This window comes from Streptomyces sp. NPDC051963 (assembly GCF_044593495.1).
In the GTDB taxonomy this organism is placed as follows: domain Bacteria; phylum Actinomycetota; class Actinomycetes; order Streptomycetales; family Streptomycetaceae; genus Streptomyces.
Map to the genome: position 1 here is coordinate 770,696 of NZ_JBIUCC010000002.1, position 55,677 is coordinate 826,372.

The following is a 55,677-nucleotide window of genomic DNA, read 5'->3' on the forward strand; positions in this document are numbered from 1 at the left end:
ACCGGCAGCCGCAGCGCCCGCGACCGTGGCCGCCCGGAGACCGGTTCCTCCAGGGCGGGCATCGGCCACAGCGGCGAGGCCTGGATACGGCGGCGCAGGGCCCGCCGGGCGAGCAGCGCGGCGCCGGTGACGACGACGAGAGTCCGCAGCGCCGGCATCACACGGCGCCCTTCTCGGCGGCGACGGCCGCGGGGGAGGAGGCGAGATAGGCGACGGCCTGCTCGGTGGAGCCCTCCTGGGAGGGGTGGTAGTCGCGGCTCAGATACCGGGGTATGGACCTGACCATGTCGCCCGTGGCGGGAAGCAGACCCCGGCGCCCCCGTACGTAGAAGTCCTTGAAGCCCGCCTTGCCGTCGATGAGCAGCGGATCGTTCGCCATGAAGAAGCGGGCCCCGCGCTGCCACAGGAACACCAGCGCCGCGAACGCCGTCGCCCAGGTGCGCGCCCGGCGCCGGTATCCGCCGTCGACGTGTATGAACAGGTCGAAGGCGACGGACCGGTGCTCGACCTCCTCGGCGCCGTGCCAGCGCAGCAGGTCCAGCATCGTGGGGTCGGCCCCGCGCCGGTCCAACTCCTCTGCGTTCAGCACCCAGTTGCCGAGGAAGGCGGTGTAGTGCTCGATCGCCGCGATGATCGCGACCCGCTCCATCAGCCACCACTTGCGCGCCTTGCCCGGGGGCAGCGTCCGGTCTCCGAGCAGCTTCTCGAAGAGCCAGTCCACCTGCGCGGTGTACGGCGTCGGATCGAGCCCGAGCTCCTTGAGATGGGGGAGTACCTCGTCGTGGGCCTGCGCGTGCATGGCCTCCTGGCCGATGAACCCGATCACGTCCGCCCGGAGCCGCTCGTCCCGGATGTACGGCAGCACCTGCTTGTAGACGTGCACGAACCACCGCTCACCGGCGGGCAGCAGCAGATGCAGCACATTGATGGTGTGCGTGGTGAACGGATCCCCCGGCACCCAGTGCAGCGGGGTGCCCTCCCAGGAGAAGGACACGTTGCGCGCCTTGAGCCCGGCCTGCGTATTAGACATGGCGTCAATGTACTGACGGGTAGGGGTCGGGTGAACCCCCGTGCGACGACTTGTTGACGCGAGTGTCAGCTAGCGCAGGCCGTTGATCGCCGTCCCGTCCTTGAGCGTCCCCTTCAGCCCGGCCTGAGCCCCCTGCTTCGTCTTCACCGCCAGCAGATAGCCCTGCGCGGACCCGCTCACCCCGCCGGTCACATTGATCGAGGCGGTGTCCCTGCTACCCGCGGCCAGCAGATACCAGTCACCCGCGTCCGACCTCCACAACACCCCGGCCAGCACATGAGGGTCACGGGTCCCGCACGCCGGAACGTTCTCGGCCTTCGCCGCCACCGCTCCGTAGACCCCGCCCGGAGTGTGGAACTGCGCCAGCACCCGGGCCCCGCCGCCCCGCCAGGTCTCGGCCCGCGTGCACACCCACGCGGCCGCCCCGCTCGCGTCGGGCAGTGACTGCCGCGCGTACTCCCAGGCGTTCACCGACCGCACCCCCTGCGAGCGCACCGCCTGGAGCGAGCAGGCCATCGGCGACCAGGTGCGCAGCGCCTGCGCACCGGACGCCTCCTTGGTGTACCCGGGCTTGCCCGTGGTCAGATGGGCCGGGACCAGCTCGCCGAGGTCGGTCACCAGCCGGGTGCCCGAGGCGTCCGTCAGTTGCAGCACGTTCCACGAGGTGCACGCGCCGGTCTGCTGCTGCGGGCCGGCCATCGGTGAGGTCACACCGCCGGTCAGGGTGAGGCCCATCGCCCCCGAGCGCGGCTGCATCAGGTCCCGCTCGGCCGCCTTGGTCACCCAGGGAGCCGTCAGATAGCGGACATTGCCGTCGGACCGCGCCAGCACCACCGCGTTCGCCTCGGCCCGGGTCGCGCCGTCGGCCCGCCCGAAGTCGAGCGCGGCGCCGCTGGTGCCGTCCTTCGGTTCGGCGTACCGGACGATGCGCAGACCGTCGTAGAGGATCACCACGCGCGCGTCGTCGACGGTTCCGGCATAGAGGAGCTGGGGCGGTCCGGCGGGGCCGCCGGTCGGGGTGGAGGGGGTGGCCGACATCCGGACGCTCTCGCCGGGGCGGGCCCAGACGGCGAGGGCGCGGCGCAGCAGTGCGCTGTCGTCGGTGAGGTCGCCGCGCGCGGGCCAGACGGAGAAGTCGGTGCGCGAGGAGGACTGCCAGGCCGCCGGGGCGACCTTCGTCAGCTTGCCCGGGTCGAGCGCGGCCTCGGCGGACGGGTTCTGCGCGTACGACGGTGCGGCGGCGCCGTCGGGGCCCCAGCCGTCGCCGGGCAGGCCGAGCAGCGCCCCGCACACGGCGAGCGCCGCCGCGGCGACGAGCGCGGCCTTGGTGTGCTGCCTGCGGCGCATCAGGTCGGTGGGCCGGGCCTGGAGGGAGCAGGGGTCGAACTCGGGGGAGTCGAGCAGCGCGTTCTGCGCGGGCACCTCGTCGGCCTCGGTCAGCGCGGCCTCCACGTCGGCCACGCCCACGGCCGTCAGGACCTTGTGAACATCGCCGTCCGGGAGCCGCTCCAGACCGCGCAGCACGTACGCGGCGCGGGCCGGGGCGGACAGCGCGGACAACTGCTGGTCCAGGGCGAGCTCGTCGGCGCCGCCGGAGCGCGGGAACAGCCGCAGGCCCCACACCTGGGGGAGCAGCGGGGGCAGCTGGGAGCGCTTGGGCCACGCCTTGAAGGTGAGCGGCAGGCCCGCCTCCAGCGCCGTACGCAGCACCCGGAGGCGGACGAAGGCGTAGCCCGGGTCGCCGTCCCGCCCGGTCGACTGGGCCGGGATCGGGGACGTAGAGGTGCGGCCCCGGGGCAGCGCGCGCTGGGTCAGGGCGTGGGCGGTCAGGACCCGCCGGTTGCGGCCCAGGCTCGGAGGCAGCACCAGGTAGGCGAGGCGGACCAGGCGCGGATAGTGCTCGACGAGCGCGGCCTCGGCCTGCTCGACGTCGACGACGGACCCGTCGGACGAGGCGGCGGGGGTGGGGCGCGGGGCGACATCCTGTGACTGCACGTTCAGCAAAACGAGCGAATCGACGGCTGGTTACCGCCAGGCGCGCCGCGCTCCGCGCTCCGCTAGGGGTGCCGCGATATGCCGTCGTTTGTCTGCGGCGCCGTCGTGGCTGGTCGCGCAGTTCCCCGCGCCCCTTCGGGGCGCTGCCGAACACCAGGCGGTCCTGACGACGTCCGGTGGGCATCGCGCCCTTCAGGGGCGCGGGGAACTGCGCGACCAGCCCCCACCGGCCCGCAGGTGAATCACCGCACCCCTAGCGGAGCGCCGCCGCATAGTTCGCCATCGACCGCTGGTACCGCGGCAGATGCGGTGCCAGGGCGCCCAGGACGAGGGACAGGCCCTCGCGGTCGCGGCCGAGGCTGGACAGGCACAGCGCGAGAGTCGCCCGTACGGCGTCGTCCAACTCGTCGGACGGCGCGTCCAGTTCGGGCGTCAGCAGCTTGACGCCCTCCTCCGCCTGTCCGATGTTCCGCAGCGAACTGGACAGCTGGATCTTGGCGCGCCGGCCCTTGTAGCCGGTGAGCCCGAGTGCCAGCGCCTCCCGGTACAGCGGCACCGCCTTGTCCGAGTGGCCCGTGGAGTCCCAGGCACAGGCCCGCTCGAAGGGGCCCTGCGGGCTGCCGGCGGGCAGCTCGGCGACGAGGGTGTCGATCACGGACCGGAAGTCCGCGGCGGCGTCCTCGGCGTAGTCGTCGAACGTGGCCCAGGCGCCGGTGACGCGATCTTCCCAGTCCCGATCTTCCCAGCCCTGACCTTCGCGGTCCTGATCTTCGCGGTCTTGGTTCACCGATCCACTTTCGCACGGGTGTGTCCGGTGAGACAGCGGTATTTTTGAGTGCTTCGCGCGTGGGAGCCGTATCCGACTTCGGCAGGTGCCCTACCCATGCCCGTACCGGAGGAACAGATGAGGTTGACCCGACCGATGCTCGCGCTCGTCGGCGCGGCGGCGGCACTGGCGCTGGCGGGCTGCGGCTCCGGCGACGACCAGGCGGCCGTACCGGAGACGGCGACCGGGAGCCTGGAGCACATCGCCGCCGAGGCGAAATGCAAGCCGGACATGCAGACCGACGCCGACGAGATCCGCCAGGCCCTGTGCAAGAGCGGCAAGGAGAAGTACGTCCTCGCCACCTTCGCCACCGACCGCGGCCAGCGCGAGTGGATCAACGGCGCGAAGGACTACGGCGGCTACTACCTCGTGGGCCGCAAATGGGTCGCCGTGGGCGAGCAGAAGACGGTCACGGCGCTCCAGACCACGCTCGGCGGGACCATGGAAGAAGGGTCCGCTCACATGAACAACCACGGTGGGGGCAGCGAGGCCACGCACTCCGCCGGTCACTCCGGCTGATCACGCGAGTTCGGGCGGCAGGCAAGCGAAAGCCGGCGGTGGGAAATCCCACCGCCGGCTTCGTGTTGCCCTGCTACAGGGTCAGGACCGCTACTGGCAGTCCTCGCCGCTGTTGATGCAGTCGACCATCTGGTTCATCACGTCCTCGTCGAAGAAGTTGATGAAGTCGTTGTGGTCGGTGATCGGCTTGTGCAGCTGCTCCGGGAAGGAGTCCACCGCGAATGCGTTGGTCACCTGCCCGTTCTCGATCTGCGGGGCCTGGACGTTGTAGACCAGACGGACCTGCAGCTGGGGGATGGCCTGGAAGCCGTTGGCGCAGGTACCGTCCGCCTGCACGAAGGCCACATGCGTGCGGTGGTTGGCGCTGTCGATGTTCTGGCCGTCCCAGCAGCTCTGGAAGGCGGACGTCCGCACCACGGAGCTGCCCTCGGGGCAGATCGGGTACTTGTCCGTCACCTGCCGGTCCTCGAAGCCGGTGCAGCTCCAGGCCGTGTTGGCGTTCGCCAGACCGTTGGTGAAGGCCTTGGCGTCACCGGTGATGATGCGCAGCGCCTTCGGCATCGCCACGACGTCGCTCGTCCTGTTGCCGACGAACTTCAGCTGTGACTCGGCGACCTGCTGGATCGTGCCGACGTTGCTGTCCTGACCGCCACCGGGCGCGTCCGCGTCGATGTCGTTCTGGCCGTCCTGCACACGCAGTACCGGCCAGAAGTACGAGGACTTGTCACCCTGGTTCTGGCAGGTGGTGTCGCCGTTGGCCAGGTCGTCGTCGCTCGCGAAAGCGTTGTTGGCCTGGTTGCCGACGTAGTCGTGCTGGTGCTGCGCACCGTTGCTGACACCCGGAGCGACGATCACGTTGTCCGAGTTGCGGTTCTCGTTCTCGTTGGTGCCGCAGTTGGTGGTGAAGCTGCCCGTCGAACCCCCGTCGCCGTTCGCGGCGAGACCGTTCGGCAGGTTGCGGGAGTTGGGCTGGACGTCTTCGATGTTGATGAAGTCGTCGGCCACCGGGCCGTTGCCGGCCTGACCGCCGTTGCCCTGGTCCTGACCCTGGTCCCCGCCCTGGTCCTGACCGCCACCCTGGTCCTGACCGCCGTCCTGGCCCTGGTCCTGACCGTCGTTGTTCTGGTCCTCGCCGTTGCCGTCGTTGGTGTCCGGCTGCTCGGCCGGGACGCCCTGGCACTGGGCGAGATTGCCCATCCCCCGCGGAGCCTTGCCGCCCGCGCGGTTGATGTTGATGCCGATGCGGTCGATGGTGGCCGTCCGCTTGGACTTCAGCGGGCTGAGGATGGCGTTGTTGACGTAGCCGGCATCCCCCGCCTGGGCCTGACGCGTCGATGCGAGACGCGAGTAGGCGTCCGTGATCTGCCGGTCGAGCAGCGCCAGCTCCTTGGCGACGCCCTTGCGTGCGCTCCTCGGCACCTTCGTCAGCTTCTGACCGACGTCAGGGCAGTTGATCGTCGCGACTTGGGCGCCGGCTGACCTGGTCTGGTTTCCGGATGAGTTCTCCTCATGCGCAGATGCATAGAAGTTAGCCCAGATCAGCCCGCCCCCACCGAGCGCTAGGGCCGCCGATGCGGCTATGGCCTTGGTGGCCAGCGGCGTACGGCGTTTTCGTGTGTTGCGTCCCATGGAACTCCTCTGACTTCCTTGCGGGGCAGCGAGACGCCCGACAGGAGTGAAGCGGCTCCCATCCATACGCAGGAGGTCCCAGGAGTGTTCAGCAGTCTCAGAAATTGATGAGAGGTTCGAGGAACAATTCCCCCTCAACTCCCCCACAAAACGCGGAAGTTGTGATCGTTCCGGCTCAGCGGCCCTGGTCCAGATAGGCGAGAACCGCCAGTACACGGCGGTTGTCGTCGTCCGAAACCTCAAGTCCCAGCTTCGCGAAGATATTTGAGGTGTGTTTGGCGATGGCCCGCTCGGTCACGACGAGCTGTGCCGCGATCGCCGCGTTCGAGCGGCCCTGTGCCATAAGCTCCAGAACCTCCCGTTCGCGGGCGGTGATCCGCCCCAGCGGCCGGTCGTCGGCCTCCCGCCGGGACAGCAGCTGCTGGATCACCTGTGGGTCCATCGCCGTACCGCCCGCCGCGACCCGTCGTACGGCATCCACGAACTGCTCCGCGTCGAACACCCGGTCCTTCAGCAGATACCCCACCGCGCCGCTGCCGTCGGCGAGCAGCTCACGGGCGTACAGCTGCTCGACGTGCTGCGAGAGGACCAGCACCGGCAGACCGGGCCTGTCCCTGCGGGCCTTGAGCGCGCACTGAAGCCCCTCGTCGGTGTGCGTCGGGGGCAGGCGTACGTCGACCACGGCGACGTCCGGCTCCAGTTCGGCCAGCGCGCGGGACAGCTCGGGGCCCGTCTCGACGGCCGCGGCGATCTCGAAGTCGTGGGCCTGCAGAAGCCGGACCAGTCCGTCGCGCAGCAGGAACAGGTCTTCGGCTAGGACAACGCGCAAGGGATCTCCATGGTGACCATGGTGGGACCGCCCGCGGGACTGCTGACGGCCAGGACGCCGTCGAATGTACCCAGTCGGCGCTCGACTCCGGCCAGTCCGGAACCGGCGCCGATGCTCGCGCCGCCCTTGCCGTTGTCGGTGACCGAGATCCGCAGCATGCCGTCGCTGTGGTGGAAGTCGACGTAGATGCGGTCGGCCTCCGCATGCTTGACCGCGTTGGTGAGCACCTCGCTGATCGCGAAGTAGGCCGCCGACTCGACGGGTTCGTCCGCCCGCCCGGGGAGCTCCACCGTCACCTCGGTCGGTACGGGCATGCGCAGGGCCAGCGCCCGTACGGCGTCACCCAGGCCGCGCTCGGCCAGCACCGGCGGATGGATGCCGCGGACCAGGTCCCGCAGTTCGGTGAGGGCCTCGACGGAGGACTTGCGGGCCTGCGCCAGAAGCAGCCTGGCCTGCTCCGGGTCCTTGTCGAGGAGCATCTCGATCGTCCCCAGGTCCATGCCCATGGCGACCAGCCGGGCCTGTGCCCCGTCGTGCAGGTCGCGCTCGATGCGGCGCAGCTCCGCGGCGGAGGTGTCGACTGCGTCCCGCCGGGTCTCGGTGAGGACGCGGACGCGCTCGGTGAGGGCCTCCTGGTCGCCGGCGAGGACGGCCCGGGTGAGCTGGAAGTGGACCTTCAGCAGACGCGTGGTGAGGAAGTGGGCGAAGAAGAGCAGGACCAGACCCAGGGCGCCCGCGAGAAATGCGGAGGCCTGCCCGGAGACGGGCACGAAGCCGTACCAGTAGCCGTCGGGGAGGACCCGCCACAGCCCGGCCGCGATGGCGAGCCCCTCCAGCGGGTAGAAGAGCAGCGCCGCAGGCAGCAGCGCGGTGACGAAGCCCGCCGTCATGTCGACGGGCAGCCACATCAGATCCCGCCAGGTCGCCGGATCCCGGAGCATTCCGAAGGTGCGGGTCCACGGATTGGCCCCCTCGGGGAGCGGCCGGTACGCCGACGGAATCCGCACCCCGCACCAGTCGGCCGCGAGCACCCGCCGCCAGTCCGCGAAGATCCGCACACCGGTGAGCACCCACGGTGTGGTGACGATGCCGACCCCGACCGGGATCAGCACGATGGACACCACGGAGAGCACGAAACCGAGGATCGCTCCCGGCAGCACCATCAGGCAGAGCCCGAGCGCTCGCACCCCGGCCCGTCCCATGCCCCGCGCCCGGGTACGCAGGGCGCCGTCCCTTGGGTATTTCGTGTCGATGTCCATGGCGTCAGTCTGGCCGAGCGGACAGGGCAGGTCACGGGGGTAAGGACCCGGACCAGGGGGTGGTGTCAGATACACCCCTCGCGAGCGGGGGGAGGGCACGGTCACACGCCGCCGAGGATCTTTGCCTCCACCTCCGGATCCAGTCCGACCGGAGGCCGGTCCGGCCGCTGGGGCGCCCTGCCTCCGATGCCGGTCAGCCAGGCCCAGGTGTCGGCGACGGTCTCGGCGACAGGGCGGCAGTCCAGGCCCGTCGCGAGCGCACGGGACACGTCGGCGCCGTGCAGGGCCGCATGCAGCTCGCTGTCCGGCGGTACCCACACCGGCAGTTGGGTCCACGGCTCGATTCCCGCGCCGAGGACGACGTCCGGGTCGGTCCACCGCAGCTCCGCCGCCGCGCCGGTCGCCCGTACGCACGCCTCCAGCAGCCCGGCCGTCGTCGTGTGACCCGGCGGGCCGCTCAGGTTGTACGGTCCGCTCAGCTCCCGCTCCACCGCGCCGAGGATCCACTCGGCGAGATCGCGGACGTCGACGTATTGGAGGGGCAGGTCCTCGGGCCCGGGCGCTAGTACGGGGCCGCCGCGCGCGATCCGGGTCAGCCACCACGGCAGCCGCCCGATGTTCTCGTACGGCCCGAGGATCAGCCCCGAGCGGACCAGCAGCGAACGGTCCGCGCCGAACCCGGTCACGGCGGCCAGCTCGCCGCCCCGCTTGTCGCGCGCGTACTCGGTCGCCGCCGCGTCGGCCGAGGCGCCCTCGACCAGGGGCGCGTCCTCGGTGTACCCGGCGGCGGGCGGCCATGCGTACACCGAGGAGCTCGACACGTACACATACCGTCCGGCGCGGCCCCGCAGCAGCCGCGCCGAGTCCCGTACGGCATTCGGTGCCCACGACCAGGTGTCGACGACGGCGTCCCACTCGCCCTCCGCCAGGGCGGCGAGCCCGTCCGGCGCGGTGCGGTCGCCGTGCAGCGACCGCACACCGGGAGGCGGTGCGTGCCGGCCCCGGTGGAGGACGGTCACCTCCCAGCCCCGGCCGAGCGCCGCCTCCACGACGGCCCGCCCCGCGAACTCCGTACCACCCAGCACCAGAAGTCTCATGACCTCGACTCTGCCGGGCCCGACCGCGGGACGGAACGGGAATCTGCCGTGGGCAGACGGTCAGCGCACGGTCGGCGGCACGTACTTGTATCCGACCCGCCGCACCGTCTGGATGGTGTTGCGGTGCTCGGCGCCCAGCTTGCGGCGCAGCCGGGCGATGTGGACGTCGACCGTGCGGCCGTCGCCGACATGTCCGTACCCCCAGACCGTGGTGACCAGCTGGTCGCGGGTGTGCACCCGGCCCGGGCGGGTAACCAGATGTGCGAGCAGCTCGAACTCCAGGTAGGTGAGGTCGAGTTGGCGACCGTCCACCTCGGCGGTGCGCTGCGTGGTGTCGACGCGGACGACTGCGTCGGCGGTGTCCTCGGGAGTAGTGGACTCGGCGATGTGCGGGCGGTCGGCCGGGATGAGCACGAGGTATCCGACCATCGGCGGCTGCCCCGGCAGCGTGGGCAGCGTGTGCTGGGGGGCGGGCACCCAGGTGGCGCCCGGGGGCAGGAACTCCGATACGTCGATCACCTCGTCGGGATCGACGGCACGCAGACGCCGGGTGGGGGAGATGTCAGGGGTGGAGTGCAGTGGACGAGTGGTCGCCATGAGAGGTCAGCTCTTTCGCGCGAGAGGTTCGTCGGGAGGGACGTACGTCGTTGCGCGCCGGCCGAAGGCCGAGATGTGCGGCTTTAGAGGGCCGGCGCGTTCATCGCGCGGCAACACACCCGGTCGAAGTCGTGGTGCTGACGGGAAGGCCAGAAGGGCTCCAGGTCACGGCGACCCGTGGCGAGGTACTTCCGGAAGCTGGCCATGGGCCCATTGAAGCAGATGAGCCCGTCCGGCAGCAGCCCGCTCTCACTCCTCGGACGTCGGTGATCACACCGTCGGTGAAACGAACAAGGGAACACATGAGGGGCGCCCGCCAAGACGGCGGACGCCCCTCATGGAAGCTCACGGCACGCGGGCCATGACGTGGATCAGACCTGGCCGGCCTTCTCCAGGGCCGAGCAGCAGGTGTCGACCAGCAGACGGGTCACCACGTACGGGTCGACGTTGGCGTTCGGGCGGCGGTCCTCGATGTAGCCCTTGCCGTCCTTCTCGACCTGCCACGGGATACGGACCGAGGCACCGCGGTTGGAGACGCCGTAGGAGTACTTGTCCCACGGGGCGGTCTCGTGCAGACCGGTCAGACGGTCGTCGATGCCGGCGCCGTAGTGCTTGACGTGGTCGAGCGGCTTGGAGCCCTCACCGAGCGACTCGGCGGCGGTGATGATCGCCTCGTAGGTCTCGCGCATCGCCTTGGTGGAGAAGTTGGTGTGCGCGCCGGCGCCGTTCCAGTCGCCCTTGACCGGCTTCGGGTCGAGGGTGGCGGCGACGCCGAAGTCCTCGGCGGTGCGGTAGAGCAGCCAGCGGGCCACCCACAGGTGGTCGGAGACCTCCAGCGGGGAGACCGGGCCGACCTGGAACTCCCACTGGCCGGGCATGACCTCGGCGTTGATGCCGGAGATGGCGAGACCCGCCTTGAGGCAGTTGTCCAGGTGGGCCTCGACGATGTCACGGCCGAAGATCTCGTCGGCGCCGACACCGCAGTAGTAGCCGCCCTGCGGGGCCGGGAAGCCGCCCTTCGGGAAGCCGAGCGGGTAGCCGTCCTTGAAGAAGGTGTACTCCTGCTCGATGCCGAAGATCGGCTCCTGGGCGGCGAACTTCTCGGCGACCTCGACCAGCGCGGCGCGGGTGTTGGAGGCGTGCGGGGTGAAGTCGATGTTCTGGACCTCGCACAGGACCAGGATGTCGTCGCCGCCGCGGATCGGGTCCGGGCAGGAGAAGACCGGCTTGAGCACACAGTCCGAGGCGTGGCCCTCGGCCTGGTTCGTGGAGGACCCGTCGAAGCCCCAGATCGGCAGCTCGGCACCCTTGGCGTCATCGGCCATAATCTTCGTCTTGGAACGGAGCTTGGCCGTCGGCTCGGTGCCGTCGATCCAGATGTACTCAGCCTTGAAGCTCACGGGCCACATCCTTCGGGGGTGGGTCTAGGCGCACTTGCGGGTGCTGCGGCGCTGCGGCACTGGGGCGCCGCTCTTGTTCCCGCGAGCCTGTCAACAGGCGATTTCCCGATCATTGCTCGAATGTGAACCTGGTGTTACCTGGTGGTGCTGTGGTGCGACTCACGGTGTGAGGCCACCGCGCAGGGGAAGCGCGTGGCCCGAACCGTGTCGGTCCTGCCGCTCCTGGCCGGGAGCGACAGGACCAGTGACACGTACGAGGTGGCGGAGCGGGCCGCCGCCTCACTGCCTGCGGATACGACCGGGTATCACCCCACCTTCTCGATCAGGGCCCGGCGGATCAGGAACTTGCCGGGCTCACGGACCTGTTCGAAGGCCGCGTTGTTCAGCAGCGCACAGCTGCCGGAGACCGAAGTGACCTCCACCGTCGTGGACTTGTTGTTGTCCAGGTTGGTGACCTTCAGCTTCGTACCCGCCGGGAACTGGTTGCTGGACGCGGCAGGGGCGCCGGCCTCGCCGGAGAGGGTGACGGTGGAGCCGTTGCAGACCTGCTGGCCGGACGCGGCGGCGCCGTCACCGGCGTTGCCCGCCGGAGGGGTCGCGGCCTGGGAGGGCTGCTGGCCCCCTGCCTGCTGGCCGGTGTCCTGGCCGTTCTGCGCCGGTTGTGTCGCCTGGGAGCCCTGAGCCGATTCCCCAACGACGCAATCCGACGCCTTCTGCTGCACCTTGATCTGCGCGATGACCGCCTCACGGTTGGCGATCCGTGCCTCGGACTGCGCGTCCGGGTTGGTCCGTTGTCCCGCGATGAACTGTTCGTTGTTGCCGAGGGCGGTGGCGAGACCCTGACAGACGGTCGAGTCGGCGGCGGTCTGCGCGGCGTTCGAGGTGCTGGCCATGACGAAGGCCCCGCCTCCGGCCACTGCGGCCGCGGTCACCAGCAGGGCGACCTTCTTCTTCGTGCTGAGGGTTCTCCTACGCGACATGCGCGCCTCCTGACGGGGTGGGGGAGCGTACGTCGCTATGTACGAGATGCCGAACGGTGTTACTCAGTGGTTACAGGAGTCACCGAAGTAACCTGCGTCACAGTGGAGTTGAAAGAGTCGGGGCGCGAGTCGGGTTCGTAAGCCGGAAGAACCGGATCTAGCGGGACAGCGCGTCCCGTACCGCCTCGTCCGTGCGGGCCACGACCGCCGTGCCGTCGTCCGCGGTGATGATCGGACGCTGAATCAGCTTCGGATGCCCGGCCAGCGCCTTGATCCACCGATCCCGTGAACTGGCGTCCCGCGCCCACTCCTTGAGGCCCAGCTCCTTGGCCACGGCCTCCTGAGTGCGCGTGATGTCCCACGGCTCCAGACCGAGACGGTCGAGTACGTCCCTGATCTCGTCCTCGCTCGGCACGTCCTCCAGATAGCGGCGGACGGTGTACTCGGCCCCCTCGGCGTCGAGCAGACCGACGGCACTGCGGCACTTCGAACAGGCGGGGTTGATCCAGATCTCCATGCGATCACGGTAGCCCCTCCGGGTACCCGGAAAACCCGTCTTCCGCGTGTGTCACTGGAGCCCCGAAAGCCCTTGTGGCCAGGGGCTATTGTCAGTGGCGGGCGGGACCTTGTGGCCCTGCGCCGCGATCAGTGTGGGTGGCGTCGCCCTCGCCATGGTCATCGCCTGGTCTGCGGCTCGGCCTCGTCATCTGGGTCGCCAACAGCGCCGGTTACGCGCGCCTCGTCGTCGGCAACTCGCCTGGGGGGCGAGGATGCTTGGCTCCGGATCCACGCCGACGTTCGGCTGAGCGCCCGACGAAGCGACGCATGCCGAGACCGAACTGGCGGACGCCGTGCTGCCGCGGTGGGGGAGTGTCCAGCCCGGCCGGTCGATGAGAGGGGAGCCGAGAGCATCCCCGAGACGTTGCACCGGCTCGCGGCACCGCAGGTCTTCCTCGCCGACTTCGTCGAGGATCGCGGCATTTCGAAGGTGACGGCCCGCGCTGTCCTGGAGGCCCTCGACATGCCCGTCGGTTGTGCCGTAAGCAGGGGATGACGATCTGCCCCGGCGGCCGAACAGCTGACCCAGTCGCAGACTAGGAGGTCGCGCGGCGACGCCTCCGGGAGTACGTGAGTCGGGTCGACGCCGCGAAGGCGGAGGCCTTCGAAGAACGTCTCGCGGACACCCTCGGCGTTGTGCGCAGGGAGGCGATCGGATCATGATCCGAAGACTCCTCGTAGCCCGCGGCCCCGAGCGGTAGTCGCTGTACTACTGCGCCAACTGCGGCGGCTTCTACCCCGCCAGCCGCTTCTCCCGCGTGCGACCGAGCCCCCTGCGGCACCGTCGCTTCCCGGGAGATGAGACGACTGTCGCCACTTTCGAGTGAATTGTTTCGAACTTCTACAACCGCACGAGTTCTCCACGAGTCGTACACCTGCAATCCATGGCGAACCCTCGGGGGGACACGTGAACCAGCACTACCCGCATGAGCCCAACCAGCCCGGCTACGGCTACCCGCAGCAGCCTGGCTACGGCGCGCCGGCGCCCCAGCCGCCGAAGAAGCGCAGAGTCGGCAAGATCGCCGGACTCGGTTGCGTCGGCATCCTCGCCCTCTTCGTCATCATCGGCGTGGCGGCCAGCAGCGGGGACGGTGACTCCACTGACACCAGCAACAAAGACAGGGCCGTCAGTGCCAACGACAACCAGGAGACTGGCGAGGCGAGGGCTGGTGAGGCGAAGGAAGAGCAGGCGGAAGAGACCAAGACTCAGGCCGGGCAGTTCCAGGCCTGCGTCGCCAAGAGTGGAACGCCCACCGAGAAGGAAGCCGTCAAGCACGTCACGAAGGTCACCGGCGCTGACAAGCGGAACGACATCCTTGACGTGCCGGAGGTCTTCACCGACTTCACCGGCGGCTTGGTGGGCCCGCACGCGGGCGAGGGCAAGCTGATCGCGTCCGCGTTCACGTCGTGCTACGAGTCCGACAACGGTCTCGTGACGGTGTACGACAAGGATGGCGAGATCCTCGCCAACGCGAACTACTGATCTCCGCCGCCGTGGCCCTGTCCGCCCGTGCCGACGGGGCCACGGTCGGCGTCCCAGGGTGGGAATCCTGTCTGCGCGGAGCCTTCGACGAGTGGGAAGGTCAAGCACGCTGAGGCGGCGCTCGCCGGGGACGACGGCTGGCATCAGCGCAGGTCGTTCCGGTCAGACGGATTTCGCCGAATCGCAGCAACAGCACGGAATCCTCGCTAGTCACACGCCCGCACGACACAATGCACGTCCCAGGGGGGACCATGAGCAACTCGACACCTCCACCCATGCCCGACTTCCCGCCGCCCCCGCCGGCGCCGAAGAAGTCCCGCACCAACCTCGTCGTCATCGGCTCAGCTGTAGCCGTCATCGTTGCCATCGTGACGACGGGCGTCGTGGTCGTGCAGTCCAGAGACGACGACAACAAGCCGACTGCAGCCGCCATCACGAGCGCTCCGAACAGGGACGTCGCGACCGCTGCCGCGGAGGAGTCGGACCCCACACCGGCATACGACGAGATCGACGCCGACAGCTTTACGATCAAGCTGAAAACCACTCAGAGTCAGTGCTTCGGGTCGGCGGGCTGCAACGTGACGGTTGAGCCGGTCCTGACCTACCTGGGTGACAGTGAGGGCATCGACCCAGACGCCGTGTACGAGATCACCTACGAGATCCGCGGCGACGAGTCCGGGCCGGTCATCGAGACCGCCGAGCTGACGGACCAGACAAGCCTGAACTACTCGCCGTCTCTGATCAGCACTGCTTCGTCGAGCACGAAGGCATCCGTAGGGATTACCGACGTTACGACCCAGGTGGCATGAGGCCATGTGAACGCGTCGACGACTACTGACCCGTAGTTGCGTTCCGCTCGATCGTGCCCGAACTCAGAAGCCCCTGAAGGCCCGCCACCGCGCGGGCCTTCACCCATTCCCCGCTAAGCGCGCGCCTCGTGCCACCATGCCCCACGCATCAGTGCCAAAGAAGGCGCCGGGCCGAAGATCCAACACCGTCGCAAATGGGATGGCTTCTGATCGGCTTCCAGCGCTTTGGCCGCGCTGCCCGAGCTGGAGCGCTCAGTGCCGTCCATGCCTTGACGGCACGGCGGAGCCGCTCATTCCGTCGTGGTGCCGCAGTCCCTCACCCTTCCCGGCATCCGCCGCACGGCGACCGTCGGAGGATCCCGCCCGGGAGATCACATGCAGGTCCCTTTCAAGGACTTGCCGGCAAACCACGCAGCGGGGACCGTACCTGCCCTACGTTGCAACGGCTCGCCGATCTACGCCATCGCGAGTGGCCACGGCGAGGGCGCAGGCGGATCAGGGTGCCCGGGGCCCCGGTGCTGACACGGACAGCGGCAACGTCACCCAGTCCGCTGCCAATGGCGCCCCGGGCGTCTTCCTCGCGGCGGGTGACGAACTCGGCGGCCGGCACGTTGAGCACCCGTGCTCGCAGGTTCACTGAACTGAGCCTGCCGGGCACCCGCCGCAGGACAGAGAGGGCGGGGCGGCCCGCCCCTATTCTCCCCCGTCGTGGGCGGCCGCTCAGCGGGCAAGGTCAGCGAGTGGGACGTCGATGGCGGAGGCGATGCTCGAAAGGAACCACGACGGGGGAGTTGCCGCGCAGACTCCGTTCGAATCTTCCGCCGTCTCATCCATGTCTCACAGACCATGTGTGACACGGTGCCAGTCCTGTTGCTGACCAGCGCATTTGATGAACTCCTGGACCATCGGAATGTCAGTGCCGGGCAGTAAACTAGAAGCAGTGTTCGAGGGTGTCGCCGGGGCCGCCGAAGTCCCCGGTCGAGGCCCTTACCGCGACAGGAGGATGCCTGTGCCCGCTGCCGCACTGAAGCCGAAGCCGACCCAGTCCACCGCGATGCGCCCGGTCCTGCTCGACCTGCCGTACGACCCCGTGGAGAAGCGCCCGTTGCCGCCGGGCCGTCCCCGCGAGTGGTACGTCTCGCACAACCGCCGCCTCAAGGCCATGCGCCTCGCCATCGCCCTGCTCGACTCGGGCGTGTATATGCCGAACCAGGCCCGCAACGAGACGATACGAAGCACGGCGCAACTCATCGGCGTCCACCCGCCGTCGGACACGACGTGTCACATGGTGCGGGCGTTCATGCGTTACAACCGGTGAGGTCGGGGCCGGGTGCCGTGCGTGGGCACGGTACCCGGCGCCGGAAGGGGAGCCGTGGCTACGCCGACAACTCCCGCTCCAGCGGGGTCCGGAACCGCGGTGTGATCCTCGTCGTCCCCACCCATCCCCGCAGCCGCTCCGACTCCGTTTCGATCGCCGTCTCCGCCTCCCGGCCGATGCCCTCCCCGTCCAGCACGCGCCACACGATCTCCCCGTCGGCCCGCTGGGCCCACCCGCCGATCACCCGGCCGTTCCACCACACCGTCGGGCCCACGTTGCCGCTGCGGTCGAAGAGGGCGGGGCGGAGGTCGGGGGAGAGGAACCAGTCGCGGTGCTGCCAGCCCATCGCCGTCGGGTCGAGGGCGGGCAGCACCGCGGCCCAGGGCTCGGTGGGCTCGGCCACGGGGGCGGTGTCACCGGCCGCGACGAAGCCCGTGCCCTCGTCGAGCCGCACCTCCTCGGCGCCGATCGCCTCGAGGGCGCGACGCACCTCGGTCACCTTCCAGTCGGTCCACCACTTGAGGTCGGCCTCGGTGGCCGGGCCGCACGCCGTCAGCCAGTGGCCGAGGAGGGCGGCCTGGGCCCCGGCGATGTCCAGCTCCGGATGCGGGGGCGCCGGCGCCCAGCGGAACTGGGACGAGGTCCAGGAGCCGAGCGGCCGGCCGCGCACGACCTTGCCCTCCTGGCCCAGCAGGCGCAGCAGCCGTGTCGAGACCGTGTGCAGGCCCTCGTAGCTCTTCCCGGCTCCATACAGGAACTGCTCTCTCAACCGCGGCTCGTCCTGGGCGAGTTCGGCCGCCGTCGCCTGTCCGCGGCGCTCCAGCACGGCCAGCGTGGACTGCTCGACCTCCTTGAGCCAGGCTGCGTCCGGCGCTCCGGCCGCAGCCATCTGCTTGAGCAGGTGGGCGCGTTCGCGGGCGGCGACGGCGATGCCCGTGGAGGCGTGCACCACTGCGGTCAACGGGGACGGGAACACGAAGACGGTGCTCCGCATGCCGTGCATACGGACCAGGCTGCCGTCCCCGTACAGCGCCCGCTCGGTCTCGGTCACCGTCGGCGCCGGGTCCCCGAGCCGGGCGCCCACCGCCAGATACACCGTCGCCGGGTCGGTGCCGTGCAGCGCGACCAGCGAGCGGGCGATCTCTTCGGGCGACGCCGCCCGCGCCGTACCCGCCAGGCGGTGCCGCAGCGCGAGGCGGGCCCGTCGCTCCGTCACACCGACGTGCCGCTGCCCGTCACCCATACCGTCCTCCACCCGTCACTTCGCATCCGTGACCGCATCCTCTCGGACGCCACTGACAATCGGCCATCGGCCGGTCAGGTCGGTCGGGTCGGTCAGTACCTCGTTCACGAAGTCTCGCCGGTCGTCCGCGTGTTCGCGGAACCACTGGCCCAGCATGTGCTCCGCCTCGGGAAGGTCGAAGCGGGTGAACTGTGCGCGTGTGGCCAGCGCCTCCTGGACGGCTTCCGTCACGGTGGGCGGGATGACCACGTCCGTGCCGGGGACCGCGAGCACCGCCCGGCCCTCGTACGCGCGGAGTGCGTCCAGTGCGGGTGAGGCACGCCAGCTGTCCGGCGTGCGGATGATCTCGCTGAACCGGCCGTCGCCGTCCCCGAACGGCACCTCCCATGCCTCGGCCGCGTACACGGCGGGTGCGCACAGGCCGAGGGCCACGACCCGCTTCCCGTAGCGCCGGGCGAGGTCCGCCACGGTCTGGCCGCTCATGCTGAACCCGACCAGCACCAGCGGGCCGCACGCGCGTGCGTCGATCACGGCGACCGCCTGCTCGAAGCGCCGGCGCAGGCTCAACTCCCGTAGCTCACCGCTGCTTTCCCCGTGCCCCGAGAAGTCGAAGGCGAGGCCACGACAGCCGCGGGCGACGAACTCGTCGAGCAGCGGGAGCAGTCGCTCCTTGCTGCCGAGCACGCCCGCGCCGTGCAGCAGAACGACGGTGGGCCGGTCGTCCGGACCGTCGCCGTCGTCGCCGTACAACCCGCTGAGCAGTTCACCGTCGTACTCGTCGACGAAAGGCGCGAAGGAGGAAGGCTCAGTCATGCGCCCCATTCACTCATGAGGCCTGCACCCGTAACGCCGCAGACCCCCGGGAAAAGCAGATGCACGCCGAGTGACCGCTTCCCTACGCTGGACACGTGTAGCGGAGTTGTCCTCCATCGGTTCCCGCAGGGCAGGCACCACCTTGCGGACACGGGGCTACTCTCTACGCACCGACGGCAGGACGCCCACCCCCAGCGCCCCGTCGGGACACCTCGTCACCGCTCAGCCATCACCCACGCCCACGGAGGCCCATCATGGGCACCATCATCTTTGCCGGGACCGCGGTCCTGGTCGTCATGGGATTCGGAAACCACCTGTACTGGCTTGCCGCCGTCGCGGTGCTCTTCCTCTACCTCCAGTACGGACGCGGCTCCTCGCCGACCTCCCCTTCGGGCGGATCCGGCATGTCGCCGTCCGACTACCGCTCGTACCGCAATCGCCGGGACGAGCAGGCCAAGTGGGAGCGCCGGTACCGCCGCGAGCGTCCCTTCGAGTCGCGCCGTCAGGAGCGAGAGAAGGGCAAGGAGAAGAGCAAGTGATCCGCTGGTTCCCGGTGTGGTGAGCCGCCGGTCACAGACCGGGCGCGCCCCACACCGGGAACCAGCGGTTGAGGTCCTGCTCGATGCGCAGGTCGTCGCCGAGGGCCGCCTTGACGCGCAGTTCCAGCGCGTTGTCGCGCCGCTGTCCGTCGCCGGGCAGCGGCGCGAACGGGTAGAAGGTGCCCCGCTTGTAGAGGTAGACCAGCGCCAGTCGCCGGTCCTCCTCGGCCCCACTGCCCGCGAATCCGGCCAGTGAGCACAGCAACTGCGGGCCGAAGCCGTTGACCTCCATCGAGCTGTTCACCGCATGCAGGTCGTTGACCAGGAGCGGCAGCTCGTCGGGGCCGCGATGCGAGACCAGCCAGGAGTAGCCGTACTTGTCCCGCTGCAACTCCACCGGCGGGCCATCGCGATCCGCGTCCGCGTCCAGCAGCGCCTGGACCTCGCGGTGCGTCTGCTCGAAGGCCGCGCCCTCGACCGTGGCGAAGCACACCGCCCCGCGCCCGGTCGGCGTGAAGGAGGCCGCCGCCTGGAGCGTTACGGCGGCCGACGGCAGGGCGAAGAGCTGGTCGAGATCGGGCGCGACCGGCTTCGTACGACCGAGCAGGATGTCCAGCAATCCCATACTCACGCCTTTCCGGGAGTCGCCGCCTCACCCAACTCGGCGGAGATCTGTGCCAGTTGGTCGAGCCGCTGCTCCAGGCTCGGGTGGGTGGAGAAGAGCCGGGCGAGACCGGGCTCCTTGCCCAGGGCCGGGGTGAAGTAGAAGGCGTTGAAGGCCTGTGCCGTGCGCAGATCCTTGGTGGGGATCCGGGCGATGTCGCCCGACACCTTGGTCAGCGCGGACGCCAGTACGGAGGGACGGCCGGTCAGCAGCGCCGCCGCCCGGTCCGCCGCCAGCTCCCGGTACCGGGACAGGGCCTGGATCAGCATGAAGCTGATCGCGTAGACGGCCGCGGAGACCGCCATCACCGCCATGAAGATCACCGCGGTGTTCTGGTCCCGGCGCCCGCCGCCGAAGAGCTGCGAGTAGAACGCGAACCGCACGATCAGCCCGGCGATCACACCGAGGAACGACGCGATGGTGATCACGGCGACGTCCTTGTGCGCCACGTGCGACAGCTCGTGTGCCAGCACGCCCTCCAGCTCGGCCGGCTCCAGGCGCCGGAGCAGACCGGTGGTCACGCAGATCACCGACTTGTCTGGGTTGCGCCCGGTGGCGAACGCGTTCGGCATGTCCATATCGGATACGGCGACCACCGGCTTGGGCATGTCCGCCATCGTGCACAGCCGGTCGATCACGCCGTGCAGCTCGGGATACTCCTCGCGCTCCACGACCCGCCCGTGCATCGCGAACAGCGCGATCCGGTCGGAGAACCAGTACTGCGCGCCCAGGAACGCGGCCGCCACCACGACGACCAGCACCCAGGACTTCAGCAGCGCGATCAGCGCCGCGATGAACACCACGTACAACAATCCGAGCAGAAAAAGCGTGACCGTCATGCGCACGGTCAGGCGCCGGTCGCTCCGGAATCGGCTCTGCATATGCATCACCTCAGCAGTCAGGCACTCGCCCCACTGCCAGTGTGCACCCGGGCACACCATGACGCGGTCGCGATCAGCTCTAGGGCCTGCAAAGGGACGCTGTGAGGTCACCACTCAGGCTGTGAGCGCCGTCACTCAGTAGGACGGCCGGAAGTTCAGGTACCCGAGGAGCAGGATGATCGCCGCCATGGAGCCGAGCACGATGGCCGTCGATATCCAGGGCGAGCGACGACCGCCCCGCATCCCGGTCGAGCGGAGACCGATCCGCATCCGCGACGAACGGCGACCAGTCCGCATCCGGGACGAGCGGCGACGCCTGCGCACCGGATCCGGGTCGGCCCGGAACGGCACCGGTCCCGGCGGGTCCTTCTTCCAGCGCTCGGCGAGCATCCGGGCACGGGCCGAGGGCTCCTTGTGCTCGGCCCCGTCCGCCCACTTGAGGTCGAACTCGCGCTCGGCGTCGTCCTGCTCGGACATCTCAGCAACCCCCGTCACTCCGTCTCGAACAATCGTGCCAGAAAACAAACGACGGCGCCCCCGTCCTGAGATTCCAGGAACGGGGGCGCCGCAGGGCTGCCGAAGGGCGACGATCACACGTCGAAGTACAGCTCGAACTCGTGCGGGTGCGGACGCAGCTGGAGCGGCGCGATCTCGTTCGTGCGCTTGTAGTCGATCCACGTCTCGATCAGGTCGGACGTGAAGACGTCGCCCGCGAGCAGGAACTCGTGGTCGGCCTCGAGGCGGTCGAGGACGGCCGGGAGCGAGGTCGGGACCTGCGCGACACCCGCGTGCTCCTCGGGAGCCAGCTCGTACAGGTCCTTGTCGATCGGCTCGGCCGGCTCGATCTTGTTCTTGATGCCGTCCAGGCCGGCGAGCAGCAGCGCCGAGAAGGCCAGGTACGGGTTGCCGGAGGAGTCGGGCGCACGGAACTCGACGCGCTTGGCCTTCGGGTTGGAGCCCGTGATCGGGATACGCATGGCCGCGGAGCGGTTGCGCTGCGAGTACACCAGGTTCACCGGGGCCTCGAAGCCCGGGACCAGGCGGTGGTACGAGTTCACCGTCGGGTTGGTGAAGGCCAGCAGCGACGGGGCGTGCTTGAGGATGCCGCCGATGTAGTAACGGGCGGTGTCCGACAGGCCCGCGTAGCCGGCCTCGTCGTAGAAGAGCGGGGAGCCGCCCGTCCACAGCGACTGGTGGACGTGCATGCCCGAGCCGTTGTCACCGAAGATCGGCTTCGGCATGAAGGTCGCGGTCTTGCCGTTGCGCCAGGCGACGTTCTTCACGATGTACTTGAAGAGCTGGAGGTCGTCGGCGGCGGCGAGCAGCGTGTTGAACTTGTAGTTGATCTCGGCCTGGCCGGCGGTGCCCACCTCGTGGTGCTGGCGCTCGACCTTCAGACCGGCCGCCTCCAGCTCCAGGGAGATCTCGGCGCGCAGGTCGGCGAAGTGGTCGACCGGCGGGACCGGGAAGTAGCCGCCCTTGTAGCGGACCTTGTAGCCGCGGTTGTCCTCCAGCGCACCGGTGTTCCAGGCGCCGGCCTCGGAGTCGATGTGGTAGAAGGACTCGTTCGCGTTGGTCGCGAAGCGGACGCTGTCGAAGACGTAGAACTCGGCCTCGGGCCCGAAGTACGCGGTGTCGGCGATACCCGTGGACGCGAGGTACGCCTCGGCCTTCTTCGCCACGTTGCGCGGGTCACGGCTGTACTGCTCGCCGGTGATCGGGTCGTGGATGAAGAAGTTGATGTTCAGCGTCTTGTCACGGCGGAACGCGTCGACCCGGGCGGTCGACAGGTCGGCGCGCAGGGCCATGTCGGACTCGTGGATGGCCTGGAAGCCGCGGATCGAGGAGCCGTCGAAGGCCAGCTCGTCATCCGGGTCGAACGCATCGACAGGCACCGTGAAGTGCTGCATGACGCCCGGGAGGTCGCAGAAGCGGACGTCGATGAACTTGACGCCCTCGTCCGCGATGAACTTCTTGGCCTCGTCGGCGTTCTGGAACATCCAGCTCCTCCTACTCCCGACCGTCCCGCCGGGGTGGTAGTTCGTTTGTGCGGCCAGTGCGGTGGCATACGCTGACCTCGACCCTAGGGACGCGTGATTTCTCGGGCGTGACCCATTTGTTTCGCACAAGTTAACCGGCCCGGGTTCCACCGTAGCTCCGAAACACCCCGCCGTGCCCCGGTCAAACAAGGGCGCAGTACCGTGTACGGGTGGACAAGAGGCAAGCAATCGGGTCGTGGCTCTCCGGGCCGCGCGCGGCCATGGAAGACGCCGGTGCCGACTTCGGATACCGCGGGGAGCAGCTCGGTCTCCCGGAGGACGGGCCCGGCTCGATCGCCCGCCCCGGCCGCCGCCTCGGCGCCCTCGCCGTGGACTGGGCCCTGTGCCTCTTGATCGCATACGGCCTGATCACTGACGGCTACCGGCAGGCGACGGGGAACTGGGCACTGCTCATCTTCTTCGTGCTGAGCGTCCTGACCGTCGGCACCATCGGCTTCACCCCGGGCAAGCGCCTCTTCGGCCTGCGCGTCGTCCACCTCGACACCGGCACCGTTAACCCGCTGCGCACCCTGCTGCGTACGGCCCTGCTGTGCGTCGCGATCCCCGCCCTGATCTGGGACCGCGACGGACGGGGACTGCACGACCGGCTGGCCCACACGGTCGAGGTACGGAGCTGAGTCACCGCGGTCCGCGCGGATGACGCCGGTCGGGTGACGGCTGAGCCGGTCACGGCCCGGGGTCCCGTCCACGTCGAACCGCCTTCGAAACACTGCCGCCATACCGGCGGAGGTGGTTGGACAATATGTCGTACGACAACACGTCGACGATCGTGGTTCGGGCGTCGCAGGTCGCCGATATCGCGGCCCGGCACACGGAAGAGGCGGAAACCGCCCGGCGGCTTTCGCCGCAGGTGATCCACGCGGTGCGGGACGCCGGTTTCGCACGGCACTTCGTGCCGGTGGCCCACGGCGGTGCGGCCGGCGCCTTCAGCGAGCTGACCTCGGCGGTCTTCCTCGTCGGGGAGGGGTGTACGTCGGCGGCCTGGGCGGCGTCGCTGGCCGCCTACGCCGGCCGGTACGCGGCCTTCCTGCCCGCCGAAGGGCAGGCGGAGATCTGGGCGGACGGCCCGGACGCACTGCTGGTCGCCGCACTCATGCCGTCCGGCACGGCGGAGCGCGTGGCGGACGGCTGGCGGCTGAGCGGCGAGTGGAAGTACATCAGCGGCGTGCACTTCGCCGACTGGGCGCTCGCCTGTGCGGCCGTACCGGACGAGCCGTCCGAGGATCCCCAGGGGCGGCCCGCGGTGAGGTACTTCGCGGTGCCGCGGGCCGACTTCACCATCGCCGAAAGCTGGTTCTCCGTGGGAATGCGCGGCACCGGCAGCGACACCCTGGTCCTCTCCGACGTCTTCGTGCCCGAGCACCGGACCCTGGCCCGGTCCGCCGTCCACGCCGGCCGGGCACCCGCGTCGGACGCCCGGTGCCACATCGTGCCGATGTACGCCGTGAACTCACTGCCGTTCGCCGCTCCGCTGGTCGGCGCCGTGCGGGGCGCGATGCGCGCCTGGACCGAGCGGACCGGATCGCGCGTCGACCGGCGGGGCCGGGCCGTCCGCGAGATGCCCTCGATGCAGGTCTCCCTGGCCCGCTCGGCCGCCGAGGTGGACGCCGCCGAACTCCTCGTCCGGCGTACGGCGGCGGTCGCCGACGGCACGGAGGCCCCGTCGGAGGGCGAGGCCGCGGTCCGCGGGGCCAGGGACCTCGCACTCGCGGTGGAGCTGCTGGTCTCGGCGGTCGACCGGGTCTTCCGCACCAGCGGGACGTCCGGACAGTCCTCGACCGACCCCGTGCAACGCTTCTGGCGGGACGTGAACAGCGCCGCCTCGCACGTGGCGCTGTCCTTCGAGACCACCGGTGCGGCGTACGGCGCGTGGGCCCTGTCCGGTGGCGGGCGGCCCAAGCCCGGCTGACGGTCTCGTCCGGTTGCTGAGCGGGGGTGGCGGCCGCATAGTCGAGCTGAGCGCGGACGGTGATCTCGTACACATTCGAGCACGGTCAGTGAGTCGCCGGCGAGGTCCAACAGGTGGTGCGGCCGTGAAGACGGAGCAAGACACAGAGATACCGGATGCGGCGGTGGTGCCCGAGGACTTCCGGGCCGCGATGGCCCGCTTCCCCTCGGGCGTCGTGGTGGTGACCACCCGGTGCCAGGACGGCACGCCCCGCGGGTTCACCGCCAGTTCCTTCTGCTCGGTGTCGCTGGACCCGCCGATGATCCTGGTGTGCCTGGCGAACTCGGCCGACTCGGCGTTGTCCTTCGCGCGCTGCGACCGCTTCGCGGTGAGCATGCTGGCCCCGGTCCATCTCCCGCTCGCCCTGCGTTTCGCCAGCAAGGGCACCGACAAGTTCGGGTCCGGAGGGATGTGGCTCAGCCCCGGCGGACTGCCGACGGTCAAGCAGGCACTGTCCGAGCTGGACTGCGAGGCACACGCACGTCACCCGGCCGGGGACCATACGGTCCTGATCGGCCGGGTGACGGGTATACGGCTGGGGGAGGGGTCCCCGATGGTCTACTACGACCGGGATTTCAGGACGCTGGCCTGATCCCCTCGGATCTACCGGGCCTTCGGCCCGCCCTTCGGGAGCTTCATGCCCTTCGGCATCGGCCCCTTGGGCAGCGGCATGTTGCTCATCATGTCGCCCATGGCACGCAGCCGGTCGTTGGTGGCCGTCACCTGCGGGCCGGTCAGCACACGCGGCAGCTTCAGCATCGTCGTACGCAGCTTCTTCAGCGCGACCTGGCCCTCGCCGGTGCCGACGATCAGGTCGTGCACCGGGACGTCCGCGACGATGCGGTTCATCTTCCGCTTCTCGGCGGCCAGCAGGCCCTTCACCCGGTTCGGGTTGCCCTCGGCGACGAGGACGATGCCTGCCTTGCCGACGGCTCGGTGCACCACGTCCTGGCTGCGGTTCATCGCCACCGCGGGGGTCGTCGTCCACCCCCGGCCGACGTTGTCGAGCACTGCCGCGGCCGCGCCCGGCTGTCCCTCCATCTGCCCGAAGGCGGCCCGCTCGGCCCGGCGCCCGAACACGATCGCCGTCGCGAGGAAGGCGAGCAGCAGGCCCAGGATGCCGAGATAAATGGGGTGACCGATCAAGAAACCGATCGCGAGGAAGACACCGAAGGTGACGATTCCGACTGCCGCGAGTACAAGGCCGATCTTCTTGTCGGCCCTGCGGGTCATCTTGTAGGTCTGAGCGATCTGCTTGAGCCGCCCGGGGTTTGCAGCGTCCGCTGCCGTGTCCTTCCTCGCCATGCCACGAAGTCTACGTGGCCCCGGGAGCGCCGACGACGGCAGTGCCCGGAAGGAAGGGGAAGGGGAGCTTCAGGGGCGCCCGGCGAGGGTCTGCTCCAGCACCAGCTGGGTCTCGACCCGGTCCTTGGCCCGGCGGCGGTCCTCCAGGACGGAAGTCCAGGCGTTGCGACGGGCGGTGCGCTGGCCGCTGCTCATCAGCAGCGACTCGACGGCGCGCAGTGCGTCGGTGACGGACGGGATGGCGGTGGCGCGGACGGGCGCGGCCTGCATGGTGGAGGTCCCCCCTCGGTACGGCTTCGGATACGGGTGTACGCGGTGTAAGTCGAGTGTCACTGATTGGTGTTACCAGGGCGTGACCGACCGGTCAAACGCCAATGAAGCCTTGATACGGGGGCCGAAAACACTGACGCGGCCCTGATGTACGCCCTCATCTGCGAGGACGTTCAGGGCCGCGTCGGCAATTCCGCTACCGGTGAGTAGTTTCTTGTGCGCGAATTCACACGCCGTCTCGCGCCTTGCACGGCACGGCAGGTGACGGTATGTCAGACCGCCTGCGAGGCGACGTATGCGCCACGCTTCTCGATGGCCATCTGGTAGAGCCGTCCGGCGCGGTACGAGGAGCGGACCAGCGGGCCGGACATCACGCCCGAGAAGCCGATCTGCTCGGCCTCGTCCTTCAGCTCCACGAACTCGTTCGGCTTGACCCAGCGCTCCACGGGGTGGTGCCGGACGCTCGGCCGCAGGTACTGCGTGATGGTGATCAGCTCGCAGCCGGCGTCGTGCAGCTGCCGGAGCGCCTCGCTGACCTCCTCGCGGGTCTCGCCCATGCCGAGGATGAGGTTCGACTTGGTGACCAGGCCGTAGTCGCGGGCGGCGGTGATGACCGCGAGCGAGCGGTCGTAGCGGAAGCCGGGGCGGATGCGCTTGAAGATCCGGGGCACCGTCTCGACGTTGTGCGCGAAGACCTCGGGGCGGGAGGCGAAGACCTCCTCCAGCAGTTCCGGGACGGCGTTGAAGTCCGGGGCGAGGAGCTCGACCTTGGTGCGGCCGGCCTCGCGGGAAGCCGTCTGCTCATGGATCTGGCGGACCGTCTCGGCGTACAGCCAGGCGCCGCCGTCCTCCAGGTCGTCGCGGGCGACGCCGGTGATCGTGGCGTAGTTCAGGTCCATGGTGACCACGGACTCACCGACCCGGCGGGGCTCGTCGCGGTCGAGGGCCTCGGGCTTGCCGGTGTCGATCTGGCAGAAGTCGCAGCGCCGGGTGCACTGGTCGCCGCCGATGAGGAAGGTCGCCTCGCGGTCCTCCCAGCATTCGTAGATGTTGGGGCAGCCGGCTTCCTGGCAGACCGTGTGCAGGCCCTCGCTTTTCACGAGGCTCTGCATCTTCGTGTACTCGGGACCCATTTTCGCCCGGGTCTTGATCCACTCGGGCTTGCGCTCGATGGGGGTCTGGGCGTTCCGGACCTCCAGGCGCAGCATCTTGCGTCCGTCGGGTGCGACTGCGGACACGATGGGCTCCCTAGCGATTGATTCTTCGGCGCAATCTAGGTTACGCCCGTTGAATTGGTGGTCCGGCGTGGGTGCCGGCCCCCAGGGGCTGCCGCCCCCGGACCCCCGCTTCGGCCCTGAACGGGCCTCGTCCTCAAACGCCGGACGGGCTGACAGTTGCCGGTGCTTTCTCGATCTCCCTCGGCTTCAGGTCCGCGTTCTCCAGTACGTCCTTCAGGTGGCGCTCGGCCACCGGCAGGACCTCGTCGATCGTCACGTCGCGGCCCAGCTCGGCCGCCAGCGAGGCGACGCCCGCGTCCCGGATCCCGCACGGGATGATGCGGTCGAACCACACGTTGTCCGGGTTCACGTTCAGCGCGAAGCCGTGCATCGTCACGCCCTTGGCCACGCGGATGCCGATCGCGGCGATCTTGCGGTCCTCGCGGCGCTGGCCGGCGTTGGAGGGGGCGTACTCGGGGCCGTTGAGCCGGGGGTCGAACTCCTCGTCGTGCAGCCGCGGGTCGAAGTCGAGGGAGAGCCCGCCGAGCGACGGGCGCTGGTCCACCGGGTCGCCCAGGACCCACACCCCGCTGCGGCCCTCGACCCGGCTGGTCTCCAGGCCGAACTCCGCGCACGTGCGGATCAGGGCCTCCTCCAGGCGTCGTACATGCGCCACGACGTCCACCGGGCGCGGGAGCTTCTGGATGGGGTAGCCCACCAGCTGGCCGGGACCGTGCCAGGTGATCTTGCCGCCGCGGTCCACATCGATGACCGGAGTGCCGTCGAGGGGACGCTCGTCGTCGGCCGTGCGGCGGCCCGCCGTATACACCGGGGGGTGCTCCAGGAGCAGCACGGTGTCGGGGATCTGGTCCTCGAAGCGCGCCGCGTGCACCCGGCGCTGCTCGTCCCACGCCTCCTGGTACTCGACGGCGTCCGCGCCGAACCCCATGCGGACGAACCGCAACTCACTCACGGAAAGCGCCTCCCTCAGCGATACCTGTGTCAGGCACGTAACGCACCCACGCCACTGTACGTCCGGTCGATGCCCGTCAGTCCTGCGGGCAATCCTCACACGATCGGATGAATGCGCGGAGAAGTGTGCAGTCAGACGCTTACTCTCCGCTACATTCGCGCCGTTCACAGAGGCCAAAAAGGCTGCTCACCGGCAATCCGGGCACCACAGGGCCTCCGCGAGGCCCGAAAGGCAGGAGACCGCACCGCAGATGACGGAACGACCCGCGCAGCGCACGCCCAACCGACAGCTCGCCGCGCTCATCGCAGAAGCGGGGTTCTCCAACGCGGGTCTCGCCCGTCGAGTGGACCAGCTCGGACTCGAACACGGGCTGGATCTCAGATACGACAAGACATCCGTCACCCGGTGGCTGCGCGGGCAGCAGCCCCGGGGGACCACGCCCGCGCTCATCGCCGAGGTGTTCACCCGGCGGCTCGGGCGCCGGCTCACCGCCCAGGATCTCGGGCTCGACGCCTGTGCGCCGGTGTACGCCGGTCTGGAATTCGCCGGCGCCCCGGAGGAGGCCGTCGACATCGTCAGCGGGCTGTGGCGCAAGGACTCCGGCAGCCATGCCGAGCTGCGCAAGATCGCGTTCACCCCGGCCGGCCTCGTCGTGCCCAGCCGGGACTGGCTGATCGGCCGCGCCGACGACAAGGTGGCCCGCGGCGAGCTGCCCGCTCCCTCACCCACGCTCACCTTCGCCCGCGCGGGAGGGACCCCCACCGTCCCCGCACAGGGCCGCCCGACGGTGCCCCGCCAGCGCGGGCAGGGCGAACGCGGGTCCGGCCAGAAGGTCACCGGCGGCGACATCGCCGCCCTCCGCTCGGTCGGCGACCTGTTCCGCACCCTGGACAACATGTACGGCGGCGGCCACGCCCGGCAGGCCCTCGTGCGCTACCTGGAGCACGAGTGCGAGCCGATGCTGCGCGGCACGTACGGCGAGCAGACCGGCCGCCGTCTGTTCGCGGCCGCCGCCGAGCTGACCCGGCTCGCCGGCTGGACGTCGTACGACATCGCGGCACACGGGCTCGCCCAGCGGTACTTCGTGCAGGCGCTCAGGCTCTCGCAGGCGGCGGCGGACCGGGCGTTCGGCTCCTTCGTGCTGATCACCATGAGCCGGCAGGCCGTCTATCTCGGGCACGGGCGGGAGGCGGTCCAGCTCGCGCGCGTGGCGCAGCAGGGCGTCGGGACGACGGCTCCGCCGGTTGTGCAGGCGCTGCTGCACTCGGTCGAGGCGCGGGGGCACGGGGTGCTCGGGGAGGTACGGGCGTGCACGGCGTCGCTGGTGCGGGCCGAGCGGGCGTTGGAGGCCGCTCGGCCCGGCGACGAAGTGCCGCACTGGGCGCGGTTCTTCGACGAGGCGCAGCTCGCCGATGAATTCGGGCACTGTCATCGGGATCTTCAGCAGTTCCGTGCCGCCGCGCAACATGCGGAGCGGTCCTTGCAGTTGCGTGCGCCCGCGTTTGCGCGCAGTCGGCTGTTCTGCCGGGTGGTGCTGGCCTCTGCGAGGCTTGGGCTGGGGGAGCTTGATCAGGCGTGTGCGTTGGGTGCGGAGGCGGCGGGGGCGGCTTCTGAGATGCGGTCGGTGCGGGCGGTTGAGTATGTGCGGGACTTCGAGCGTCGGTTGGAGCCGTACAAGGATGCTGCGCCGGTTCGGGGGTATCGGGACAAGGTTGCTGCGCTGGGGTAGCCGTCGAGCCGTAACTCCGGGCGTTGAGTTGCTGGTGCGCCGCCGTTGTGGCTTGTCGCGCCCACGCGGCGGAGCCGCATATCGATACAGCCCCGCGCCCCTGAAGGGGCGCTTCACGCGGCCTGTGTTGTTGGGTGGGGGTCCGCCCTGTGCATCGAGGCCTTTGCACCCAGGTCCGTCAGGATCGCCTGCGATGCCCTGTGGCCCGAGTGCAGTGCCCCTTGGACTGTGCTGGTGTCGCGGTGGTCGCCGCATACGTACAGGCCTGCCAACAGGCGTACGGGGCGGCGTAGGTCGTGGGGCGGGACCATTGCGGGGACTGCCTCGGGGGTGTGGTGGACGGCGAGGGTTTCCCAGCGGGTGGTGGGGGTGCCGTAGAGGCGGGCGAGGTGCATGCGGACGGCGGTGTCGGCGTCCGGTGGGGGTGGGCCGAGGATCGTCGAGGAGATCAGGGCGCGGCCGGCCGGGGCGCGGCTCGGGTCGACCTCGCTGGCCACCGCCGTGTGTGCCACGGGGCCACCGCGGTCGGCGTCGAGGAGGAGGGAGGCGCCGGTCTCCGGCGGCTCGTCCGTGGTGTGGTGGATCACCGTCAGCGGGTGGAAGTCGGGGACGCGCAGGCCGGGCAGCAGGTCGGCGGCCGTGCGGGCGTCGGTGGCCACCAGGACGGCCCGGCAGCGGAACTCGCCGTGCTCGGCGGTGGTCACCGAGGTCGTGGCGACCGACGTGACCCGCACGCCGGTGTGCACGGTGTCCGGCGGCAGCGTCCGCGCCAGCAGCTCCGGCAGTACCTCGGCGCCGCCCTCCGGCACACACAGCCGCCCGCTCGCGAAGGCGCGCAGTGCGAGGTCCGCGCAGCGGCTGGACGTGGTGAGTTCGGGGTCGCACAGCAGGGCGGCGAGCAGCGGCCGCAGGAAGCCGGCGATCGTGCGCGCGGGGACACCCCGGGCCGCGAGGGCCTCGCCGGCCGGGAGTTCGGGGCGGGCCAGCAGCCGCTCGACGGGCGTGGCCGCCAGCCGGGCGAGCGCGGCGGCGAGCCTGGCCTGGTCGACGGCGGTGCCGAGCGGGGCGCCGGTCCGGGGCCGCGGGACGGCCGTCTGGTTCCGGGAGTGCACGGACGTCGGCAAGGGGGCGCTCGCCAGGGCGCGCACGGCGTGTAGTGCGCCCCTTGCGCCCCCTCCATTCGCCGGGGCGCCCGCGCGGTGGCGCCGTCCGCCGCTGTGCAGCAGAACACCCGGTGCGAACGGGCGCAGCACGAGTGCGTCGAGCCCGGGGGTGATGCCCAGTTCGGGATACGAGGTGGACAGCAGCTGTCCGATGCGGTCGAGCCGGAAACCGTCGACCTTCTCGGTCGACATACGGCCGCCGACGTAAGGGGCGGCCTCCAGGACCGCGGTCGTTACTCCTGCGCTGGTCAGCCGATGAGCCGCCGAGAGTCCGGCGACCCCGGCTCCCACGATGACGACGTCCGCCTGGTACGCGGGCTCAAGCACGTGCCCCTCCTCGAGGTTGCGCGGCCGGTGGAGACGTCATGCCCCCAACAGGCTCTGGGAATACCCGAGTTCGGGTCGAGGTTAGGGCGGTGATCGGTCAAAAAAAGTCGCGCATCGACAGAGCACGGTCGCACGACGGTCGCATGCAACCATTCGGTGACCGGAGGATTCACAGTGCGGCGCGGATCGCTCCCTCGATGTCCGGGAACGCGAACGTGAAGCCCGATTCCAGCAGACGGGTCGGCAGCACCCGTGCGCTGCCCAGCACATCCCCGGCCATCTCGCCGAGCACGGTCCGCAGCACGGGCGCGGGCACCGCGAAGAGGGTCGGCCGGTGCAGCACACGGCCCATCGCCGCGGTGATCTCACGGTTCGTCAGCGGCTGCGGGGCGGTCACGTTGAACGGCCCGGACAGCCCGTCGGTGTCGATGAGATGGCGGATCGCGGCCACCTCGTCGTGCAGCGAGACGAACGACCAGTACTGCCGTCCGTCGCCCATCCGCCCGCCGAGCCCCGCCTTGAAGAGCGGGAAGAGCTTTCCCCAGGCCCCGCCCTTGGGGGCCACGACAAGTCCCGTGCGCGTGAACACCGTTCGTACGCCGGCCTTCTGCGCGGCCGCCGCGGAGCCCTCCCACTCCACGCACAGCTCGGGCAGGAAACCGGCACCGTGCGGTGAGCGCTCGTCGACCGTACGGTCGCCCGTCTCGCCGTAGAAGCCGATCGCGCTGCCGTTCACGAAGACCCGTGGCGGGGTGTCCAGGGAGGCGATGGCCTCCGCCAGTGCCGAGGTGCCGAGGATCCGGCTGCTACGGATCCTCGACTTGTACGCGTCCGTCCAGCGCCGGCTGCCGACCCCGGCGCCCGCGAGGTTGACCACGGCATCACACCCGGCGAGCCCGGCCGTGTCCACCTGCCGTGCCTCGGGGTCCCAGCGGAGCTCGTCCGCCGCCCTGGGCGCGTGACGCACCAGGCGTAGCACCTCGTGCCCGTCCGCGGTCAGGGACCGCACCAGGGCACTGCCGATCAGACCGGACGCGCCGGCCACTGCGATTCGCGAGCGTTCCATGACCCCCAGCATGACCGTTGGCGGGCGATAAGTCCCCGACGGGTCCGTCGTCGAAGTCGGATCGGAGTGCCGTCTAGGGTGGCCGCCATGTCTGTCCCGTACATACGCCACGCCACCCTCGACGACGAAGAGCCGCTCGGCCGCCTCGACCGGGTCACCTGGTCGACGGTGCACTCGGTCCAGCCGCGCCCCCAGCCGCCGTACGAGCCCTTCTACAACGAGCGGTTCGGGCCGCGCGACCATCTCGTCGCCGAGCTCGACGGGGCCGTCGTCGGCTACATCCGGCTGGGATTCCCGACACCCCTCGCGTGCAACACCCACGTACGCCAGATCCAGGGTCTCGCCGTCGCCGAGGAGGCGCGCGGTGCGGGGGTCGCGCGGGCGCTGCTGCGGGCCGTGCAGGACGAGGCACGGCGGCAGGGGGCACGCCGGATCACCCTGCGCGTCCTGGGCCACAACACCGCGGCCCGCAAGCTCTACGAGTCGGAGGGCTTCGCGGTGGAGGGCGTGCTGCCGGAGGAGTTCTTCCTGGCCGGTGAGTACGTCGACGACGTGTTCATGGGGCGCAGCCTGTAGCTCCGCCGGACATGCGGTTCGTTTGTCCGCGGGCCGGTGGGGGCTGGTCGCGCAGTTCCCCGCGCCCCTTACGGGGCGCGGGGCTGTATCGAATTACGGCTCCGCCGCGGGCTCCAGCAGAGCGCTACGTCGTGACCAGCTCGCCCGTGTCCACCGGGGCCGTCGCGTCCGCAGCGCGCCGGGCGTCGCCGGCGACCTCGTCGGCCGTGAGGACGTAGCCGGTCCGGGCGTCGGAGGTGGAGCGGGCGAAGACCACGCCGTACACCCGGCCGTCGGTGGTCAGCAGCGGGCCGCCGGAGTTGCCGGGGCGGACCGTCGAGCGGACCGAGTAGATCTCGCGGGTGACCGCGTCGTCGCTGTAGATGTTCTGGCCGTTCGCCTGAACGCGGTTCGCGACCGTCGCCGCCTGGAGGTCGAGGTCGCCGCCCTCGGGATAGCCCGCGACCACCGCGGCGTCACCGCGCGAGGCCTCGTCGTCGAACCGCAGGACGGGCGCGCGCAGGTCGGGGACGTACAGCACCGCCACGTCCTTGTCCGGATCGAAGAGCACGACGCGCGAGTCGTACGACTTCCCGACCCCGCCGACCCGGACGCTCGGGTCGTCGATGCCGGCCACCACGTGCGCGTTGGTCATCACATGCTCGTCGGCGTAGACGAAACCGCTGCCCTCGCGGCCCTGGGTGCCGGAGACGCCCTCGATCTTCACGGTGCTGAGCTTGGCGGCGTTGGTGGCGCTCGCGGTGACGCTGTCTCCGGTGGGTTCGGCGACCTGGGCCGTCGACTCGTTCTCGAAGGGGTTGAAGACCTGGGGGAAGCCCGCCTCGGTGAGCGCGGACGTGGCACCCGAGAACCAGGAGGGGGTGGTGTCCGGCATGACGTCCTGCACCGTCCCGAGCAGCGCTGAGTCCCGGATCGCGGTGGTGACCAGCGGGGACGAGGAGGCGCCGAGGACGCTCGCGGCCACCCACGCCACGATCAGCACGGCCACCGAGTTCGCGACGGCTCCGCCCACTCCGTCGGCCACCCGCAGCGGACCCTGGTCGAGCTCCCGCTTCAGACGCAGGGCGAAGCGTCCCGCCAGTTCATGGCCCACCACCGCGGGGACGAGCACCGTGAGCACGGCGGTCACCGTCGCCGTCGTCGTGCCCGGCGTCGCCAGGTCCATCATCCAGGGCAGGATCCACACGCCGATCACCGCGCCGCCCACGAAGCCGGCCAGGGAGACACAGCCGGCCACCAGTCCGCGCCGGTAGCCGGACGCTGCGTAGGCCAGGATCAGCAGCAACAGCAGGATGTCGAGCAGGTCCACGAGGCCGCCTTTCTCTCGGACCCCTTAATACGCGGGGGAGGGGCCCAGTGATCAGCCACGCGCGCGTGGCCTCCGGAACCAGCCACGCGTGCGTGTACCCGCAAAAACGTCCCGGACCCGGACGTTGGTTCCACCAGGTGGCACAGCGCACATCGCGGGCGGATCGGATCCGGCCGACAGTGAGGTCATGCGTGTCTTCCGAAGAGCGCCGGGTGCACGAAGACCCGGCGCCGCACGAACACCGCGCACCGCCGTCCACATACCGGCTGCCGCCCGCCCACCGCGGACCGTCCGCGTGCGGGCCGCCGCCCGGGTGCTGCTCGGCTGTCTGCCCGGGCTCGCCGCCGTGACGGCGCTGGTGCTGTGTGCGAGCGGAGTCGAGCGGAACGGCACGACGTCCGATCGGGCGCTCGCTGCCCGGCCCGCCGCCGTCCGGCACTCCGCGGCGCAGCCGCACATCGTGCCGAGGTCGGCCTGGCTGGATGCCGGCACCCGCCGCGCCCAGCCGCCGCCGCGCTACGACGCCAGGGTCAACGCCGTCTTCGTCCACCACACCGACTCGCCCAACGGCTACGACTGCGCCGACGCGCCCCGCATCATCCGCTATCTGTACGCGGGCCAGACCGGCTCCCGGCAGTGGGACGACATCGGCTACAACTTCCTCGTCGACCGCTGCGGCACGATCTACGAGGGCCGCGCGGGCGGCGTCGACCGCCCGGTCACGGGCGCGCACACCCAGGGCTTCAACCACGGCACCACCGGCATCGCCGCCCTCGGCACGTTCACGGCGGGCGTGCCGGTGCCCCAGGCCATGACCGACGCGATCGCCCGTCTCGCCGCCTGGAAGCTGGGCATGTCCGGAATCGACCCCCGTGCGAACGTGCCCCTGGTCTCCAGCAACGGCCTCAGCCGGTACGCGGCCGGCACGACGGCCAGGCTGCCCGCCCTCGCGGGCCACAAGGACGGCTTCATGACGAGCTGTCCCGGCGCCGCGCTCAGCGCCCTCCTCCCGCAGATCAGACAGACGGCGGCCCGGCTTCAGGGCCGAGGGTGAGCCCGCTGCCTCACCGCCTCGCGAGGTAGGCCTTCAGCGCCCGCTGGAGCACCTTGCCCTGGGTGCCCACCGGCCGCTCCCACTCCCCGAGGTACTCCACGGCCATGCCGCCCGCCCCCGTCTTGAACAGGAGCCGGCCGAGCAGCACGCCCTCGGTGAGGGCGGGCGTGATCGAGCGCAGGTCGTACGTCGCGGCGTTCGACGCCCACGCGTCGTACAGCATCCGCCACAACAGCGCGCTGCTGGGCCGCAGTTGGCGACCCCGGCGGCCGGAGGCGGCGTACGAGTGCCAGGACCGGGAGCCGACGTTGATCATGAGTGCGGCGGAGAGGACCTCCCCCTCGTACTCGGCGAGATAGAGCCGCAGCCGGTCGCTGTCCTCGGCGGTCAGCGCCTTCCACATGCGCTGGAAGTAGTCCAGCGGGCGGGCCTTGAAGCCGTCGTGGGCGGCGGTCGCGGTGTACAGACGGTGGAACTCGGGCAGATCGCCGCCCGTGCCCGAGACGACCCGCACGCCCGCCGACTCGGCCGTGCTCAGGGCCTGCTCCCAGTGCGGGGCGAGGGCGCCGCGCAGGTCGTCCACCGAGCGCTCCTGGAGGGGTATCAGACAGCCGAACCGCGGCTGTCCGAGGCCGAAACCGCTGCCCTCGTTCTCCTTGCACCGCCGCCAGCCGAGCTGCCGCAGCCGCTCCCCGGCGTCCAGCGCGAACCCGTCGATGTCCGCCGCGGGCAGCTCGTGCAGATGCCGTACGCCGGGATCGGCGACGCCCGCCGCGACGACCGACGGATCCCAGCACCGTACGACCACGGGCGGCCCGATCCGGACCGCGAACGCCCCCTCCCGCTCCAGGTGGGCGACGAGCGGGTCCAGCCAGCGCTCCAGACGCGGGGTCCGCCAGTCGATGTCGGGCCCGTCGGGGAGGTAGGCGAGAAAACGCCGGGTCCCGGGCAGCGGCCGGTACAGCACGAGCGCCGTGGCCGTCATCGACTCGTCCTCGAACCAGCCGATGCTCTGCGCGAGCCAGCCGGGCTTCACATCGGCCCACTCGGGGATCTGGAGATGGCTGGTGTCGGGATGCAGCCGCAAGTGGGCGAGGTGTTCCTCGCGCGTGATCTCCCGCACGTACGGGCTGGTCATGGGCAGGGTGCTCCTGTTCGGGGCGGCCACCGTAAACCGGGGACGACGGGACGGGTCAAGGGCCCACGGTTCACAGGTTCCTCGTAGTCGACTCACCGATCTCCCCGAGATCGGATTTCTATCGTCATGCACACGCACTGACTGGAGGTGGGGAAGAAATGAACAGCAGTCGCACCGAAGCCCGGCAGAGCACCCGCGGTTGGACGAGGAACTCCCGCGGTCCCTGGGCCGTGGTCTGCGCGGTGGCCACGGTCGTCCTCGGCCCGGCCGCGGTCACGGCCTCGGCCCTCGACCAGGCCAACGCGGCCCCGATGCACCACGCGGTGAAGGTGGACCAGACGCAGGCGTACATCCCGTCCGACGCGGGGCGCCGACGCACCGCCGCGTGAGGCTCAGCCCTTGAACCGGTCCCACAGCTTGGGATACCGCTCGGCCAGCGCCCGCTCGTTCTCGAAGTCGATCGGTGTGCCCTCCGGCTCCGGGGGCGCGGGCGGAATGCCGAGGTCCGGGGCGACGGCACCGGTGAGCTGCTCATAGGCCTCGTCGGCCGAGTAGCCGAGCTCCTCGCCGTCGCCGTCGAGTTCGTCGTCGAAGTCGTCGAGCAGATCGGCGAGCGAGTCGGGATCGTGCACGCCACCCTCGTACACCTCCCGGCCCTGGCCGATGAGCCAGCACCGGAAGAAGTCGAACGCGTCGTCGCTCGCGCCGTCCAGCAGCACCCAGGCGGCGCCCCACAGGTCCCAGGTGTACGCGCGGTTGTAGCGCGCCTCGAAGTGACGGGCGAAGTCCAGGACCGAGTCCGGGTCGCGCTGGAGGAGCCGCTCCACGAGCACGTCGGCCTGCTCCTCGGGGTCGCCCTCGGCCGCTTCGCCGGCCCCGTCGATCAGCTCCCAGAACTCCGTCTCGTCCATCACGGGTCAAGCATCGTGCCTGGACGGGTGGGGCGCACGTGGAGTGGGACGGATTGTTATGGGCGGTACGGCGTGATCAGTGGTACGGCAACCTGATCGTTACCGCGTCACCGGTCGTACAGCGCCGCCAGCCGCGCCGCATCCCCCGCGAACCGCGCCCGCAGGCCCTCGGGGGCCAGTACCTCGGCCTCCGGACCGAGCGCCGTCAGCTGGGTGTGGGCGACCTCCTCGGACTCCACGGGGAGGGTCACGGTCACCCGACCGCCGGAGTCCGGGGCGTCCGCGTTGCGCAGCGCCTCCCTCGCGGCGAGCGGATCGACGGTGTGCGGCAGCCTGCGCACGCCGTCCGGAGACAGCCGTACGACGACCTCGGCGCGCAGAATGGACCGCGCGAACTGCTCGGCCCGCTCCTCCCAGAAGGCGGGCAGATCGAACTCCTCGTCGCGGGTGAAGCGCTCGGCACCGGCCTCGACGGCCTGGAACCGGTCGATCCGGTAGACCCTGGGGGAGCCGTGCGGGGCGGCCCGCGCGCACAGGTACCAGACCCCCGCCTTCAGCACGAGCCCGTACGGCTCCAGCTCCCGCTCCACCTCACCGGCGCCCTTGCGGTAGCGGGCGGTGATCCGCCGGTCGTCCCACACGGCGTCCGCGACGACCGGCAGCAGCTCGGGCGTCCTGGGCTCCTTGAACCAGTTCGGCGCATCCAGATGGAACCGCTGCGAGGCCGTGCGGGACGCGTCGCTCAGGGAGGGCAGCAGCGCCGCCGACACCTTCAGCCGGGCCGCGGAGGCCGCGTCCTGAAGCCCCATCTCCCTGAGCGCACCGGGCACGCCGGACAGGAACAGCGCCTCCGCCTCGCTGCGGTGCAGTCCCGTCAGCCGGGTGCGGTACCCGCCGATCAGCCGGTATCCGCCGGCCCGCCCGCGGTCCGCGTACACCGGAACCCCCGCCTCCGACAACGCCTGCGCATCGCGCGTGACGGTGCGCTCGGACACCTCCAGCTCCGTCGCCAGCTCGGCGGCGGTCATGGAGGGCCGGGACTGGAGCAGCAGCACCATTTTGATGAGACGGGCAGCGCGCATACGGCCCATGATGCAACGAGGCCCCCGCCATGGCGGGGGCCTCATCACACAACCACTACAGGCCGTAGCGCTCGCGCGCCTCCTTCACGGCCGTCGCCTTGACCTCACCGCGACGCGCCAGCTGGGCCAGCGCGGCCACGACGATCGACTCGGCGTCGACCCCGAAGTGACGGCGGGCGGCGTCCCGGGTGTCGGAGAGCCCGAAGCCGTCGGCGCCCAGCGAGGAGTAGTCCTGCTCGACCCACTGCGCGATCTGGTCCGGCACCTGGCGCATGTAGTCGGAGACCGCGAGGACAGGGCCCTCGGCGCCGTGCAGCGCCTGACGGACGTACGGCACCCGCTCCTCGCCCTGCAACAGCGCCGCGTCCGCCTCCAGCGCGTCCCGCCGCAGCTCGCTCCACGACGTCGCCGACCACACATCGGCGGCGACACCCCACTCCTCGGCGAGCAGTTGCTGCGCCCGAAGCGTCCAGTGGATCGCCGTGCCGGAACCCAGCAGCTGGATGCGCGGCGCATTCGCGGCCGGCGAAAGCCCCGCCGACTCCGCCGTGTTGAAGCGGTAGAGGCCCTTGACGATGCCCTCGTCGATGCCGAGGCCGGACGGCTTCGCGGGCTGCGGCATCGGCTCGTTGTAGACGGTGAGGTAGTAGAAGACGTTCTGGTCCTCACCCGGGGCGGCCTCGCCGTACATCCGGCGCAGACCGTCCTTGACGACGACCGCGATCTCGTACGCGAACGCCGGGTCGTACGTCATCGCCGCCGGGTTCGTCGCCGCGATCACCGGCGAGTGGCCGTCCGCGTGCTGGAGACCCTCGCCCGTCAGCGTCGTACGACCGGCCGTCGCACCGACCAGGAAGCCGCGGCCCAGCTGGTCGCCGAGCTGCCACATCTGGTCGGCCGTACGCTGCCAGCCGAACATCGAGTAGAAGATGTAGAACGGGATCATCGTCTCGCCGTGCGTCGCGTACGACGTGGACGCGGCGATGAAGTCGGCCATCGAACCGGCCTCGGTGATCCCCTCGTTGAGGATCTGGCCGTTCTCGGCCTCCTTGTAGTACATCAGCTGGTCGCGGTCGACCGGCTCGTACGTCTGGCCCTTGGGGGAGTAGATCCCGAGCGACGGGAACAGCGACTCCATGCCGAAGGTGCGCGCCTCGTCGGGGACGATCGGCACCCAGCGCTTGCCCGACTCCTTGTCGCGGACCAGGTCCTTGACCAGACGGACGAAGGCCATGGTCGTGGCGACGTTCTGCGAGCCGGAGCCCTTGTCGAAGGAGGCGAAGGCCTTCTCGGCGGGCGCGGGCAGCGGGGCGACGGCGTGCGTACGACGGGCCGGGGCCGGACCGCCGAGGGCGGCGCGGCGCTCCTGGAGGTAGCGGACCTCGGGGGAGTCGGCGCCCGGGTGGCCGTACGGCACGACACCGTCGACGAAGTCGCTGTCCTTGATGGGCAGTTCGAGCAGATCACGCATCTGCTTGAACTCGTCCACCGTCAGCTTCTTCATCTGGTGGTTGGCGTTCTTCGACGCGAAGCCCTGACCGAGGGTGTGGCCCTTGACCGTCTGGGCCAGGATCACGGTCGGCGCGCCCTTGTGCTCGACGGCGGCCTTGTACGCGGCGTACACCTTGCGTGCCTCGTGACCACCGCGGGAGAGGTGGAAGAGCTCCAGGATCCTGTCGTCGCTCAGCAGCTTCGCCATCTCGGCGAGCGCCGGGTCGGCGCCGAAGAAGTCCTGGCGGATATAGGCGGCGTCACGGGTCTGGTACGTCTGCACCTGCGCGTCCGGTACCTGGCGCAGCCGTCGCAGAAGCGCACCGGTGGTGTCGAGCCGGAACAGCTCGTCCCAGGCTGAACCCCACAGCGTCTTGATGACGTTCCAGCCGGCGCCGCGGAACTGGGCCTCCAGCTCCTGCACGATCTTGAAGTTGGCGCGGACCGGGCCGTCGAGGCGCTGGAGGTTGCAGTTGATGACGAAGGTGAGGTTGTCCAGCTCCTCGCGGGCGGCGAGCGCGAGGGCCGCCGTCGACTCCGGCTCGTCCATCTCGCCGTCGCCGAGGAAGGCCCAGACGTGGGACGCGGAGACGTCCTTGATGGAGCGGTTGGTGAGGTAGCGGTTGAAGCGCGCCTGGTAGATGGCGGAGAGCGGACCGAGCCCCATGGAGACGGTCGGGAACTCCCACAGCCAGGGCAGCCGGCGCGGGTGCGGGTACGACGGGAGGCCGCTGCCGCCCGCTTCCCGGCGGAAGTTGTCGAGGTGGTGCTCGCCGAGCCGGCCGTCGAGGAAGGCGCGGGCGTAGATGCCGGGGGAGGCGTGGCCCTGGATGTAGAGCTGGTCGCCCGAGCCGTCGGCCTCCTTGCCCTTGAAGAAGTGGTTGAAGCCGGTCTCGTACAGCCAGGCGGCCGAGGCGAAGGTGGCGATGTGGCCGCCGACGCCGTATTTGCTGCCCCGGGTGACCATCGCGGCCGCGTTCCAGCGGTTCCACGCGGTGATCCGGGTCTCCAGCGCCTCGTCACCCGGTACGGCGGGCTCGGCGGCGGTGGGGATGGTGTTGACGTAGTCGGTCTCGAGGAGCTTGGGCAGCGCGATGCCGTTGCCCTCCGCGCGCTCCAGCGTGCGGCGCATCAGATATGCGGCACGGTGCGGGCCGGCAGCCTTGGTGACGGCGTCCAGGGAGGCCTGCCATTCGGCGGTCTCCTCCGGGTCGCGGTCCGGGAGCTGGTCGAGCTCGCTCGGCTGGATGGCGTTGGGGTCGGTCATGTCGCCGCCTTCCTCAGTCGAAGGGGGTTCCCTCATCGGTAAGGGTTCGGGGGTGCCCTTTGTCTTTGGCAGGACAGGGCGGGTGGGGCCTCGGTGGAAGCCCAGGCGACTCTAACTCCCTGATCGATGATCGATCAAAGGGTTGACGAGCAAAACCTCTTGATCACGAGAAAGTCGGCACGGGGTGCCTCGGGTGATGGCACGGGGTGACGCCTTGGGTAGAGGTTTTCGCAGGTCGGAAAGCGTTTGAGCGCGGACCTGCTCCGGTGTTCGGGCGCCTCAGGCACGCGGTGCGCAGCCCAGCACATGGGCCTTCACGATCTCGGCGATCCGCGGGTCGCGGCGGCGGAACGCCTGGACCAGTTCCTCGTGCTCCTCGGCGTACGACTGCTGCACCGTCCCCAGCCACCGGATCGACAGCGCCGTGAACACCTCGATGCCGAGCCCCTCCCAGGTGTGCAGCAGCACCGAGTTCCCGGCCGCCCGCACCAGCTCCCGGTGGAAGCCCACCGTGTGCCGTACCTGCGCCGTGCCGTCCGACTCGCGGTCGGCGTCGTACAGCGCGGCGACATGCGGCTCCAGGGCCGAGCAGTCCTCCGCCAGCCTCTCCGCCGCCAGCTCCGCAGCGATCGCCTCCAGACCGGCCCGGACCGGGTAGCTCTCCTCCAGGTCGGCGGCGGTCAGATTCCGCACCCGTACGCCCTTGTTGGGCGCCGACTCGATCAGCCGCAGCGACTCCAGCTCACGCAGCGCCTCGCGTACCGGTGTCTGGCTGACCTCCAGCTCGGTCGCGATCCGCCGCTCCACGATCCGCTCGCCCGGCTTCCAGCGCCCGCTCACGATCCCCTCCACGATGTGCTCGCGGATCTGTTCGCGCAGCGAGTGGATGACGGGGGCGGTCATGAGGGCTCCTTAAGGGCGTTGACGCTTAGACAATAAGGCCGGGACGCTCCGCAAGGGTGGCGCACGGGGGCGCTTTTGTGCAGGTGAGACGAGACTTACACGTTGGCTTCGGGGCCTGATAGCTCGGTTCCGTCCGATGCAGGGCGGCTGCGGGTTGTCGGTGGCTTGTCGCGCAGTTCCCCGCGCCCCTAAGGGCGATGCCCTCGCCCAGGGATTCCGGGCGAGGGCATCGATGCGTGCGTCTGAGGGTGTTACAGGCCGAGCTCGACCTCGAACTCGCCCGCCTCCAGGATCGCCTTGACCGCCGTCAGGTAACGGGCCGCGTCGGCGCCGTCCACCAGACGGTGGTCGTAGGAGAGGGTCAGGTAGGTCATGTCACGGACGCCGATGACCGTGCCGTCCTCCGTCTCGATCACGGCGGGGCGCTTGACCGTGGCGCCGATGCCGAGGATCGCGACCTGGCCCGGCGGCACGATGATCGTGTCGAACAGCGCACCGCGGGAACCGGTGTTGGAGATGGTGAAGGTCGCGCCGGACAGCTCGTCGGGCGTGATCTTGTTGGCGCGGACCTTGCCCGCCAGGTCGGCCGTGGCCTTGGCGATACCGGCGATGTTGAGGTCACCGGCGTTCTTGATGACCGGGGTCATCAGGCCCTTCTCGGAGTCCACCGCGATACCGATGTTCTCGGAGTCGAAGTAGGTGATGGTCCCCTCGGCCTCGTTGATCTTGGCGTTGATGGGCGCGTGCGCCTTCAGCGCCTGGGCCGCGGCCTTGACGAAGAACGGCATCGGGGAGAGCTTGACGCCCTCCCGCGCGGCGAACGAGTCCTTGGCCCGGGCGCGCAGCCGCATCAGGCGGGTCACGTCGACCTCGACGACCGAGGACAACTGCGCCTGCTCGTGCAGCGCCTTGACCATGTTGTCGCCGATGACCTTGCGGATGCGCGGCATCTTGACGGTCTGGCCACGGAGGGGGGAGACCTCCAGCGCCGGCGCCTTCTTCGCAGCCGACGGAGCCGCGGCGGCGGGCGCAGGGGCAGCGGCGGCGGCCTTCGCGGCCTCGGCGGCGGCGATGACGTCCTGCTTGCGGATACGGCCGCCGACGCCGGTGCCCTTGACGGTGGCCAGGTCGACGCCGTTCTCGGCGGCGAGCTTGCGCACCAGCGGGGTGACGTAGGCACCCTCGTCGGAGGCCTGCGCGGCGGGAGCCGGAGCGGCCGGAGCCGGGGTGACCGGGGCCGGAGCGGCCGGCGCGGGCGCCGGGGCGGCGGGCTGGACCGGAGCCGGGGCGGCAGCGGCGGGCGCGGCCGGAGCGGCGGGGGCAGCCGGAGCCGCGGGGGCGGCCGGGGCAGCGGGAGCCGGAGCGGCGGGGGCCGGGGCAGCCGCCGGAGCGGCACCCGCGACGCCGATGACGGCCAGCTTGGCGCCGACCTCGGCGGTCTCGTCCTCGCCGACCACGATCTCCAGCAGCGTGCCGGAGGTGGGCGCCGGGATCTCGGTGTCGACCTTGTCCGTCGACACCTCCAGCAGCGGCTCGTCGGCCTCGACGCTGTCGCCGACCGACTTCAGCCAGCGGGTGACGGTGCCCTCGGTGACGGACTCGCCGAGCGCGGGCAGGACCACGTCCGTGCCCTCGGCGGAACCGCCGCCGGCCGGAGCGGCAGGGGCGGCCGGGGCCTCGGGGGCGGCAGGGGCGGCCGGAGCCTCGGCCACGGGGGCCGGAGCAGCGGGCGCGGGGGCCGGCTCCGCGGCCGGGGCCGGGGCGGCAGCGGGGGCGCCCGTGCCGTCGTCGATCACGGCCAGCTCGGCGCCGACCTCGACCGTCTCGTCCTCGGCGACCTTGATGGACGCCAGGACACCGGCGGCGGGGGAGGGGATCTCGGTGTCGACCTTGTCGGTGGAGACCTCGAGCAGCGGCTCGTCGGCCTCGACGCGTTCGCCCTCGGCCTTCAGCCAGCGAGTGACAGTGCCCTCGGTGACGCTCTCGCCGAGCGCCGGAAGGGTTACGGAAACCGCCATGGTTTCGGTTGCTCCTTACGAATTGCGGAAGTCTGTGTCGTCGCGTTCGTCGACCGAGGGTCAGTCGTGCGAGTGCAGCGGCTTGCCGGCCAGGGCCAGGTGGGCCTCGCCGAGCGCCTCGTTCTGCGTCGGGTGGGCGTGGATCAGCTGGGCGACCTCGGCGGGCAGCGCCTCCCAGTTGTAGATCAGCTGGGCCTCGCCGACCTGCTCGCCCATGCGGTCGCCGACCATGTGGACGCCGACCACGGCGCCGTCCTTGACCTGGACGAGCTTGATCTCGCCCGCGGTGTTCAGGATCTTGCTCTTGCCGTTGCCCGCAAGGTTGTACTTCAGAGCGACGACCTTGTCCGCGCCGTAGATCTCCTTGGCCTTGGCCTCGGTGATGCCCACGGAGGCGACCTCGGGGTGGCAGTACGTCACCCGGGGCACGCCGTCGTAGTCGATCGGAACGGTCTTCAGACCGGCCAGGCGCTCCGCCACCAGGATGCCCTCGGCGAAGCCGACGTGCGCGAGCTGGAGCGTCGGGACGAGGTCGCCGACGGCGGAGATGGTCGGAACGTTGGTGCGCATGTACTCGTCGACCAGGACATAGCCGCGGTCCATGGCGACGCCCTGCTCCTCGTAGCCGAGACCGGCGGAGACGGGGCCGCGGCCGACGGCGACGAGCAGGACCTCGGCCTCGAACTCCTTGCCGTCGGCGAGGGTGACCTTGACGCCGTTCGCGGTGTACTCGGCCTTCGAGAAGAAGGTGCCCAGGTTGAACTTGATGCCGCGCTTGCGGAACGCGCGCTCAAGAAGCTTGGAGGAGTTCTCGTCCTCGACCGGGACGAGGTGCTTGAGGCCCTCGATGACGGTGACGTCGGAACCGAAGGACTTCCAGGCGGAGGCGAACTCGACGCCGATGACACCGCCGCCCAGGATGATCGCGGACTGCGGCACACGGTCCAGGACCAGGGCGTGGTCCGAGGAGATGATGCGGTTGCCGTCGATCTCCAGGCCCGGCAGCGACTTCGGCACGGAGCCGGTCGCCAGCAGGACGTGGCGGCCCTGGACGCGCCGGCCGTTCACGTCGACGGAGGTGGGGGAGGACAGCCGGCCCTCACCCTCGATGTACGTCACCTTCCGGGAGGCGACGAGACCCTGGAGTCCCTTGTACAGGCCGGAGATCACGCCGTCCTTGTACTTGTGGACCCCGGCGATGTCGATGCCCTCGAAGGTGGCCTTCACACCGAACTGCTCGCTCTCGCGGGCCTGGTCGGCGATCTCGCCCGCGTGCAGCAGGGCCTTGGTGGGAATGCAACCTCGGTGCAGGCAGGTGCCGCCGACCTTGTCCTTCTCGATCAGGGCGACGTCCAGGCCCAGCTGCGCCCCGCGCAGGGCCGCGGCGTAACCACCGCTACCACCGCCGAGGATCACTAGGTCGAAAACGGTGCTGGCGTCGTTCGCCACGTCACGTCCTCCATGCATGTGCGCCACGCCGGTCTCCAGTGACCGGTCGGCGGCTGGTGTCCGGCCGCTCTGTTTCGGCCCTTCGGTGGGGGCCCTGTCCTGCCAGGCCCCATCTTCGCACTTGTCGGCACTGGACGAGACGCGGGGCCGGGGTGTGAGACGCCACACGCTTGGAGCGGACGGCGAGGTGACCCACTCAGGGGCGCGGGGAACTGCGCGACCAGCCACACACGGCCCGCACCCGCCGCACGACGGATGGAACCGAGCCACCAGGCGCGAAAGTGCCCCGCACCCCGAAGAGAGACGTCAGCCCAGATCTCCCGCAGCGGTCAACTCGGCGAGCCGCACGAGCGTCCGCACCGCCGACCCCGTCCCGCCCTTGGGCGTGTACCCGAAGGGCCCCTGCTCATTGAAGGCCGGCCCCGCGATGTCGATGTGCGCCCAGGTGATGCCCTCACCGACGAACTCACGCAGGAACAGTCCGGCGACCAGCCCACCGCCCATCCGCTCACCCATGTTCGCGATGTCCGCGGTGGGAGAGTCCATCCCCTTGCGCAGGTGCTCCGGCAACGGCATCGGCCAGGACGCCTCCCCGACCTCCTCCGCCGCCTCGACGATCGCCGTACGGAACGCCTCGTCGTTGGCCATCACACCGAACGTCCGGTTGCCCAGCGCCAGCACCATCGCCCCGGTCAGCGTCGCCACGTCCACGATCGCGTCCGGGTTCTCCTCCGACGCCGCCCACAGCGCGTCCGCGAGCACCAGCCGCCCCTCGGCGTCGGTGTTGAGCACCTCCACGGTCTTGCCGCTGTACATGCGCAGCACGTCACCCGGCCGGGTCGCGGTGCCGGACGGCATGTTCTCGGCCAGCGCCAGCCAGCCGGTGACGTTGACCTCGAGCCCGATGCGCGCGGCGGCGACGACGGCGCCGAAGACGGCGGCCGCACCGCTCATGTCGCACTTCATCGTCTCGTTGTGGCCGGCCGGCTTCAGCGAGATGCCGCCCGAGTCATAGGTGATGCCCTTGCCGACGAAGGCGAGGTGCTTCTTCGCCTTGGAGTGCGTGTACGACAGCTTGACCAGCCGGGGACCGGAGGCCGAACCCACGCCGACGCCCAGGATGCCGCCGTAGCCGCCCTTCTCCAGGGCCTTCACGTCGAGCACCTGCACCTTGATGCCGTGCTCCTTGGCCGCGGCCTGGGTGACGGCGGCGAAGGACTCGGGGTTGAGGTCGTTCGGCGGGGTGTTGATCAGGTCGCGGGCGCGGTTCAGCTCCTCGGAGACGGCGGTGGCGCGCTCCAGGGCCGCCTTGTACGCCTTGTCGCGGGGCTTGCCGCCGAGCAGGGCGACCTCGGCGAGCGGCGCCTTGCCGTTCTTCGCCGCGCCCTTCGCGTCGACGGTCCCCTTGTACACGTCGAAGGAGTACGCGCCCAGCAGCGCGCCCTCCGCGACGGCACCGGTGTCGGCGGCGTCCGCGAGCGGCAGGGCGAAGGCGGCCTTCTTGGTACCGGCGAGGGCGCGGGCGGCCGTACCGGCGGCCTTGCGCAGCGCTTCGGCGGTGAACTGGCCGTCCTTCTCCGGCTCGGCGCCCAGGCCGACCGCCACCACGAGCGGTGCCTTGAAGCCCGACGGCGCGGGGAGCTTCGTCACCTCGCCCTCGGCACCCGAGGCACCGAGGGTCTCCAGGACGCCGGCGAGCCTGCCGTCGTACGCCTTGTCCACGGCCTCGGCGCCCGGTGCGACGACCAGGTCCCCGGACCGGGATCCAGTGCCCTTGGCGACACCGATCACGATCGCGTCGGCCCGCAGGCCGGGCGCCGCGGCGGTGCTGAGAGTGAGAGCAGTCACGGTGGTGATATCTCGCTTCCGATGTGAAGTTGCTGTGGCCGATGGGGGTGGGTCGACCGGGCCCGTCGGCCGACCCCTGGCGTGGCCTGGGGGTCGGACTCATCCGGGGCCTTCACCCTGTCGGCGAACACCCGGGGACGAGCCTACGCGCGTATGTGCGTTCGCTCTGCCTGCGGGCGTTCACCTGTCGGTGGGCGTCCCGGTGACTTCCGGATGCTCACCATGTGCGAGGCGCGCCGCCGTACGCGTCGGCGCGGTTCGGCCGGGGCGCGCCGGGCGTGCCGAGTCCGAGGCCCGCGACCGCCGTGCCGGCCATGCGGTCGGCGAGGGAGCGGCGGCCGGGGGCGAGGACGGGCAGGGCGTTGCAGAGGAAGACGGCGACGGCGAGGGTCCACACCAGCACGGAGAGCACGAACTCGCCCTCGATCAGCAGGACGCAGGCGAGGGCGTAGACGACGACGTCCGCCGTGGTGGTGACCGCGGCCCGCAGCGCCGCCCGGCGCCCCGCGCGGGGGGTGACCTTCAGCCCGGTCAGGGCCTTGCCGAGGGTGCGGCCGACGAAGGTCAGCGAGGCCCACTGGTACAGGAAGGTGACCAGGATCAGCAGCCCGAAGGCCTGCTCGACATAGAGCACCGACTTGTTCCACACGGAGAGTCCCAGATGCTCCGAGGAGTCGATGACGTCGCCGCGTGAGGTCAGCAGGTCCAGGCCGCTGCGCGTGGCGAGTTCGGGCACGTCGGTGACGAGCACGGATATCCGGTGGAAGGTGAGCACGGCGAGCGCGGATGCCACCGCGACCACCAGAGCGAAGTCGATCAACCAGGCCGCGGCACGGCGAAGCTTCGGCACGGACGTCCCCCCGATGACGGTCACTTGTCGGTTTCGGCGGACGAGACTAGTGGCGGGGCGGGCGGTACCGAAGGGCTGTGCGGGATTTCGTGTCGTCCCGGTGACAGGACTCCTGTCACCCCGGTGACGGAACTCGCCTCACCCCAGCGACAGGACGACGAGCGCCGTCGTCGTCGCCGTCTCCGCGAGGCTGCCGAAGACATCGCCGGTGACCCCGCCGAAGCGGCGGACGCAGTGCCGCAGAAGAAGCTCGGAGGCGGAGAGGGCGAGGACCACGGCGGCCGCGGCCTGGACGACGCCGTACGCCCCGAAGGCCGCGCCCGCGCCGGCGGCGACCCCGGTGACCGCGAGGGCGACGAGGACCGCGCCGCGCACCGGGACGACCCCGGCGACCGCGGCCCCCAGCCCCTCCGGCCGTGCGGCGGGCACCCCGGTCCGCGCGGCCGTCGTCAGGGCCAGCCGCCCGGCGGTCGCGGAGACGAGGGCGGCGAAGGCACCCCAGGTCCAGGACTCGTCGTAGGCCTCCACCAGGGCGGCCACCTGGGCGAGGAGCACGAGCACGAGCGCGATCACACCGAACGGCCCGATGTCCGACTGCTTCATGATCCGCAGCGCGTCCTCGGCGGGCTTGCCGCTGCCGAGGCCGTCGGCGGTGTCGGCCAGTCCGTCGAGGTGGAGCCCACGGGTGAGTACGGCGGGTACGGCGACGGTGGCCACGGCGGCGAGGAGAGGACCGGCGCCGAGGACGAGCAACAGGAGGCCGAGCCCGACGGCGACTCCACCCACGACCGGCCCGGCCAGGGGGGCACACAGCATGCCGCCCCGCGCGGCCTCCCGGTCCCACCGGGTCACCTGCACGGGCAGCACGGTGAGCGTGCCGAAGGCGAAACGGAGGCCGTGCAGGGGCGGGGTCCTGGACATCCGGGAAGGCTACGACAGGCCCCGGACGCCGCATACGCAGGGCGGCCCGCCCGCAGGACGGGCAAAATTGGACACATGGGGCACTGGCTTGAGCGCAACGTCATCGAACCGGGCAAGCTCCCCCTGCTCCTGGCCCTGCTCGCCTTCGTCGTGACCTTTCTGCTCACCCGGCTCATCACGCGAATGATCCGCGCGGGCAAGGGCCCCTTCGGCAATGTCCAGGCCGGCGGCGTACACATCCATCACGTCGTCCCCGGGATCGTCCTCACCGTCATCGGCGGCTTCGGTGCGGTCGCCGGGGGTGACCGCGGCTTCGGCTCGGCCCTCGCCGCCGTGGTCTTCGGCATCGGGGCGGGCCTGGTCCTCGACGAGTTCGCCCTGATCCTCCATCTCGACGACGTCTACTGGACGGAAGCGGGCCGCAAGAGCGTGGAGGTCGTGGTGCTGACCGCCGCCCTCGTCGGCCTGGTCCTGGTCGGCTACACCCCGTTCGGCGTGAACGACCTCAGCGACGACGAACTCCAGGACCGCGGCACCGTCATCACCACCGTCCTCACGAACTTCGCCTTCTCCCTCCTCGCCCTCAGCAAGGGCAAGGCCCGCACCGCGCTCTTCGGCGTGATCATCCCGATCATCGCCGTGGTGGGCAGCATCCGGCTGGCCCGCCCGGGCTCCCCGTGGGCCAAGCGCCTCTACCGCCGCCGCCCCCGCGCCCGCGCCAGATCCCTGCGCCGCGCCTACCGCCACGACCGCCGCTGGGCGGGCCCCAGCCGCAGGCTTCAGGACTTGATCGGCGGCAAACCCGACCCCGTCGAACCGGTCCGGGCCATCGACCGCCGGTGACGCACCGCCGACACGGCACACAGCACCAGCGCGCCGGCGATCGCCGCCAGATGCTCCTTGCCGGCCAGGTTGTCCTTCACCAGCACCTCGATCACCATCGCCAGAATCACCGCCCCCGCGGTGACATACGCCCGGTAGCGCCAGCCGAGGAACACGGCGAGCCCCACCACGGCCGCCGACGGCCCGGTGTCCACGACATACGCGTCCGCGGCGGGCAGCCCCAGCGGTCCGCCCGGGCCCAGCGCGATCCCCACGCGCGCGTACAGCGTCCCGGCGAGCGTGGCGGCGTAGGCGATGGCGAGCGTCCGCCACCACCCCAGGCAGATCTCGGCGATCCCGAACACCAGCAGGATCTGGAGAAGGGCTCCCCACACCGGCAGGTCCAGAGCGGGTACGAACAGGGACAGCGGGGTACGCAGCAGAGCCGCCCACAGGGGATCCTCGGCCCGCACGGCGCCCACGTCCTGGACGAAGCCGTACCCCCAGGACTGGTTGTGCACCACGTGCAGCAGCGCCGTAAGGCACACGGCGCCGGTCGCCATGGGGATCGCCCGCCGGCGCCGCTCGGCGACCGCGCCGCGCACGGTGACATACAGCAGTCCCCATTCGGCGCGGGCCCAGCGGGCGGGCGTACTCATCTCTGCGACCTCATCTATGCGTCTGAAGGTGCCTGCGGTGCAGCCACTTCGGCAGTCCCGGTGCCTCCAGGAACCCTTCCGCGCGGGCCGCGGAGATGCCGATGCGGGGCAGGTCCGCGCTCTTCTCGAAGAGCAGGAACCTCGGTTCCCAGATGGGCCGGTACTTGGCGTTGGCGCGGTACAGCGACTCGATCTGCCACCAGCGCGAGAAGAAGCTGAGGAGCGACCGCCACAGCCTCAGCACCGGTCCGGCACCGAGGCGTCCGCCACGTTCGAAGACCGAGCGGAACATCGCGAAGTTGAGTGAGACCTGGGTGATCTGGATCTCCTGGGCGCGCTGGAGGAGATCGATCACCATGAACTCCATCAGACCGTTGTCGGCGTCGCGGTCCCGCCGCATCAGGTCGAGCGAGAGGCCGTGCGGCCCCCAGGGCACGAAGGAGAGCAGCGCCTTCAACTCGCCCTCGCCATCGGCGCATTCGAGCATCACGCACTGTCCGTCGTCCGGATCCCCGAGCCGCCCCAGCGCCATGCTGAACCCCCGCTCGGTGGCCCCGTCCCGCCAGTCGTCCGCCCGCTTCAGCAGGTACGTCATCTCGTCGGCCGGAATGTCCTCGTGCCGCCGGATGCGCACGACGTACCCCGCGCGCTTCACCCGGTTGTACGCCTGCCGCACGGTCCGCATGGCCCGCCCCTCCAGCGTGAACTCGGCGACCTCCACCACGGCCTCGTCACCGAGCTCCAGCGCGTCCAGCCCGTGCCGTGCGTACACGGTCCCCGCCTCCTCGCCCGCCCCCATCACGGCCGGAATCCAACCGTGCGCACGCGCCTGGGCCAGCCAGGGATCGATGGCACCGGGCCACGCCTCCGGGTCGCCGACCGGATCGCCGGACGCCAGCGCGACACCGCCCACGACCCGGTACACCACACCCGCCTTGCCGGTCGGCGACCACACGACGCTCTTCTCCCGGCGCAGCGCGAAGTACCCGAGCGAGTCGCGGTCGCCGTGCCGCTCCAGCAGCGCCCGCAGCCGCCGTTCGTCGTCCTCGGTGAGCGGGTCGACGGCGCGCGTGGAGCGGAAGGCGGCGTAGAAGACGGCGAGGACGAGCAGCGTGCTCAGTACGTTGATGGCGACGTTGACCCAGTTGGGGCTGGTGATCCCGGGGAACCGGTCGTCGTCGGCGACGACCGAGACGAGCCGCAGCGTTCCGTACCACCAGCGCTCGGTGAACGTCGAACGGTGCTCGTCGTGCGCCTGATTGGTCACCGTCACCAACAGCGCCGCCAGCAGCGAGCAGACCAGCAGTCCGCCCACCGCGACGGCGGCGGCGAGCTTCGGGTTGGAGCGGTCGCCCTTGGCGTAGAACTCCCGCCGCCCGACGAGAAGCGATGCCACGAAGGCGGCGGTGAGGGCCAGGGAGACCCAGTTCTGCGCATAGCGCCGGATCTCCGGGAAGAACATGACGAAGGCGAGCAGCAGCAGGAACAGCCCGCTGAGCACGAGGTTCAGAATCCACGCGGCCCGCTTGCGCCGGCGCATGGTGATCGCCAGGAACACCGTGAACACACCGGAGGCGAAACCGGCGGTCAGCAGATACGGCGTGAAGTAGTCCTCCTGGTTGTGCCGCCGCAGGTCCTGCCCCAGGGAGACCCACACGGCACTGAGGAAGTTGACGAACGCGACGACCCGCAAGTACCAGACGGCAAAGGCAGCGGCCCGCCGCGAGGCCGCCGCCCCGTGCCCCTGGTCCGGTCCGGACTTCACATCAGCGCGGGCGTCTCCCATAGGGAGGGATGATATGGGGCAAATTTAACGATTACGGCTCACTGCTCGTCCGCGGTCTTCTCAGCCTCTTCGGCCTCTTCGGGTTCCTCGGCCTGCTCCGGCAACTCCGCCGCCAACGCGGCAGCCGCCTGCACCAGCGGCAGCGCAAGCAGCGCCCCGGCGCCTTCGCCCACCTTCACGCCCTGGTCGAGCAACGGCTCAAGGGCCATCCGGTCGAGCGCCTTCGCCTGTCCCGGCTCCCCGCTGCTGTGCGCGGCCAGCCACCAGTCCGGCGCCCGGAAAGCGATCCGCTGGCCCACCAGCGCACAGGCCGCCGCCACCACCCCGTCCAGGATGACCGGCATCTTCCGCACCGCGCTCTGCAACAGAAACCCGGTCATGGCGGCCAGATCGGCGCCGCCCACCGTCGCCAGCAACTGCAACTGATCCCCGAGAACGGGCCGGGCCCGCCGCAACGCGTCCCGGATCGCGGCGCACTTGCGCATCCACGCCAGGTCGTCGATGGCCAGCCCACCGCGCCCGGTGACGACCGACGCATCGGTCCCGCACAGCGCGGCGACCAGCACGCCCGCCGCCGTGGTGCCGCCCACGCTCACATCGCCGAGCACCACCAGATCCGTACCGGAGTCGGCCTCTTCGTCGGCCACCGCGACCCCGGCCCGGAAGGCGGCCTCGGCTTCCTCCGCCGTCAGGGCGTCCTCGACGTCGATGCGTCCACTGCCCCGCCGTACCCGATGCCGTACGACCTCGTCGGGCAACGTCTCCGGATCGCAGTCCAGCGCCATGTCCACGACCCGGACGGGAACGCCCAGTTGCCGGGCGAGGACCGAGACCGGCCGGGCGCCCTCCAGGACCTCGCGCACCAGCGCGCCGGCGCTGCCCGCGGGCCGCGCGGAGACGCCCAGTCCGGCGACGCCGTGGTCGCCGGCGAACAGCACCACGCGCGGCCGTTCGACCGGCCGTACCGGCACGGCGCCCTGTGCCGCCGCCAGCCACTCACCCAGGTCGTCGAGGCGGCCCAACGCTCCGGGCGGCACGATCTGACGCTCCCGGCGCGCCTCCGCATCGCGGCGCACCCCGCCGTCGGGGCGCTCGATCAGATCGGTGAAGTCGTCGAGATTAAGCGAGCTCATTCGCCGAACAGTACCGGCCCCCATCGAACAGAACGGCGCCACATCGCCACCACGCGCGCGTGACGTCGTTGCACCCAAGATCGCGATCCCATACGTTCCGTTTTGCAGTGAAATGTCGTACGTCCTCAGGGGAGCCGCCCATGCCACCCGCACGCCGCGACGACTGCCCCTGGTGCGGCTCGAAACGCCTGGACACCCGCACGAGAGCCGTGGACGAGTGCCGTGACTGCGCGCACATGTTCCAGAACCCCCAACGCAGCGCCGAGGACGTGCTGTTGGACCGGCTCTCCGGCAAGCACACCAGGGGCCGTGCTCCGACGCGCCGTCACCACCGGTCCACCGCCCGCGCGATGCTGCGCCTGTGCCCCGAACCGGAGAGCTGGCTGGACGTGGGCACGGGCGAGGCCCGCTTCCCGGAGACGGCGAGGGACCTGTTCCCGTACACGTCCTTCGACGGTCTCGACCCCACCTCCCATGTGGTGCGGGCGCATGCGGCGGAGCGCATCGAAGAGGCCTACGTGGGCAACCTGACCGACCCGGTCGTCAGGACCCTGCTGCGCTCCCGCTACGACGTGGTCAGCCTTCTCCACCACCTCCAGCACACGACCGATCCCCGCGCCGAGCTGCGTGCCGCACTCCTGGTCCTCCGCAGGGGCGGCCACCTCGTGATCGAGGCCCCGAACAGGCAGGCCGCGTTCGGCACCCTCCTGGACCGGCGCTGGGTCCCGCGGACCCATTCCGCCCACTCCCATGTGACGCCCCTGGCCAACCTCCGCACGGAGCTGGAGTCCCAGGGCTGCACGATCGTCTGGAGGGACCGCCGGCGCATCATCGCCCGCAAGCCCTGACCCGCGCCCGGCTCACCCCCGCAGTACGACGGCCTGCCCCGCCACCACCAGCAGAACGTGCTCGCACTCGCCCGCGAACGCCGCGTTCAGCCGCCCCAGTTCATCGCGGTACCGCCGCCCGGAGGCCGTGGCCGGCACGATCCCCGACCCCACCTCGTTCGACACGGCGACAACGGTCCGCCGAGCGCTCCGCACGGCCCCGGTCAACTCCCGCACCCGCTCCCGCAGAGCGCGCTCGCCCCCGTCCGCCCACACCGCGTCGTCCCACGCCCCGACGGAGTCCATCGCATCCGTCAGCCACAAGGACAGACAGTCGATCAGCAACGGCGCACCGTCGGCCTGGAGCAACGGCACCAGGTCGCACGTCTCCGCCGTACGCCAGGACCCGGGCCGGCGCTCCCGATGCGCGGCGACCCGCGCGGCCCACTCGCTGTCCTCGTCCCGCGTGCCGCCCGTCGCGACGTACAGCACATCGGCGAACGCCGCCAGCCGCCGCTCGGCCTCCACCGACTTCCCCGACCGCGCCCCGCCGAGCACCAGCGTCCGCCGCGGTACATCCGGTACGTCCTCGTACACCCCCACGACCAGCGTCGTCCCGTCCGGTACGGCCCGCGCCCCCGCCGCCGTGAGCCGCCGCCGCAGCTCGGCCCCGGGCGGTACCTCATGATCCAGATGTACGGCGACCACATCCGTCGTCGGCCCCACCGCCCCCGCCGCCCGCAGCCGGGCCAACGCGTCCGGCCGCCCCACGACATCGGCGACGACCATGTCGTACACCACGCCGCCCGACTCCTCCAGCCCGGCCGGCGCGCTGCCCGGCGGCACATACAGCAGCCGCTGCCCGTCCGGTCCGGTCACCGCGTACCCCGTACCGCCCGCGTCCATCGCCAGCGCCCGCACCCGATGCCCCGTCAGCAGCGCCAACTCCTGCCCGTCCGGTACCCGCCCGGGCCGCGGCAGCCCCGCCGGCACCTCGACGGCCGGTCCGTCATGCGGATGCGAGAGCAGCACCTGCCGTACCCCAGCGAGCGACCGCCCCGCCCGAGCGGCCGCGAACGCCGCACCGGGCGTCAGGTCGATCAGCA

General features: G+C 70.6%; 54 protein-coding genes (2 of these 54 only partly in view). 14 read left to right on the plus strand and 40 right to left on the minus strand.

The features are described 5' to 3' along the window. The 4 genes from ACIHFB_RS09880 to ACIHFB_RS09895 all read right to left on the minus strand — a co-directional run. Nucleotides 1-158 carry the 5' end (the start) of a PDR/VanB family oxidoreductase gene (locus tag ACIHFB_RS09880; RefSeq protein ID WP_400126265.1) on the minus strand. 871 nt of this gene lie to the left of the window's left edge, so the window shows 158 of its 1,029 coding nt (coding positions 1-158); its start codon is at nt 156-158; its stop codon lies beyond the left edge, outside the window. Next, nucleotides 158-1,030, minus strand: coding sequence for a metal-dependent hydrolase (locus ACIHFB_RS09885; RefSeq protein ID WP_400126267.1), 873 nt, complete (start codon nt 1,028-1,030; stop codon nt 158-160). Before ACIHFB_RS09885 ends, ACIHFB_RS09880 begins: the two co-directional genes overlap by 1 nt. Before the next feature lie 69 nt (nt 1,031-1,099). Beyond that, nucleotides 1,100-3,025 (minus strand): hypothetical protein, encoded by a 1,926-nt coding sequence (locus tag ACIHFB_RS09890; protein WP_400126269.1) that lies wholly within the window; start codon nt 3,023-3,025, stop codon nt 1,100-1,102. 253 nt (nt 3,026-3,278) lie between these two features. After that, nucleotides 3,279-3,812, minus strand: coding sequence for a tetratricopeptide repeat protein (locus tag ACIHFB_RS09895; RefSeq protein WP_365277095.1), 534 nt, complete (start codon nt 3,810-3,812; stop codon nt 3,279-3,281). A gap of 117 nt (nt 3,813-3,929) precedes the next feature. Between ACIHFB_RS09895 and ACIHFB_RS09900 the strand changes: the two genes are divergently transcribed. Continuing rightward, nucleotides 3,930-4,370 carry a hypothetical protein gene (locus ACIHFB_RS09900; protein WP_400126270.1) on the plus strand — a complete coding sequence of 147 codons (441 nt, stop codon included), beginning with the start codon at nt 3,930-3,932 and terminating at the stop codon, nt 4,368-4,370. 90 nt (nt 4,371-4,460) lie between these two features. Here the strand turns inward: ACIHFB_RS09900 and ACIHFB_RS09905 are convergent, their stop codons facing one another. The 9 genes from ACIHFB_RS09905 to ACIHFB_RS09945 all read right to left on the minus strand — a co-directional run bounded on the left by ACIHFB_RS09905 (nt 4,461) and on the right by ACIHFB_RS09945 (nt 12,678). Beyond that, nucleotides 4,461-5,999, minus strand: coding sequence for a DUF1996 domain-containing protein (locus ACIHFB_RS09905; RefSeq protein WP_365277101.1), 1,539 nt, complete (start codon nt 5,997-5,999; stop codon nt 4,461-4,463). A gap of 175 nt (nt 6,000-6,174) precedes the next feature. Next, complete coding sequence (locus ACIHFB_RS09910; RefSeq protein ID WP_365277104.1) at nt 6,175-6,828, minus strand: response regulator transcription factor; 654 nt, start codon at nt 6,826-6,828, stop codon at nt 6,175-6,177. Continuing rightward, complete coding sequence (locus tag ACIHFB_RS09915) at nt 6,813-8,087, minus strand: sensor domain-containing protein (protein WP_365277107.1); 1,275 nt, start codon at nt 8,085-8,087, stop codon at nt 6,813-6,815. The genes ACIHFB_RS09910 and ACIHFB_RS09915 overlap by 16 nt, the downstream gene beginning before the upstream one ends. 101 nt (nt 8,088-8,188) lie before the next feature. Beyond that, complete coding sequence (locus ACIHFB_RS09920; protein WP_365277110.1) at nt 8,189-9,184, minus strand: NAD-dependent epimerase/dehydratase family protein; 996 nt, start codon at nt 9,182-9,184, stop codon at nt 8,189-8,191. 60 nt (nt 9,185-9,244) lie between these two features. Next, nucleotides 9,245-9,781 carry a winged helix-turn-helix domain-containing protein gene (locus ACIHFB_RS09925; protein WP_365277113.1) on the minus strand — a complete coding sequence of 179 codons (537 nt, stop codon included), beginning with the start codon at nt 9,779-9,781 and terminating at the stop codon, nt 9,245-9,247. Nucleotides 9,782-9,864: 83 nt separating this feature from the next. Next, nucleotides 9,865-9,987: a hypothetical protein gene (locus tag ACIHFB_RS09930; RefSeq protein ID WP_365277116.1), complete on the minus strand. Its 123-nt coding sequence runs from the start codon at nt 9,985-9,987 to the stop codon at nt 9,865-9,867. 165 nt (nt 9,988-10,152) lie between these two features. Beyond that, entirely contained in the window at nt 10,153-11,181 is a 1,029-nt protein-coding gene (gene glnII, locus ACIHFB_RS09935) for a glutamine synthetase (protein WP_365277119.1), read from the minus strand. Nucleotides 11,182-11,486: 305 nt separating this feature from the next. Continuing rightward, complete coding sequence (locus tag ACIHFB_RS09940; protein WP_365277122.1) at nt 11,487-12,161, minus strand: hypothetical protein; 675 nt, start codon at nt 12,159-12,161, stop codon at nt 11,487-11,489. 157 nt (nt 12,162-12,318) lie between these two features. Then, nucleotides 12,319-12,678, minus strand: coding sequence for an arsenate reductase family protein (locus ACIHFB_RS09945; protein ID WP_365277125.1), 360 nt, complete (start codon nt 12,676-12,678; stop codon nt 12,319-12,321). 948 nt (nt 12,679-13,626) lie between these two features. Here ACIHFB_RS09945 and ACIHFB_RS09950 point away from each other — a divergent pair. The 3 genes from ACIHFB_RS09950 (at nt 13,627) to ACIHFB_RS09960 (ending at nt 16,329) form a co-directional block, all read left to right on the plus strand. Next, the gene (locus tag ACIHFB_RS09950) at nt 13,627-14,202 is read left to right on the plus strand and encodes a hypothetical protein (protein ID WP_365277127.1); all 576 of its coding nucleotides are present in this window, start codon (nt 13,627-13,629) and stop codon (nt 14,200-14,202) included. Nucleotides 14,203-14,453: 251 nt separating this feature from the next. Continuing rightward, a complete protein-coding gene (locus tag ACIHFB_RS09955) occupies nt 14,454-15,011 on the plus strand; it encodes a hypothetical protein (RefSeq protein ID WP_365277130.1) in 558 nt (185 codons plus the stop codon). A 1,009-nt stretch (nt 15,012-16,020) separates the two neighbouring features. Then, the gene (locus ACIHFB_RS09960) at nt 16,021-16,329 is read left to right on the plus strand and encodes a hypothetical protein (RefSeq protein ID WP_365277133.1); all 309 of its coding nucleotides are present in this window, start codon (nt 16,021-16,023) and stop codon (nt 16,327-16,329) included. Nucleotides 16,330-16,387: 58 nt separating this feature from the next. On the opposite strand, the gene ACIHFB_RS09965 is transcribed toward ACIHFB_RS09960, so the two are convergent. Together ACIHFB_RS09965 and ACIHFB_RS09970 are read right to left on the minus strand one after the other, a co-directional pair. Further along, nucleotides 16,388-17,572 (minus strand): winged helix DNA-binding domain-containing protein, encoded by a 1,185-nt coding sequence (locus ACIHFB_RS09965; protein ID WP_365277140.1) that lies wholly within the window; start codon nt 17,570-17,572, stop codon nt 16,388-16,390. 15 nt (nt 17,573-17,587) lie between these two features. Further along, complete coding sequence (locus ACIHFB_RS09970) at nt 17,588-18,385, minus strand: alpha/beta hydrolase (protein ID WP_365277143.1); 798 nt, start codon at nt 18,383-18,385, stop codon at nt 17,588-17,590. 254 nt (nt 18,386-18,639) lie between these two features. Between ACIHFB_RS09970 and ACIHFB_RS09975 the strand changes: the two genes are divergently transcribed. After that, a complete protein-coding gene (locus ACIHFB_RS09975; protein WP_365277146.1) occupies nt 18,640-18,924 on the plus strand; it encodes a hypothetical protein in 285 nt (94 codons plus the stop codon). A 31-nt stretch (nt 18,925-18,955) separates the two neighbouring features. On the opposite strand, the gene ACIHFB_RS09980 is transcribed toward ACIHFB_RS09975, so the two are convergent. From ACIHFB_RS09980 to glnA, 4 genes are all read right to left on the minus strand, one after another. Further along, nucleotides 18,956-19,549: a hypothetical protein gene (locus ACIHFB_RS09980; protein WP_365277148.1), complete on the minus strand. Its 594-nt coding sequence runs from the start codon at nt 19,547-19,549 to the stop codon at nt 18,956-18,958. A 2-nt stretch (nt 19,550-19,551) separates the two neighbouring features. After that, nucleotides 19,552-20,469: a zinc metalloprotease HtpX gene (gene htpX, locus ACIHFB_RS09985; RefSeq protein WP_365277151.1), complete on the minus strand. Its 918-nt coding sequence runs from the start codon at nt 20,467-20,469 to the stop codon at nt 19,552-19,554. A gap of 135 nt (nt 20,470-20,604) precedes the next feature. Beyond that, nucleotides 20,605-20,946, minus strand: a complete 342-nt coding sequence (locus ACIHFB_RS09990) for a hypothetical protein (RefSeq protein WP_365277154.1) — start codon at nt 20,944-20,946, stop codon at nt 20,605-20,607. A 113-nt stretch (nt 20,947-21,059) separates the two neighbouring features. Next, on the minus strand, nt 21,060-22,469 hold the full coding sequence (gene glnA / locus ACIHFB_RS09995) for a type I glutamate--ammonia ligase (protein WP_365277157.1): 1,410 nt from the start codon (nt 22,467-22,469) through the stop codon (nt 21,060-21,062). 209 nt (nt 22,470-22,678) lie between these two features. On the opposite strand from glnA, the gene ACIHFB_RS10000 reads away from it, so the two are divergent. The 3 genes from ACIHFB_RS10000 to ACIHFB_RS10010 all read left to right on the plus strand — a co-directional run bounded on the left by ACIHFB_RS10000 (nt 22,679) and on the right by ACIHFB_RS10010 (nt 25,069). Beyond that, nucleotides 22,679-23,146, plus strand: coding sequence for an RDD family protein (locus tag ACIHFB_RS10000; protein ID WP_365277160.1), 468 nt, complete (start codon nt 22,679-22,681; stop codon nt 23,144-23,146). A 125-nt stretch (nt 23,147-23,271) separates the two neighbouring features. Continuing rightward, nucleotides 23,272-24,438 carry an acyl-CoA dehydrogenase family protein gene (locus tag ACIHFB_RS10005; RefSeq protein WP_400126278.1) on the plus strand — a complete coding sequence of 389 codons (1,167 nt, stop codon included), beginning with the start codon at nt 23,272-23,274 and terminating at the stop codon, nt 24,436-24,438. A 124-nt stretch (nt 24,439-24,562) separates the two neighbouring features. Then, entirely contained in the window at nt 24,563-25,069 is a 507-nt protein-coding gene (locus ACIHFB_RS10010) for a flavin reductase family protein (RefSeq protein WP_365277166.1), read from the plus strand. Between the two features lie 11 nt (nt 25,070-25,080). On the opposite strand, the gene ACIHFB_RS10015 is transcribed toward ACIHFB_RS10010, so the two are convergent. The 4 genes from ACIHFB_RS10015 to lipB form a co-directional block, all read right to left on the minus strand. Beyond that, nucleotides 25,081-25,782: a DUF4191 domain-containing protein gene (locus tag ACIHFB_RS10015; RefSeq protein WP_365277168.1), complete on the minus strand. Its 702-nt coding sequence runs from the start codon at nt 25,780-25,782 to the stop codon at nt 25,081-25,083. Between the two features lie 69 nt (nt 25,783-25,851). Beyond that, nucleotides 25,852-26,052: a hypothetical protein gene (locus ACIHFB_RS10020; protein WP_365277171.1), complete on the minus strand. Its 201-nt coding sequence runs from the start codon at nt 26,050-26,052 to the stop codon at nt 25,852-25,854. A 272-nt stretch (nt 26,053-26,324) separates the two neighbouring features. Next, complete coding sequence (lipA, locus tag ACIHFB_RS10025) at nt 26,325-27,290, minus strand: lipoyl synthase (RefSeq protein ID WP_365277174.1); 966 nt, start codon at nt 27,288-27,290, stop codon at nt 26,325-26,327. A gap of 133 nt (nt 27,291-27,423) precedes the next feature. Next, nucleotides 27,424-28,242, minus strand: a complete 819-nt coding sequence (lipB, locus tag ACIHFB_RS10030) for a lipoyl(octanoyl) transferase LipB (RefSeq protein WP_365277177.1) — start codon at nt 28,240-28,242, stop codon at nt 27,424-27,426. Between the two features lie 250 nt (nt 28,243-28,492). Here lipB and ACIHFB_RS10035 point away from each other — a divergent pair, with 250 nt between their 5' ends. Continuing rightward, on the plus strand, nt 28,493-29,971 hold the full coding sequence (locus ACIHFB_RS10035; protein ID WP_365277180.1) for a regulator: 1,479 nt from the start codon (nt 28,493-28,495) through the stop codon (nt 29,969-29,971). Nucleotides 29,972-30,084: 113 nt separating this feature from the next. Here the strand turns inward: ACIHFB_RS10035 and ACIHFB_RS10040 are convergent, their stop codons facing one another. Together ACIHFB_RS10040 and ACIHFB_RS10045 are read right to left on the minus strand one after the other, a co-directional pair. After that, a complete protein-coding gene (locus tag ACIHFB_RS10040) occupies nt 30,085-31,461 on the minus strand; it encodes an NAD(P)/FAD-dependent oxidoreductase (RefSeq protein WP_400126282.1) in 1,377 nt (458 codons plus the stop codon). 169 nt (nt 31,462-31,630) lie between these two features. Further along, a complete protein-coding gene (locus ACIHFB_RS10045; RefSeq protein ID WP_365277186.1) occupies nt 31,631-32,527 on the minus strand; it encodes a TIGR01777 family oxidoreductase in 897 nt (298 codons plus the stop codon). Between the two features lie 87 nt (nt 32,528-32,614). On the opposite strand from ACIHFB_RS10045, the gene ACIHFB_RS10050 reads away from it, so the two are divergent. Next, nucleotides 32,615-33,103, plus strand: a complete 489-nt coding sequence (locus ACIHFB_RS10050) for a GNAT family N-acetyltransferase (RefSeq protein WP_365277189.1) — start codon at nt 32,615-32,617, stop codon at nt 33,101-33,103. A 124-nt stretch (nt 33,104-33,227) separates the two neighbouring features. On the opposite strand, the gene ACIHFB_RS10055 is transcribed toward ACIHFB_RS10050, so the two are convergent. Next, a complete protein-coding gene (locus tag ACIHFB_RS10055; protein WP_365277191.1) occupies nt 33,228-34,412 on the minus strand; it encodes a MarP family serine protease in 1,185 nt (394 codons plus the stop codon). A 187-nt stretch (nt 34,413-34,599) separates the two neighbouring features. On the opposite strand from ACIHFB_RS10055, the gene ACIHFB_RS10060 reads away from it, so the two are divergent. Next, on the plus strand, nt 34,600-35,466 hold the full coding sequence (locus ACIHFB_RS10060) for a peptidoglycan recognition protein (protein WP_400126285.1): 867 nt from the start codon (nt 34,600-34,602) through the stop codon (nt 35,464-35,466). 10 nt (nt 35,467-35,476) lie between these two features. Here the strand turns inward: ACIHFB_RS10060 and ACIHFB_RS10065 are convergent, their stop codons facing one another. After that, complete coding sequence (locus ACIHFB_RS10065; RefSeq protein WP_400126287.1) at nt 35,477-36,604, minus strand: lipid II:glycine glycyltransferase FemX; 1,128 nt, start codon at nt 36,602-36,604, stop codon at nt 35,477-35,479. A 158-nt stretch (nt 36,605-36,762) separates the two neighbouring features. Here ACIHFB_RS10065 and ACIHFB_RS10070 point away from each other — a divergent pair, with 158 nt between their 5' ends. Further along, entirely contained in the window at nt 36,763-36,993 is a 231-nt protein-coding gene (locus ACIHFB_RS10070; RefSeq protein WP_400126288.1) for a hypothetical protein, read from the plus strand. Nucleotides 36,994-36,996: 3 nt separating this feature from the next. Here ACIHFB_RS10070 and ACIHFB_RS10075 read toward each other — a convergent pair whose 3' ends face one another. The 9 genes from ACIHFB_RS10075 to ACIHFB_RS10115 form a co-directional block, all read right to left on the minus strand. After that, complete coding sequence (locus ACIHFB_RS10075) at nt 36,997-37,515, minus strand: DUF4240 domain-containing protein (protein WP_365278260.1); 519 nt, start codon at nt 37,513-37,515, stop codon at nt 36,997-36,999. 107 nt (nt 37,516-37,622) lie between these two features. Next, nucleotides 37,623-38,597 carry a helix-turn-helix transcriptional regulator gene (locus ACIHFB_RS10080; protein ID WP_400126289.1) on the minus strand — a complete coding sequence of 325 codons (975 nt, stop codon included), beginning with the start codon at nt 38,595-38,597 and terminating at the stop codon, nt 37,623-37,625. Nucleotides 38,598-38,652: 55 nt separating this feature from the next. Further along, a complete protein-coding gene (aceE, locus tag ACIHFB_RS10085) occupies nt 38,653-41,355 on the minus strand; it encodes a pyruvate dehydrogenase (acetyl-transferring), homodimeric type (protein WP_400126292.1) in 2,703 nt (900 codons plus the stop codon). Between the two features lie 279 nt (nt 41,356-41,634). Then, nucleotides 41,635-42,258 (minus strand): GntR family transcriptional regulator, encoded by a 624-nt coding sequence (locus tag ACIHFB_RS10090; protein WP_365277209.1) that lies wholly within the window; start codon nt 42,256-42,258, stop codon nt 41,635-41,637. A 251-nt stretch (nt 42,259-42,509) separates the two neighbouring features. Beyond that, nucleotides 42,510-44,276, minus strand: a complete 1,767-nt coding sequence (gene sucB / locus ACIHFB_RS10095) for a 2-oxoglutarate dehydrogenase, E2 component, dihydrolipoamide succinyltransferase (protein WP_400126294.1) — start codon at nt 44,274-44,276, stop codon at nt 42,510-42,512. A 60-nt stretch (nt 44,277-44,336) separates the two neighbouring features. Continuing rightward, entirely contained in the window at nt 44,337-45,725 is a 1,389-nt protein-coding gene (lpdA, locus tag ACIHFB_RS10100) for a dihydrolipoyl dehydrogenase (protein WP_400126296.1), read from the minus strand. A gap of 306 nt (nt 45,726-46,031) precedes the next feature. Continuing rightward, complete coding sequence (locus ACIHFB_RS10105; RefSeq protein WP_365277218.1) at nt 46,032-47,573, minus strand: leucyl aminopeptidase; 1,542 nt, start codon at nt 47,571-47,573, stop codon at nt 46,032-46,034. 217 nt (nt 47,574-47,790) lie between these two features. Then, a complete protein-coding gene (locus ACIHFB_RS10110) occupies nt 47,791-48,423 on the minus strand; it encodes an RDD family protein (RefSeq protein ID WP_400126298.1) in 633 nt (210 codons plus the stop codon). Nucleotides 48,424-48,561: 138 nt separating this feature from the next. Further along, nucleotides 48,562-49,344, minus strand: coding sequence for an adenosylcobinamide-GDP ribazoletransferase (locus ACIHFB_RS10115; RefSeq protein ID WP_365277224.1), 783 nt, complete (start codon nt 49,342-49,344; stop codon nt 48,562-48,564). A gap of 75 nt (nt 49,345-49,419) precedes the next feature. Here ACIHFB_RS10115 and ACIHFB_RS10120 point away from each other — a divergent pair, with 75 nt between their 5' ends. After that, the gene (locus ACIHFB_RS10120; protein ID WP_400126300.1) at nt 49,420-50,187 is read left to right on the plus strand and encodes a hypothetical protein; all 768 of its coding nucleotides are present in this window, start codon (nt 49,420-49,422) and stop codon (nt 50,185-50,187) included. Here the strand turns inward: ACIHFB_RS10120 and ACIHFB_RS10125 are convergent. From ACIHFB_RS10125 to cobT, 3 genes are read right to left on the minus strand one after another with little or no spacing between them, the layout of a single operon-like run. Beyond that, nucleotides 50,124-50,825, minus strand: coding sequence for a hypothetical protein (locus ACIHFB_RS10125; RefSeq protein ID WP_400126302.1), 702 nt, complete (start codon nt 50,823-50,825; stop codon nt 50,124-50,126). The genes ACIHFB_RS10120 and ACIHFB_RS10125 overlap by 64 nt on opposite strands. Nucleotides 50,826-50,835: 10 nt before the next feature. Next, nucleotides 50,836-52,611, minus strand: a complete 1,776-nt coding sequence (locus tag ACIHFB_RS10130) for a phosphatidylglycerol lysyltransferase domain-containing protein (protein ID WP_365277232.1) — start codon at nt 52,609-52,611, stop codon at nt 50,836-50,838. Between the two features lie 38 nt (nt 52,612-52,649). Further along, nucleotides 52,650-53,744, minus strand: coding sequence for a nicotinate-nucleotide--dimethylbenzimidazole phosphoribosyltransferase (cobT, locus tag ACIHFB_RS10135; protein WP_400126303.1), 1,095 nt, complete (start codon nt 53,742-53,744; stop codon nt 52,650-52,652). 140 nt (nt 53,745-53,884) lie between these two features. Between cobT and ACIHFB_RS10140 the strand changes: the two genes are divergently transcribed. Then, nucleotides 53,885-54,592: a class I SAM-dependent methyltransferase gene (locus ACIHFB_RS10140; protein WP_365277238.1), complete on the plus strand. Its 708-nt coding sequence runs from the start codon at nt 53,885-53,887 to the stop codon at nt 54,590-54,592. Between the two features lie 12 nt (nt 54,593-54,604). Here the strand turns inward: ACIHFB_RS10140 and ACIHFB_RS10145 are convergent, their stop codons facing one another. After that, on the minus strand, nt 54,605-55,677 hold the 3' portion of the coding sequence (locus ACIHFB_RS10145) for a bifunctional adenosylcobinamide kinase/adenosylcobinamide-phosphate guanylyltransferase (RefSeq protein WP_400126305.1). Its footprint extends 130 nt past the window's final position; only the last 1,073 of its 1,203 coding nucleotides appear in the window; its start codon lies off the right edge, out of view; the stop codon is at nt 54,605-54,607.

Excerpts from the sequence above, each read along its gene's own strand:
- ACIHFB_RS09885 (WP_400126267.1), bottom strand. The coding sequence starts at position 1,030 with ATGTCTAATACGCAGGCCGGGCTCAAGGCGCGCAACGTGTCCTTCTCC.
- ACIHFB_RS09900 (WP_400126270.1), top strand. The coding sequence starts at position 3,930 with ATGAGGTTGACCCGACCGATGCTCGCGCTCGTCGGCGCGGCGGCGGCA.
- ACIHFB_RS09905 (WP_365277101.1), bottom strand. The coding sequence starts at position 5,999 with ATGGGACGCAACACACGAAAACGCCGTACGCCGCTGGCCACCAAGGCC.
- ACIHFB_RS09915 (WP_365277107.1), bottom strand. The coding sequence starts at position 8,087 with ATGGACATCGACACGAAATACCCAAGGGACGGCGCCCTGCGTACCCGG.
- ACIHFB_RS09920 (WP_365277110.1), bottom strand. The coding sequence starts at position 9,184 with ATGAGACTTCTGGTGCTGGGTGGTACGGAGTTCGCGGGGCGGGCCGTC.
- ACIHFB_RS09925 (WP_365277113.1), bottom strand. The coding sequence starts at position 9,781 with ATGGCGACCACTCGTCCACTGCACTCCACCCCTGACATCTCCCCCACC.
- ACIHFB_RS09930 (WP_365277116.1), bottom strand. The coding sequence starts at position 9,987 with ATGGCCAGCTTCCGGAAGTACCTCGCCACGGGTCGCCGTGACCTGGAG.
- ACIHFB_RS09940 (WP_365277122.1), bottom strand. The coding sequence starts at position 12,161 with ATGTCGCGTAGGAGAACCCTCAGCACGAAGAAGAAGGTCGCCCTGCTG.
- ACIHFB_RS09945 (WP_365277125.1), bottom strand. The coding sequence starts at position 12,678 with ATGGAGATCTGGATCAACCCCGCCTGTTCGAAGTGCCGCAGTGCCGTC.
- ACIHFB_RS09955 (WP_365277130.1), top strand. The coding sequence starts at position 14,454 with ATGAGCAACTCGACACCTCCACCCATGCCCGACTTCCCGCCGCCCCCG.
- ACIHFB_RS09965 (WP_365277140.1), bottom strand. The coding sequence starts at position 17,572 with ATGGGTGACGGGCAGCGGCACGTCGGTGTGACGGAGCGACGGGCCCGC.
- ACIHFB_RS09970 (WP_365277143.1), bottom strand. The coding sequence starts at position 18,385 with ATGACTGAGCCTTCCTCCTTCGCGCCTTTCGTCGACGAGTACGACGGT.
- ACIHFB_RS09975 (WP_365277146.1), top strand. The coding sequence starts at position 18,640 with ATGGGCACCATCATCTTTGCCGGGACCGCGGTCCTGGTCGTCATGGGA.
- ACIHFB_RS09980 (WP_365277148.1), bottom strand. The coding sequence starts at position 19,549 with ATGGGATTGCTGGACATCCTGCTCGGTCGTACGAAGCCGGTCGCGCCC.
- htpX (WP_365277151.1), bottom strand. The coding sequence starts at position 20,469 with ATGCAGAGCCGATTCCGGAGCGACCGGCGCCTGACCGTGCGCATGACG.
- ACIHFB_RS09990 (WP_365277154.1), bottom strand. The coding sequence starts at position 20,946 with ATGTCCGAGCAGGACGACGCCGAGCGCGAGTTCGACCTCAAGTGGGCG.
- glnA (WP_365277157.1), bottom strand. The coding sequence starts at position 22,469 with ATGTTCCAGAACGCCGACGAGGCCAAGAAGTTCATCGCGGACGAGGGC.
- ACIHFB_RS10005 (WP_400126278.1), top strand. The coding sequence starts at position 23,272 with ATGTCGTACGACAACACGTCGACGATCGTGGTTCGGGCGTCGCAGGTC.
- ACIHFB_RS10015 (WP_365277168.1), bottom strand. The coding sequence starts at position 25,782 with ATGGCGAGGAAGGACACGGCAGCGGACGCTGCAAACCCCGGGCGGCTC.
- ACIHFB_RS10020 (WP_365277171.1), bottom strand. The coding sequence starts at position 26,052 with ATGCAGGCCGCGCCCGTCCGCGCCACCGCCATCCCGTCCGTCACCGAC.
- ACIHFB_RS10035 (WP_365277180.1), top strand. The coding sequence starts at position 28,493 with ATGACGGAACGACCCGCGCAGCGCACGCCCAACCGACAGCTCGCCGCG.
- ACIHFB_RS10045 (WP_365277186.1), bottom strand. The coding sequence starts at position 32,527 with ATGGAACGCTCGCGAATCGCAGTGGCCGGCGCGTCCGGTCTGATCGGC.
- ACIHFB_RS10050 (WP_365277189.1), top strand. The coding sequence starts at position 32,615 with ATGTCTGTCCCGTACATACGCCACGCCACCCTCGACGACGAAGAGCCG.
- ACIHFB_RS10060 (WP_400126285.1), top strand. The coding sequence starts at position 34,600 with ATGCGTGTCTTCCGAAGAGCGCCGGGTGCACGAAGACCCGGCGCCGCA.
- ACIHFB_RS10065 (WP_400126287.1), bottom strand. The coding sequence starts at position 36,604 with ATGACCAGCCCGTACGTGCGGGAGATCACGCGCGAGGAACACCTCGCC.
- ACIHFB_RS10070 (WP_400126288.1), top strand. The coding sequence starts at position 36,763 with ATGAACAGCAGTCGCACCGAAGCCCGGCAGAGCACCCGCGGTTGGACG.
- ACIHFB_RS10075 (WP_365278260.1), bottom strand. The coding sequence starts at position 37,515 with ATGGACGAGACGGAGTTCTGGGAGCTGATCGACGGGGCCGGCGAAGCG.
- ACIHFB_RS10080 (WP_400126289.1), bottom strand. The coding sequence starts at position 38,597 with ATGCGCGCTGCCCGTCTCATCAAAATGGTGCTGCTGCTCCAGTCCCGG.
- aceE (WP_400126292.1), bottom strand. The coding sequence starts at position 41,355 with ATGACCGACCCCAACGCCATCCAGCCGAGCGAGCTCGACCAGCTCCCG.
- ACIHFB_RS10090 (WP_365277209.1), bottom strand. The coding sequence starts at position 42,258 with ATGACCGCCCCCGTCATCCACTCGCTGCGCGAACAGATCCGCGAGCAC.
- sucB (WP_400126294.1), bottom strand. The coding sequence starts at position 44,276 with ATGGCGGTTTCCGTAACCCTTCCGGCGCTCGGCGAGAGCGTCACCGAG.
- ACIHFB_RS10115 (WP_365277224.1), bottom strand. The coding sequence starts at position 49,344 with ATGTCCAGGACCCCGCCCCTGCACGGCCTCCGTTTCGCCTTCGGCACG.
- ACIHFB_RS10120 (WP_400126300.1), top strand. The coding sequence starts at position 49,420 with ATGGGGCACTGGCTTGAGCGCAACGTCATCGAACCGGGCAAGCTCCCC.
- ACIHFB_RS10125 (WP_400126302.1), bottom strand. The coding sequence starts at position 50,825 with ATGAGTACGCCCGCCCGCTGGGCCCGCGCCGAATGGGGACTGCTGTAT.
- ACIHFB_RS10130 (WP_365277232.1), bottom strand. The coding sequence starts at position 52,611 with ATGGGAGACGCCCGCGCTGATGTGAAGTCCGGACCGGACCAGGGGCAC.
- cobT (WP_400126303.1), bottom strand. The coding sequence starts at position 53,744 with ATGAGCTCGCTTAATCTCGACGACTTCACCGATCTGATCGAGCGCCCC.
- ACIHFB_RS10140 (WP_365277238.1), top strand. The coding sequence starts at position 53,885 with ATGCCACCCGCACGCCGCGACGACTGCCCCTGGTGCGGCTCGAAACGC.